The sequence below is a fragment of the Nonomuraea sp. NPDC001636 genome, from assembly GCF_040298265.1.
GTDB lineage: Bacteria > Actinomycetota > Actinomycetes > Streptosporangiales > Streptosporangiaceae > Nonomuraea.
In genome coordinates, this window is sequence record NZ_JBEOZT010000004.1 from 453,803 (window position 1) to 510,884 (window position 57,082).

A 57,082-nucleotide genomic window follows, 5' to 3' on the forward strand; every position below is an offset into this window, starting at 1 on the left:
GAGCCCGCGCAGCCGCCGCGAGGTCGCGGGCTGCGCGACCCGCAGCAGGTAGATCACGAGCTGGCAGACCGCGACCGCCGGCAGCAGCGCGAGATACAGCACGCCGCTCTGCCCCGCCCGTCCCGAGGCGCCGAGCACCAGGTACACGACCGCGAAGCAGAGCGCGTCGCACAGGTCGGCCGCCCCCAGCAACCAGGCGGCCCGCGACAGGGGAGGCAGCAACGACCGCCGCCCATGACCGGCGGGCGGGCGCAGCCAGTCGCGGGGGAGCGCGGCGAGCGCCCCGCAGGTCACCGCGACCGTCCCGGCCAGGACGAGCAGCAGGTGCGTCTGCGGCGGCCAGCCCGTCCACAGGGTGGCGGCGGTGACGGTGAGCACCACGCCGCCGCTCGCCACGAAGGCCGTCGTGTCCAGCACCGGCCGGCCGCGTACGCGGTGCAGCCCGGAGACCGTCATCAGCAGGCCCGTGCAGGCCGACCACGCCCCGGCCGCCAGACAGAGGGCCGCCATGGACGACGGCGCGGTCACCGCCACGGGAACGAGCACCGCCAGCAGCACCGCGACCGGCGCGGCGGACATGGCCACCGTCAGCCTGGCCACCGCCGGGCCGGTCCGCCTGACCCGCGCCAGCGTCTTCAGCGCGGCCTTCTCCGGCGCGTCCGCGACCAGGAGCAGCCAGCCGCACAGCCCGAGCGCGGTGGCGTAGTGGCCGAACGTCGCCCCGTCCCACACGGCCGCCGGCGCCGCAGCGGCGACCTGCGTACCGGCCCTGAACGCGCCCCGGCCCGCCAGCAGCCGCAGCACCGCCGCCGGGCGGAGGCGGGACGCGGCATGCGCGTCGGCACTGGTCTGGGTCAACGTGGTCCCCCGTGGGTCGCCTGACGGCGTGGTGGCGTTCGTGCGCCGGGTCAGAGCGTCCGCCGTGCGGCCGGAATACCGGCCGGGGGGCCCAAAACAGATCGGTCAGCGGACGCCGGCGGTGGTCAGGCGGCGCCGGAGCGTTGTGCGGCCTGGTAGACGGCCATGGCCTCGTTGCCGAAGAAGGGGCCGAACATGAAGTCGGGGGCGAAGTCGTACTTGAAGCTGTTGACGGAGTTCAGCCAGCCGAGGCCGGTGGAGGTGTCGAAGCCCTCGAACCACGGCCCGCCGCTGGACCCGCCGGTCATCGCGCAGCGCAGCCCCTGGTCGCGGGTCCTGACCGGGTCCTTGAACACCCGTCCGCTGCAGAACACCAGGTCGGAGCCGTCGAAGGGGGCGGCGGCCGGGTAGCCGAAGGAGAACATCTGCCGCCCGGTGGGCTGGTTGAAGGCGACGCCCTGGCCGCCGACGACGTCGGTGAGCGTGCGTCCCTGTAAAGGCGCGACCACGGCGGCGGCGACGTCGAAGTTGATGTCCTCGTTGGTGTTCCACTGCTGGGTGGTCAGCAGCCGGGTGGCCACCCACGTGCCGAACGGGCGGCGGCCGTTGTCGAAGCCGGGGACGAACACCCAGTTGCGGTGGGCGGCGCCGCCCATCTTGACGCAGTGGCCCGCGGTCATCACGACGCTCTGGTTGGCGCTGGTCACCGCGGTGCCCGAGCAGGAGGCCGTACGTCCCTCGGCGGTGGTGAAGAAGACCCGGCCGACCGTGCGGGCGACGCCGCCGCCGTCGGCCCACGCCTGGCCCGGACTGTCCTGCGCGGGCGCCGCCCGGCGGGCCGCCGCCGTGCTCCCGGCGAGCGAGGAGGCCGCCCCGCCGGTCCAGGAGCCGGTCCAGGAGGAGGTGGTGATCCGGCTGCCCGTGACCCCGCGCGTGGCCCAGGGCGTGCCCTGCGTCGGCCCGTCGGAGGACGTCCCGCGGCGCGGCGTGGGCGCGGAGAGCGGCCTGGCCGCCCGCATGCGCTCCGGCGTCCAGTACTCCATGACGGTCCTGCGCTGCGACGACGAACCGGCCCCCGACCAGCCCACGGGCCCGCGGTCCAGGGCGGTCCCGGCCTGCGCGGGGACCGGCGCGCCCGCCACGGCGAGCGCGACGACGGCGAGCAGGGCGACTCTGCGGTGCATGACGTACCTCCGAAACCGGAACCGGGATCTGCCGTCAGGAGGTACGCGCGCCGCCCCCGCGCGGGCTCAAGCCATGCGGAATCGGGTATGGCCGCGGCCGGATTACACACCCGGTTACACACTCTGGACCATGCCGCCCGGCCGCCTCCTTCCTAACCTGGGGCCATGACTGGTTGGACGGAGACGGTCCTGCTGCGGGCGGCCGCGCTCGGCCCGCGGGTGGCGGTCGCCGAGGCCGCGAGCGGCGCCACGCTCACGTACGGCACGCTCGCCGTCCGCGCCCGCCAGGCCGCCCAGGGCCTGCGGCGGCGCGGCCTGCGCCCCGGCGACCCGGTGGTGGTGCTGCTGCGCGGCGGCTGCCACCTGCCCGTCGCCGGGTACGCCGTGCTCGCCGCGGGCGGCGTGGTCGTGTCCATCCCCGGTGGACCGGCCGCCGCCGGCGCCCGCATCATGATCACCGACCGGGACGACGCCGACGCCATCGCCCAGGAGGCCGACATCCGGCAGGTCTACTCCTTCACCGGCATCCCCGGCACGGCCGGCTTCGACAGCCTGCTCGGCGCCGACGGCCCGATCGAGCCCACCGCCCGGCTCACCACCGCCCGCAAGGTGGGCGCCGCCGACGTCGTCCTGGTCGCCGGGGCCGACCTGCGGGCCTACGACATGGTGCTCGGCGCGGGCGCGCGGCTGGTCGCGGCGCACGAGCCCGACCCGGCCGAGTGCCGCCGGATCATCACCGAGCACGACGTCACCCTGCTGATCGACGCGCGGCTGCGGGTCGTCCCGGTCCGCGCAGCCGGTCCCGCGCTTGGGGCAAACCTCTGACAGCTCGTGAGGGCGGTGTCACACTGGGTGCCAATCCTGGGGTCCAGACACATGAGGATCATGGTGACGTTGCTCAGACACAACCTTCCCGCCGAGCCCGACAGGTTCATCGGGCGGGAACGGGATCTGGAGGAGCTGTGCGGGCTGGTCGGTGAGGTCAGGCTGCTGACGCTCAGCGGCGTCGGAGGCACCGGCAAGACGCGGTGCGCGCTGCAGATCGCCTCCCGGCTGGTCCCGTCCTTCCCCGACGGGGTCTGGCTGGCCGAGCTGTCCAGGCTGACCCGGGCCGACCTGCTGGTCCACGAGATCACCAAGGTGCTGGGCGTGCACGAGGAGGGCGTGCGGCCGCTGCTCGACACGCTGGTCGACTTCCTGCGCGGCAAGAAGCCGCTGCTCGTCCTGGACAACTGCGAGCACCTGGTCGAGGCGTGCGCCGAGCTGGCCGAGCGGCTGCTGAGCTCCTGCGAGGACCTGCGGCTGCTGGTGACCAGCCGGGAGCCGCTGAAGATCCCCGGCGAGCTGGTGTGGCGGGTGCCGCCGCTGGCGCTGCCCGGCCCGGCGGAGGCGGCCGAGGAGGTCGAGCAGGTCGAGTCCGTGCAGCTCTTCCTTGACCGGGCGCGGTCGGCCGGGTCGGGGCTCGCGGTCACCGGCGCCAACGCCGGCGACATCGCCCGGCTCTGCCACGCCCTCGACGGCCTGCCGCTGGCCCTGGAGCTGGCCGCGGCCAGGACCGCCGTGATGTCGCCCGGCCAGATCTCGGCCCGGGTCAACGACCGGTTCCGGCTGCTGACGGCGAGCGGCCGCACCGCGCCGGCCCGGCAGCGCACCCTGCTGGCCACCCTCGAATGGAGCCACGACCTGCTCTCCCCGCAGGAGCAGGTGCTCTTCCGGCGGCTCGCGGTGTTCAGCGGGCCGTTCACCCTCGACCTGGCCGAGTCCGTCTGCGCGGGGCCGAGCCTGGCCGCCGCCCAGGTCCTCGACGTGCTCAGCGGCCTGGTCGACAAGTCGCTCGTGCTGTTCGACCAGGGCAGCTCGTGCTACCGGCTGCTGGAGTCGGCCCGCCAGTTCGCCGCCGGGAAGCTGGAGTCGGCCGGCGAGGCCCGGCAGCTGCGCGACCGGCTGCTCCACGGCCTGGCCGACCTCGCCCACCACCACGGCCGCGACGTGTGGGCCACGCCCGGCCTGACCTGGCCGCAGCGCTACGCCCGGCTGCTCGCGCTCCAGGACCTGCTGGGCAACGCCCGCGAGGCCCTGTCCTGGGCCGTCGAGTCCGGCCTGGCCGAGCCCGGTCTGCGGCTCGCGTGCGGCTACATGCCGCTGTGGATAGGGTTCGGCGAGCTGACCGAGGGCCGCCGCTGGTACGAGAGCCTGCTCGCGCTGCCCGCCGCCCGCGCACTCCGCGACCTGTCCGCCGAGGCCCTGCTCCACCACGCCAACCTGGCCTACGAACAGCAGGACGCCGCCGCCTGCGGAGAGTCGGCCGCCCGCGCCCTTGAGCTGCGCCGGACGACCGGCGACGACTTCATGCTGGCCTTCACCCTCGTGATCGCCGGCATGTACGAAGGCACCAAAGGCGACATCGCGCTGGCCGCCCGGCGCGGCGAGGAGGCCCTGGACCTGGCCCTGCGCGTCGGCAACGGCCTGATCGAGGCGTCGGCGCGGCTGCTGCTGTCCGGGGCGGCCGCCTTCAACGGCCTCCGGCGCGAGTCGCTGACCAGGGGCGAGGAGGCCATCGAGGTCTACTCCCGGTTCGGCCACCTGTGGGGGGTCACCCGGGCCCACCTGGAGCTGGGCCGCTTCGCCGACTTCCTCGGCGACCTCGACAGCGCCCGCCGCCACCTGGAGGAGTGCGCCGAGCTGGCCGAGGAGATGGCGGCCAAGCCCGTCCTGGCCACCAGTCTCGGCCTGCTCGGCGCGGTCCTGGCCCGCCAGGGCGAGGCGGAGCGGGCCAGGGCGCGGCTGGCCCGGTGCGTGACGCTGAGCCGGTCCATGGGGCAGCACCTGCCGATCATCTCCGCGCTGGTCGCGCTGGCCGTCCTGGCCGAGAAGCAGCACGACCTGGAGACCGCCGTACGCCTCTGGGCCGCGGCCAAGGCCATGGAGGAGCGGCTCGGGCTGCCCGTCTGGACGTCCGCCACGCCCGAGCCGCTGCTCGCCCGCGCCCGCGCGGAGGCCGGCGAGGGGCAGGTCCAGCTCTGGTGGACGATGGGCGGCGGCATGACGGAGGAGGAGGCCCTGCGCTACGGCCTGCGCGGCGAGCGGCCGGCCCAGGGCGCGCCGCGGCCCGCGTCGGGCGGTGCGGCGGGCACTGCGTCGGGCACCGCGTCGGGCACCGCGGCGGGGGCTGCGTCGGGCCCGGCGTCGGTGCTCACGCCGCGCGAGCGGGAGATCGTCGTGCTGATCAGCCGGGGGCTGTCCAACCGGGCCATCGGCGAGGAGCTGTTCATCAGCCCGGCCACCGCCGCCCGGCACGTCGCCAACATCCTGCTCAAGCTCAACTTCGGCTCGCGCACGCAGGTCGCCGCCTGGGCCGCGGAGCACGGCGTCCTCCACTGATCCCGGCGAGGCTGATCCTGCCGAGGCTGATCCCGGCGGGGTTCCGGCGGGGCCGGTCATCGGCCCGCGGTCACCTCGGCGGGCCGGGCCGGCGGCGGATCCAGGACCGCCGTGAACAGGTCGCCGGCCCGTTCCCGGAACCGTTCGGCGGCCGGCTCGTCGCCGGTGCGGCCGTGGGCGCGGCCCAGCGTCACCAGGGCCCGCGCCTCGCCCAGCTTGTAGCCGCTGCCGGCGTGGACGCGGGCCGCGCGGGCGGCGTAGGAGATGGCCAGGCCTGGATCGCCGGCCGCCAGCGCCGCCTCCGCGCCCGCCGCCAGCGCCGCACCCTGCACCAGCACCGCGCCCGCCTTCCTGGCCAGCGCCAGCGCCGCCAGCGTGTCGCGCATGGCGGTCACGTGCTCGTCCAGGCGGGTACGCGCCACGGCCAGCCCCACGAGCGCGTCCGCCTGGCCCACGGCGGCGCCGATGCCGCGGGCCCGCTCCAGCGCGGCGCTCAGCTGCCCGACGGCGGCCCCGGGGTCGGTCTGGCAGCGGATCCGGCCGAGCCCGAGCAGGGCGTCCAGCTCCAGCTTGGGATCCCCGACCGCCAGCGCCCGCCGCAGCGCCTCCTCGGCGTAGCCGAGCGCGTCGGCCCGGCGGCCCGCGTCCAGGTGCACGTCGGCCAGCTCCCTGCACAGGTCGGCCTGGGAGCGTTCGCCGATCGCGGCGCCGAGCCCGCGCGCCGCCGTCAGGCACCGGACGGCCTCGCCCAGCCGACCGGTCAGCCGGAGCACGTTGCCGAGGCTGGCCAGCGCGGCGGCCTCGGCCGCCGGCAGCCCGCGGTCGCGGCAGAGCGACACCGCCTCGCTCAGACGTTCCTCGGCGGCGTCGAGCCGGCCCAGCTGGGTCAGCGCCAGCCCGAGGTCGACGAGCGGCGCGGCCCCCACCCGCGAGGAGCGCCGCGAGCCGTCCACGGCCAGGGTCAGCAGCCGCCGGGCCGCGCCGAGCCTGCCCTGCTGGAGGTGGACCACGCCGAGCGCGGCCAGCGCCGCGAGCTTCCCCTCCGGCCAGCCCGCCAGCTCGGCGGCCGTGAACGCCCCGCGCAGCTCCGCGACCGCCTCGGTCAGCTCGGCCGCCCGCCACCGGGTGGCGGCCAGGCAGTGCCCGACGGCCGCCTGGCCCAGGTGGTCGCCGGCCGCGCGGGCGGCCCGCCGCGCGTCCCGCAGCACGTCCGTCCAGCCGGGCTGGCCGCCGGTCAGGTCGAGGTAGCCGTTCATGGCGTCGATGAGCCGCCAGGCGTACGGGTGGCCGGGGGCGTTCCGTACGGCGGCGACGAGGTTGGCGCGTTCGGCGTCCAGCCAGGCCAGCGCGGCGGCGGCGCCGGGAAAGGCGGCCGGGCGGCCGGAGCCGTCGGCGGGGGCGCGCAGCAGGTGGGGGTAGGCGGCGTCGCCGGCCTCCCGGACCATCCGCAGGTACCAGGCCATCAGCGCGTCCAGGGCGCGGGCCCGTCCCGGCGCGGACTCCTCGGCCAGCACGCGTTCGCGGGCGTACTCCCGCATCAGGTCGTGGAAGGTGTAGCGGCCCGGCTCCGGCTCCTCGACCAGGTGCGCGGCGGCGAGCCCGGACAGCAGCCGGTCGGCCTCGGCGGGCACGGTCCCGGCCAGCGCGCCGGCCGCCCCAGCGGTGAACGTGGGCCCCGGCACGAGCGCCAGCAGCCGGAACAGCCGCCGCGCCGCCGGATCCAGGCGGTGATAGGACAGGTCGAACGCGCCGCGCACGGCCGCGTGCGGATCTCCGGTGACCGCCAAGGCCGATAATCGGGTGCCGGTGAGCCGGCGCACCTGACCGGCGATGCCGCCGACGGCGTCCCCGCCCGGCCGGCCGAGGATGCCCGCGGCGGCGATGCGCAGCGCCAGCGGCAGCCGGCCGCACGCCCTGGCCAGGTCGAGCGCCGCGTCCCGCTCGGCGGCCAGCCGTTCGCCGCCGAGGATCCCGCCGAACAGCGTGACCGCCTCGCCGGTGGACAACACGCCGAGCGGGACGGGGATCGCGCCGTCCCGGGCGACCAGGCCGTCCAGGCGGTCCCTGCTGGTGATCACGGTGGCGCAGCGCCGTCCGCCCGGCAGCAGCGGGCGGACCTGCTCCTCGCTGCCGGCGTTGTCCAGCACGACCAGCACCCGCCGGTCGGCCAGCAGGCTGCGGTAGGCCGCGCTGGCCTCCTCCACCGTGCCGGGCACGCGCTCGGCGGGCAGGCCCAGCCCGCGCAGGAACCGGCCGAGCGCCTCGATCGGCAGCAGCGGCCGCTCGGCCGAGTGCCCGCGCAGGTCCACGTAGAGCTGGCCGTCGGGGAAGCGGTGGCGGTTGCGGTGGGCCCAGTGCAGCGCCAGGGCCGTCTTGCCGGACCCGCCCGCGCCGGTCAGCACCGAGATCGCCGCCCCACCGGCGGCCGGGTCGCCGCCGCCCGCGAGCGGGTCGCGGCCGGTCGCGAGCGAGGTGCCGCCCGTCGCGAGCGGGTCGTCGCCGCTCGCGAGCGCGTTGCCGACGGTCGTGGGCAGGGCGCCGTCCGTCGCGAGAAGGGCGCCGTCCTTCGCGGGCGGGGGGCTGTCCTTCGCGGGTGGGTCGGCGGCGGCCGTGAGGAGGTCGAGGAGCCGGAGCTGGGCCGTCCGGCCGGTGAACTGGCCGGGACCGGGCGGCAGTTGCGCGGGCGTCACCGTTTCCCGGGAATCGGCCGGCCTGATCGGCGGAACGTTCCCGCGCAGGATGCGCTGGTGCAGTCGCCTCAGCTCGGGGCCGGGGTCGAGGCCCAGCTCCTCGGTGAGGCGGCGGCGGGTGCGCTCGTACCGCTCCAGCGCGTCCACGCGGCGGCCGGCCCGGCACAGCGCCAGCATGAGCAGGCCGACCAGCCCCTCGCGGAACGGGTGCTCGGCGACCAGCGCGATCAGCTCGGGTACCAGCACGGCCGCGCGGCCCGCCCGGACCTCGGCGTCCAGGCACTCCTCGACGGCGCCGAGGCGTTCCTCGGCCAGCGCGTCGCGCAGCCGGTCCAGCAGCTCGCCGCCGGAGACGCCGGTCAGCGGCTCGCCGCGCCACAGGGCCAGGGCGCGGCGCAGCCCGGTGGCCTGCCGCTCGGCCGTCTCCCCGGCGCGCGCCCGGGTGACCGCCGTGCGGAACTCGTGCACGTCCACCTGCCCGGGGTCGAGGCCGAGCTGGTAGCCGCGCGGGCGGTAGGCGATGGTGACGCCGGTCGCGGCCAGGAGGGGACGCAGCCGGGAGACGTACCCCTGCACCAGGTTGCGCGCCCCGGCCGGAGGCCGTTCGCCCCACAGGCCCTCGATCAGCCGGTTCACCGAGACGAGCCGGCCCGCGTCCAGCGCGAGCAGGGCCAGCGCCGCGCGCTGCCGGGGCGGCCCGAGCGGGATCTCCTGACGCCCCCGCCAGGCCCGCACCGCTCCCAGGAGCCCGATCTTCAGTACGTCCGCCAGACCCGCCCGTGCTGTTTCGTCTGACATATCGCATTTCCCCTTTGCCACGTCGCAGGCCGCCATACAGGAGACATGACAGGCAGTACAGCCGAAATCCTGACGCCATCAAGCCCCCGTGCAGCGCCCTGCTGCACTCTGAACGCGATCTCGCTTGGGTTCGCTCCACATTCGCTTGACACGGGCTGACAGACGCGCCGACGCGCGGCCGGCCCCGTCGCGTCACCCCGGGGAAGAGGCAGCGTTGTCCGAACCGCACCACGACGTTCTCCAGGAGTTCGCCCGCACGGCCGGGCTCCATCCGGGCCGTCCGGCCCTGGTCCACGACGGTCGCACCGTCACCTACGCCGAGCTGGCCGCATGGGTCCGCGCGATCGCCCGGCGGCTCGGGCCCGGTCCCGGGGCGGTGGGCGTGCCGGCGTCCCGCACGCCGGGGACCGTGGCCGCGCTGCTCGGCACGCTGGCGGCGGGCGGCGCGTACGTGCCCGTCGATCCGGCGCACCCGCGGGCCCGCCGGCAGGCGATGCTGGCGGCGGCCGGCTGCCGCACGCTGGTCGCGTCCGGGCCGGACGCATGGGCCCCGGACGGCGTACGGGTGATCGAGCCCCCCGATCACGGCGACCCTGACGGCGACTTCCACGACTCCCGCGGCTCCGACGACTCCGGCGACCCCGGCGACGACCTGGCGAGTGAGCTGCCGGTCGTCGCGGGGGACGCGCCCGCGTACGTCCTGTTCACCTCCGGTTCGACCGGTGCGCCCAAGCCCGTGGTGACGCCCAGGCGGGCGATCTCCGTCGTGACCGGGGCGCTGCGCGAGCTGTTCGGCATCACCCCGGCCGACCGGGTGCTCCAGTTCGCCTCGCTGAACTGGGACACCTGCCTGGAGGAGATCCTGCCCGCCCTGACCGGCGGGGCGGCGCTGGTCTTCCACGACGACGCGCACTCGGGCTCGTTCCGCCGGATGTTGCGCGCGGTCGCCGACGAGCGGATCAGCGTGCTGGACCTGCCCACGGCGTTCTGGCACGAGCTGGTACGGCACCTGGCCGACGAAGGGGCCGCGCTGCCTCCGCGCGTCCGGCTGGTGATCATCGGCGGCGAGGCCGTCAGCCCGTCGCGCCTGGCGGACTGGCGGGCCCTGGACACCGGCGGCGTCCGCCTCCTCAACACCTACGGGTGCACGGAGACCACCCTCGTCACACACGCCATCGACCTGCACGGCCCGATGACCGACGTGGCAGCGGGGGATCGGGCGTCGGCGGCGGGGGAGCGGGTGCCGATCGGGTGGGCGCTTGCGCACGTCGAGCAGCGGGTGAGTGCGGAGGGCGAGTTGCTGGTCGGGGGGCCGGGCCTGGCGCTGGGCTACCTGGGCCTGCCGGAGGCGACCGCCGCGCGCTTCGTCGCCCCCGAGACGGGCGGCGGGCGGTTCTTCCGCACCGGAGACCGGGTCACCGTGACCGGCGGCGGGGCGCTCGTCCACGAGGGACGGCTCGACCACGAGCTCAAGATCCGGGGCATCCGGGTGGACCCGGCCGAGGTCGAGGCGCACATCGCCGGCCATCCGGGGGTGGGCGCGGTGGCGGTGGCGGGCGTCACGGTCGCCGATCACATCACCCTCGCCGCCTACGTCGTCCCCCGCCCACAGCCCGGCCGGGATGCCCAGGACCCGCAGTCCGGCCGGGACGCCGAGCACACGAAACCCGGCCGGGATGCCCAGGACCCGAAGACCATCCGGGATGCCGAGGGCGGGCTGGCTGCCGAGGTGCGGGAGTACCTGCGGGAGCGGGTGCCGGGCCATCTGGTGCCCAGCCGGATCACCGTCGTGCCCGAACTGGCCTACACCACCAGCGGCAAGGTCGACCGCGCCGGTTCGCACCGGCGCTACACCACCAACTGAAGGAGATCATGCACGTGGACGTCACCGCCGTCTCTGACATCTTCCGGCGGGTACTGGAAAACCCCGAAATAACGGATGATTCCGACTTCTTCGTCCTGGGTGGGGATTCGCTGCTCGCCACCCGCGTCCTCAGCGCGATCGCCCGCGACTGCGGCGCCGAGCTGGACTTCGACGACTTCCTCGACGCCCCAACCCCCGCCGCGCTGGCCAAGAAGATCGCGAGCCTGGCATGAGGGTCGTCGTCGTGGGAGCGGGTCTCGCGGGGCTCACCGCCGCCGCCGACCTGGCCGCGTCCGGCGCCGAGGTCACCGTGATCGAGGCCAGGGACCGCGTCGGCGGGCGTACGCACGGCATCGAGGTCGCCCCCGGCGGCTGGGCCGACGCGGGCGCGGCGTACCTGGGGGAGCGGCACACCGCGCTGACGGCCCTGCTGGCCGAGCTGGACCTGAAGACCACCCCGGCCACCGTGGGCGGCGCGGCCAGGTTCGCGCTCGGCGGCGAGCCCGGGACCGGCCGGTTCCCGCCCCTGTCGGCGGTCGCGCTGGGCGGCCTGTTCGACGCGCTGGAGGAGCTGGCCGCCGCCGTCCGCCCCGAGGCCCCCTGGCTGACCCCGGACGCCGCCCGCCTGGACGCCACGACGGCCGCGGACTGGGCCGCCGAGCATCTGACGCATCCGGACGCGCGGCTGTTCTTCCCGCTGTTCGCCGGCGAGATGATGGCCGCAGACCCGGCGGACGTGTCCGTCCTGCACCTGGCCTTCTACCTGCGCTCGGGCGGCGGGCTGCGCTACCTGAACGCCTTCGCGGGCGGCGCGCAGGAGGACCGGATCGACGGCGGCGCCCACCAGGTGTGCCTGCGCCTGGCCGCCCGGCTCGGCGACCGGGTGCGTCTCGGCGAGCCGGTGCGCGCGGTCCACCAGGACGCGACCGGCGTGGACGTCGTCACCGCGACCGGCGTCACCAGGGCGGACGTGGTGGTGGTCGCCGTGCCGCCGGTACCGGCCGACGCCGTGGAGTTCCGGCCGGGCCTGCCCGCGCCGCGGTCGGGCCCTCGTACGGCGCCCGGCTGCGCGGTGAAGGTGCACCTGGTCTACCCCGCGCCGCTCTGGCGCGAGCAGGGCCTCTCGGGCTGGTCGGTCAGCGCGGACGGCCCCCTGCTGTCCACCGTGGACGACTCGCCCGCCAATGGCTCGGCGGGCGTGCTGACCGGGTTCGTGACCGGCGCGCAGGCCAAGGCGTTCGCCGCGCTGCCCCAGCGCGAGCAGGCCGAGCGGGCGCGGGCCCAGGTCGCGCGGCTGTTCCCCGGGCTGCCCGCCCCGGACGCCTGCCACGTGACCGACTGGCTGAGCGAGGAGCACAGCCGGGGCTGCTACGCGGCGCTGTTCGGGCCGGGCGACTGGCTGCGGCTCGGCCCGCGGCTGACGACCCCCCACCAGCGGGTGCACTGGGCCGGCACCGAGACGAGCACCGAGTTCTTCGGCCTGATGGAAGGCGCCATCCGCTCAGGACACCGGGTGGCCGCGGAGATCGACGCGACGTGGAGGCACATCCATGACTGACCAGACCCCCATCGCCCCCCTGGCCGTACGGCAGGGCTTCATGACCGAGCCCGGCCTCGGCGCGGGCAACTTCCTCGACCACGCGCTCGCGGCCAACCCCAACCGGTCGGTGCCGTTCATCCACAGCCACCACACCGACCACCGCGGCCAGGTCGTGTTACGCGGCCACAGCCTGACCGACCTCGCGGCCCTGCGCGACCGGTACGCCACCTGGTACCACGCCAACGGCGTGCGGCCCGGCGAGCCCGTGGGCGTCGTCGTCGCCGAGGGACTGGAGCCGCTGCTGCACTTCCTGGCGCTGACCGCGCTCGGCGCGATCCCGGCGATGGTCAACGACGCCATGCGGGCCGACGTCATGGCCGGCTACCTGGAGCACGTCGGCGTGGTGGGCGTGGTCGCCGACGACACGACCCGGCTGCAGCTCGCCTACCGCAACACGCCGCGCGCCCGGCCCCGGTTCCTCGCCCTGGCGGCCGAGGTACGGGCCCACGACGCGGCGTCGGGCGGGCTGCCGGAGCAGTACCCGTACCGGCACGAGCCGGACGACGTGGTGGCGCTCATCCACTCCTCCGGCACCACCGGCACCCCCAAGTCCACCATCCTCGGACACCGCAGCTTCTGGGACGGCAAACAGCAGCGGATGGTGCGTTTCCCGGCGGAGCCGTACGACCGGCTGATGTCGCTCATGCCGCACACGCACGCGGGCGGGCTCAGCTACTTCCTCACCGCGGTGCTGCTCGGGCTGCCCACCGTGATCATGTCGGACTGGCGGCGGCCCGGGGTGGAGCCGGTCATGGAGGCGTTCCAGCCGACCATGGTGGCCTCGTTCCCGCGCACGTTCGTCGAGCTGGCCACCGGCGAGCTGCCCGTCAAGGGCGCGGCCCGGGTGCACTCCTGGTTCAACACCGGGGACAGCGCCCACTACGGCCACATCCGGCGGCTCGTCCAGCTCGGCGAGCGGCCCGCGGGGCTGATCAGGTCGTGGCTGCTGCCGCGCGGCGAGGCCGCCGGCGAGCCGCTGCCCGGCTCCCAGTTCGTGGACGGGCTCGGCTCCTCGGAGATGGGCATGGCGCTGTTCGGCCAGGTCACCTCCCCCGAGACGCCGCGCGCCGACCGCTGCGTGGGCAAGCCGCAGGACGCGGTGATCAAGGCCGCCGTGCTCGACGAGAACGGCCGGGAGCTGCCCGACGGCGAGGTCGGCCTGCTGGGCGTGATCACCCCGTCGCGCACCCCCGGCTACTGGAACGACGCCAGGCTGACCGGCAGCTTCGAGCTCAACGGCTACTGGCTCACCGGCGACGTCGCCCGCCGGGACGCCGAGGGCAACTTCTACCACCTCGACCGCACCGTGGACGTGATCGACACCGCGGCCGGGCCGGTCTACAGCCTGCCCGTCGAGGAGGTCCTCATCGCCGACTGCGCGGACCTCGTCCAGGACTGCTCGGTCGTCGGCGTGCCGGGGCCCGAGGGGCAGGTGCCGATCGCCGTCGTACGGGCGCAGGCCGAGGCCGCCGCGGTCACCGCCGAGGAGATCAGGGAGAAGGCCAACAAGGCGCTGGCCGACGCGGGCCTGGCCACGCTGGCCGCGGTGATCCTGGCGCGTACCGAGCAGGACTACCCGCTCGGCCCCACAGGCAAGGTGCTCAAGCGCGAGCTCCGCACCCGGCACGCGGCGCTGTTCGCCGGATGAGCCCGAACGACGACACGTCCCGCCGCCCCGCCGCCGACGTCGAGCCGGCCGCGGGGCCCGGGGCCGCCGCCGACCGCCCCTACGTGTACGCGCGGCGGGCGCTCGCCGAGCCCGACTGGCGGCGGCTGCCGGGGTGGCGCGGGGTCACCGAGGCGCAGTGGCGCGACGCCCAGTGGCAGCGCGCCCACTGCGTGCGCAACGCGGCGCAGCTCCGCGCCGTGACCGGCGACCTGCTCCAGGACGACTTCCTCGCCGACCTGGCCGCCGACGTGGCCCGGTTCGCCACCATGTCCATGCTGGTCACGCCCCAGCTGCTCAACGTCATGGCGCCGGACGAACCCGGCGGTCCGGCCGCCTTCACGGCGGCGTTCCTGGCCAACCCGGTCCGCCGCTACCTGGTGCCGGTCGCCTCCGACCGGCACCCGCTCTGGCCGAGCCATCCGCGGGCCCAGCGGGACTCGCTGCACGAGGCCGAGATGTGGGCGGTGGAGGGCCTGACCCACCGCTACCCGACGAAGGTGCTGGCCGAGCTGCTGGCCACGTGCCCGCAGTACTGCGGCCACTGCACCCGCATGGACCTGGTGGGCACCTCCACCCCGCAGGTCGTCAAGGCCAGGCTCACGCTCAGGCCGGTGGACCGGCAGGAGCTGATGCTGGACTACCTCAAGCGCACGCCCGCCGTCCGCGACGTGGTGGTCTCCGGCGGCGACCTGGCGAACATGCCGTGGCCGCGGCTGGAGGCGTTCCTGCTGCGGCTGCTGGAGCTGGAGTCCGTACGCGACATCCGGCTGGCCACCAAGGCGCTGGTCGGGCTGCCGCAGCACTGGCTCCAGCCGGCCGTGGTCGAGGGCGTGGGCCGGGTGGCCGCCGTCGCGCGGGCCCGCGGGGTGAACCTGGCCGTGCACACCCACGCCAACCACGCCCGCTCGGTGACGCCGCTGGTCGCCGAGGCCGCCGGGGCCCTGCTCGCGGCCGGCGTGCGGGACGTGCGCAACCAGGGCGTGCTTATGCGCGGCGTGAACGCCACCCCGCACGACCTGCTCGACCTGTGCTTCGCCCTGCACGGCGAGGCCGGGATCCTGCCCTACTACTTCTACGTCTGCGACCTGATCCCCAACGCCGAGCACTGGCGCACCCCGCTGCACCAGGCCCGGCGCCTCCAGGAGGCCATCATGGGCCACCTGCCCGGCTACGCCACGCCCCGGATCGTGTGCGACGTGCCCTACGTCGGCAAACGCTGGGTGCACCAGGCCGCCGCCTACGACCGGGAACGCGGCGTCTCGTACTGGACCAGGAGCCACGGGATCGGGCTGGAGCCGCCCGGCCCGGCGCGCCGCTTCCCCTTCTACGACCCGATCGACACCCTGCCCGAGCCCGGCCGCCGCTGGTGGGCGAGCCAGAAGGGAGAGTCATGAGCCCGTTGCGCCGTTTGTGCTGGATCTTCCCCGACCGGGAGTCCACCCGGGCCACCGCGATGTGGCACCCGTTCTTCTGGGACCTGTACGAGGAGGTCGCCGCCGAGCTCGGCCTGCGCTGGACCAGGAACTCCCCGGACTCGGTCACCGTGGACGCCCTGGAACCCGGCCGGCCCCGCGTCTTCGTGGACGACGAGCCCGTCACGCCCGAGGACACGCTCTTCATCACCGCCCTGTACTCCCTGCCCTACCAGTCCATGGACGTCTTCAACCAGTACGCCCTCTACGCCGTGCTGGAGGAGGCCGGCTTCTACCTGCCGTTCCCGCCGTCCCTGTCGCCGGTGGCCAACGACAAGCTGGCCACCGTCCTGCGGCTGCGCGACTCGCCCGTGCCGCCGATCCCGACCCTGCGCATCGGCACCGGCCGGGACACCGGCAAGCACCTGTACGAGGCCGCCATCGCCGGGCTCACCTACCCCGCCCTGGTCAAGCCGGCCGGCTGGTGCGGCGGCGGCGGGGTGAACCTGGCCCGCGACTCCGAGGAGCTGCGCGGCCTGGCCAGCCTCGCCCAGGGCGGCGACACGACGCTCGTCGTCCAGCCCTACCTGGGCGACGGCACCGTGGACTACCGCGTCTACGTCGTGGACGGCGAGCCGTACGCGGTCATGAAGCGCATCCCGGAGCCGGGCTCGCCGGTCGCCAACGCCAGCAGGGGCGGCACGATGGAGTTCCCGCCCGTGCCGCCCGAGCTGGCGGCGGCCACGGCGTACTTCTACGAGCGGCTGCCCATCCCGTTCTTCTGCGTCGACTTCCTGCACGACGGCGAGCGCTACTGGTTCTCCGAGCTGGAGCCCGACGGCGTGATCGCGCCCGACCTCGGCGACCCCGCCCGCACCCTCCAGCGCGACGTCACCCGCGCCCGCTGGACGTCCTACCGCGACGGCCACGCCCGCTTCCTCAAAGACCGCCACCCGCAGGACCGCCTTCCGCAGGACCACCACCCGCAGGACCACCTTCCGCAGGACCGCTTCAAGCAAGACCGTCTTCCGCACGACCCCGAGAGCTGGTGACCCCCATGACCGAATCGTTCTCGCTGACGTCCGCGGCGGCCGAGCCGCTGCTGCGCGTCCCGAGGCGCTCGCTGGAGCGGCTGAGGAGCGTGCCCGCGCTCGCGCCGCGCTACGAGGGCCACGAGAAGGTGCTCACGCTGGAGGACCTGGCCGCCCTGCCGCCGCTGGTCAAGGACGACCTCAACGTCGCGCTCGCGCACCTGGAGCCCAAGGCCGGACAGGGCGCGACCTGGCTCTTCCAGAGCGGCGGCAGCACCGGCGCGCCCAAGGTCGGCTACGCCCCCACCGGCTTCTACATGGACGGCGTGCACCGCCACTGGCAGCCGCTCGAACCGGACGACGTCTTCGTCAACGCCTGGGGCGCCGGCCGCATGTGGGGCGCCCACTTCCTGGCCGCCGCCTTCGCCGACCTGTCCGGCTGCCGGGTCATCGCCCTGGGCTCGGTCGGCAAGGAGGAGTACGGCGACTGGCTCGGCTTCTTCGCCGACCGGAAGGTGACCGCGTTCGGCGGCACGCCCAGCGTGCTGCGGCTGTGGTTCGCCCACGCCCGCGCGGCCGGCCTGCGCCTGCCCGCGCTGCGCAAGGTGCTCTGGCTGGGCGAGGCCTGGCATCCCCAGCTCGACGAGGACCTGGCCGAGGTCGCCCCGGACGCCCGCCGCTGGGGCATGTTCGGCAGCACCGAGACCTGGGTCGCCGCCACCAACACCCCGGACTGCCCGGCCGACGTCTTCCACCCGCTGCCCGACCAGCTCGTGCACAGCGACGCCGACGAGCTGCTGGACTTCACCACGCTCAACCCCGACATGCTCAACCCGGTGCTGCGTTACCGCACCGGCGACGCCGGCCGCCTCGTCTCCTGCCCGTGCGGCCGGGACGGCAGGGCGCTGCGCATCCTGGGCCGCCGCGACTCGGTCGTCCAGGTGCGCGGCCTCGGCCTGCACGTGGACGACGTCGTCGCCCGGGCCGAGCGCGAGCCCGGCGTGCTGCGCGCCCAGGTCCTGATCACCCAGCGGCAGGGCCGGGTCTCCGGCGTGGACGTGCTGCTGCTGACCGGCCCCGAGACCCCGCCCGACCTGCCAGAACGGCTGCGCCACGACCTCCTGGCCGGCACCTTCACCCTCAGCACGGCCTTCCAGCACGACCCCGGCTCCTTCCTCGTCCGGACGGTCGGCGCGCTGATCGGCAACGACCGCACCGGCAAGACGTCCTCCTTCGTCGTGCGGGAGGAGCAGTGAGGATGCCGGGGTCGCTCGGCAGGGAGTTCGGCCTCTACTGGAGCGGCCAGACGGTGAGCCTGCTCGGCGACCGGATCACCGTGTTCGTCGTGCCGACGCTGATGATCTTCGTGTTGCACGCCTCCGCGCTGGAGGTCGGCATCGTGGCCATGGCCCAGTACCTGGGCATCCCGCTGCTCGGGCCGATCGCCGGGGTGCTCGTGGACCGGTGGGACAAGCGGCTGACCATGGTCGTGTGCGACCTCGTCCGGCTGGTGGCGGTGGGGGTCATCCCGGTCGCGTACTGGTGCGGGGTGCTCTCGACGCCGGTGCTGTTCGTGTGCGTGGCGCTGATCAGCGGCGCGACCATCTTCTTCAACATCGGCTACCTCGTCGCCGTGCCCACGACCGTGCCGCAGGACCGGCTGGTGCGGGCGTACTCGCGGCTGGAGGGCAGCAGCACGGTGTCGGAGGTGGCCGGGCCGTCGATCGCGGCGGGCCTGTACCACCTGCTCGGCGTCGCCTCGCTGCTCGTGGACGCGGCCAGCTACCTGGTCTCGGCGGCCTGCCTGCGGGCCATGAAGCCGTGGGGCGTCACGACCGGGGAGCGGGTGCCGGTGCGCTCGCGGCTGATGCTCGGCTTCCGGCTGAACTGGGCCGACCCGGTGCTGCGCCGGGTGGTGCTGGCCGCGGTGGTGCTCAACTCGGGCGGGCCGGTCTTCGTCACGGTCCTGCCGGTGCTGGCCTACCAGGGGCTCGGCGTCTCGGTGGGCGTGTTCGGCGCGGCGATGTCGGCGGCGGCCGTCGGCGCGGTGCTCGGCGCGGTGGCCGCCCCGAAGATCAGCGACCGGCTCGGGCTCGGCCGGACCATGGCCTGGGCGCTGCTGCTGCACTGCCTGGTCGGCCTCGGCGTGCTGGCCGCGCCCGCGCTGCCCGCCGCGCCGGTGATCGGCGTGACGTTCGGCTGCTACGGCTTCTTCATGTCGTGCATCAACGTGTGCAGCGCGCCGATCCGGCAGTCGCGGATGGCCGCCGAGAACCAGGGCGTCATGCACGCCGCGTTCCGCACGGCGACCTGGGGGGTGATCCCGCTGGCCGCGCTCGCGGGCGGGTCGGCGGTCACCCTGCTGACGCCCGCGCTGGGCGTGCTCGGCGCGGCGCAGGCCGTCATGGCCGGCGGCACGCTGCTGGCCGCGTTCTCGTTCCTGCCCGCCTCGGGGATCCAGGCCCACATGGACCGGGCCGAGCCGCGGGCGCACCTGGCGGGGAGCGCGTCATGACGACCGTGCTGATCACCGGGACCTCGTCGGGGATCGGGCTGGCCACCGCGGTGACCGCCGCGCGGGCCGGGCTGACGGTGGTGGCCACCATGCGCGACCCCGGCCGCGACGGCGACCTGCGCGCGGCGGCCGACCGGGCCGGCGTCACCCTGGACGTCCGCCGGCTCGACGTCACCGACCCCGCCTCGGCGCGGGCGTGCGTGAAGGGCGTGCGCGAGACGTACGGAGGGCTGGACGCGCTGGTCAACAACGCGGGCGTGTCGAACTTCGACCCCACGATGGAGATGTCCACGGCGGCGGCGCTGCGCGCCAACTTCGAGGTCAACTTCTTCGGGGTGATCGAGGTGAGCCGGGTGGCGATGCCGCTGCTGCGGGCCGCCGGAGGGCGTCTGGTGACGGTCGGCAGCGTGCACGGCGTCGTGGGCCAGCCGTTCAACGAGGCGTACGCGGCGGCGAAGGCGGCGGTCGAGGGGTTCATGGAGAGCCTGGCGCCGGTCGCGGCCGCGCACGGCGTACGGGTGAGCGTGGTGGTGCCCGGCTTCGTCTCCGACACCCGGTTCGGGATTTTTCCGGACATCAACCGGAAGACCATCCGGGCCGCCTCCGGCCCGTACGCCCCGGCCTTCGACGCCTACCTCGACTGGGTGTGCGGCCCCGGCTGGGAGGGCGCCGGCCAGACCTCCTGGCAGGTGGCCGACGTGATCGTGGCCGCGCTGACCGCCGCCGACCCGCCCTTCCGCATCCCGACCGGGCCCTGGGTGTCGCGGTACGTGGCCGGCAAGCTCGCCGACCCCGACGGCTCGGCCGTCCAGGCCATGGCCAGGACCTGGCTCGGAGCCACCCCATGACCGCCCCCGCGACCGGCTCCGCGACCGGCTCCGCGACCGGCCCCGCGACCGGCCCCGCGACCGGCCCCGCGACCGGCCCCGCGACCGGCCCCGCGACCGGCCCCGCGACCGGCCCCGCGACCGGCCCCGATCCGGCCTGCCGGGCGCTCGGCATCGCGCTGGAGGAGGCCGCCGGCGGCCGGGCCCGGCTGCGCATGCGCGTCACCGAGGACATGGTGAACGGGCACGGCGTCGCCCACGGCGGCTACCTGTTCCTGCTCGCCGACGCCGCCTTCGACCACGCCTGCAACAGTCGCGGCCCGGTCATGCTCGCCCACAGCGCCCAGGTGACGTTCCTTCGCCCCGCCGCGGCGGGCGACGTGCTGGTGGCCGAGGCCACGGAACGGGCAAGACACGGTCGGCACGGCGTCTACGACGTCACCGTACGCCGCCCGGCCGGGGAGGTCGTCGCCGAGTTCCGCGGCCACGGCGTCGTGGTCGCCGGCCGTCCCATCGACGAAAGGAAGACCCCATGAGCGGGCAGAACCGGCGGACCGGACGCTGGATCGAGCACTGGGAACCCGAGGACCCGGGGTTCTGGGCGGCCGTCGGACGCCGCGTCGCCACCAGGAACCTGATCTTCTCCATCTTCGTCGAGCATCTCGGCTTCGCGGTGTGGCTGCTGTGGAGCGCCGTCGTCGTCCTGCTGCCGCAGGCGGGCTTCCCGTTCACCGTCGACCAGCTCTTCTGGCTGGTCGCGGTGCCGAACCTGGTCGGCAGCACGCTGCGGCTGCCCTACACCTTCGCCGTCTCGGCCTTCGGCGGGCGCAACTGGAACGTGGCCAGCGCCCTGCTGCTCCTGGCGCCGACGGGGCTGCTGGCCTGGCTGGTCACCGACCCGGCCACGCCCTACTGGATGTTCCTGGCCGCCGCGGCCACGGCGGGGCTCGGCGGCGGCAACTTCGCCTCCTCCATGGCCAACGTCTCCTACTTCTACCCGGAGCGGCGCAAGGGGTTCGCGCTGGGCGTGAACGCGGCCGGCGGGAACCTGGGCGTGGCGGTCGTGCAACTGCTGATCCCGCTGGTTGCGGCGGGCGGCCTGGCCTACGCGGGGCTGGTGTGGCTGCCGTTCATCGTGGCCGCCGCGCTGTGCGCGTACCTGTTCATGGACAACCTGGCCGTCGCCAGGACCGGCTTCGGCACCCAGGGCAGGGCGTTCCTCCGTCCGCACACCTGGGTCATGTCCTTCCTGTACATCGGCACCTTCGGCTCGTTCATCGGTTACTCGGCGGCGTTCCCGCTGGTCGCCAAGTCGGTGTTCGCGCAGTCCGCCTCGCCGTACCTGGCCTTCCTCGGGCCGCTGGCCGGGTCGCTGGCGCGGCCGGTCGGCGGCTGGCTGGCCGACCGGCACGGCGGCGCCAGGGTCACCTCGTGGTCGTTCGTCGCCATGGCCGCCGGGGCGGTGGCCGCGCTGGCCGCGCTCGGACAGCACAGCTTCCCGCTCTTCCTGGGCGCGTTCCTGGTGCTGTTCGTCGCCTCGGGGGCGGGGAACGGGTCCACGTACCGGATGATCCCGGCCATCTTCACCGCGCAGGCCCGGCACGGCTCGCCGGACGCGCGGCTGCAAGCCAGGCGCGAGGCCGCGGCGGCCATCGGCATCGCCTCCGCGGTCGGCGCGTTCGGCGGGTTCCTCATCCCCCGCGGCTTCGCCGTCTCGCTGGCCGGGACGGGTTCCGTCGCGCCCGCCCTCCAGGTGTTCATCGGCGCCTACGCCGTCTTCCTGGCCACCAACTGGTGGTTCTACCGCCGCCGGGTGCTGGCGCGGGTCCCGAGCCTCGCCCACAGCCGGATCTGAGCATCGACGACCAAGGAGTGACCCATGCCCGCCAAGTCCCTGCGTGACCTGATCGACTTCGCCCGGCGGCACTCGCCGTTCTACGCCGACCTCTACCGCGACCTGCCCGACGGCGTGGACGACCTCACCGCGCTGCCGATCATCGACCAGAACGCCTTCTGGGCCGCCAACACCTACCCGGACAACAGGCTGCTGACCGGCCCCCTGACCGACGCCGGCGTCTACGCCTCCGGCGGCACCACCGGGGCGCCCAAGTTCTCCCCCTGGACGCGCTCCGAGCACGCCGACTCGGTGACCGCGTTCGGCGCCGGCATGGTGCGGGCGGGGCTGCGGCCCGGCCACCGGGTGGCGAACCTGTTCTCCGCCGGCGAGATGTACGGCGGCTTCCTCTACATCGAGCACGCCCTGCACAACGCCCCCGTGGACAACGTGCGCCTGCCCATCGCCTGCCACGCCGAGGACGGCTACATCGCCGACCTGATCGAGCTGTTCGGCGTGCACGTGCTGGCGGGGCCGCCGATGAAGCTCGGCAAGGTGGCCGAGGCGGTGATCGCGCGCGGGCGCGGCGCGGACACCGTGGAGCTGCTGCTGTTCGCCGGTGACCTGCTCTTCGACGACCTGCGTCCGCAGCTCGCCAAGGCCTTCCCCGGCGCGGCGATCGCCTCGCTCGGCTACGCCTCCGTGGACGCGGGGCTGATCGGCGGCCCCGTGGCGGGCGCGGACGTGCGGGTGCACGCGGCGTTCCCCGACCGCACCCTGGTGGAGCTGCTCGACGAGGTGACCGGCGAGCCGATCACCACGCCCGACGTGCGCGGACGGGTGGTCGTCACCAACCTGTTCAGGACGCTGATGCCGGTCATCCGCTACCCGGTCGGCGACCTGGGGGAGTGGATCGACGCGGAATGCCGGGCCTTCCGGCTGGTCGGCAGGACGTCGGAGGGGGCCAGGGTGGAGACGGTGGCGATGTCCAGCGAGGCCGTCCGGGCCGTGCTGGTCGCCGCCGACCCGGACCGGGCGATGTCGGCGATGCAGATGGTCCAGCGCCGCTGGGACGGCAAGGACGGCCTGCTGCTCCGGCTGGCCTGCACGCAGGAGCCGCCGCCCGGCCTGACCCAGCGGCTCGTGGACGCCGTGTACGCGGCCAAGCCGCTCTACCCGAAGTCCGTGGCCGAGGGCCTGGTGCACCCGCTGGCCGTCGAATGGGTGCGGCCGTCCGAGCTGGTGACGCACCCGCGTACTGGGAAGGTGCTGCAGGTGGTGGACGAGCGCCCGCACCCCTGACCCGGGCCGGAGCCTCCGGCGTCGGCCGGAGGCTCCGGATACATCCGGATTTTTCCGTCGTAGCCCAGTGCTTCGTTTCTATGATGGAAACGAGCGTCCGCGGGGCGATGCTCACCCAGGGCTCACCCAGGGCTCACCCAGGGCTCAATCAGGCTCATTCAGGCTCACTCGGGCACGCACCAGCTGACGACGACCCGGCAGGTTGCTGCGATGGCGGATTCGTTCAACGACGCTCACCTTCGCCTGGTGACGAAGGAGTGCCTCCCGCTCGGGAGCGGCGACCGGCTCCCGGTCATCGTGCTGCTCGGCCCCGACGGCACCGACCGCGAGGTGTGCCTCACCCGCGTCTGGAGGAGCGTCACCAGGCCCGAGTCGCCCCGGGTGCGGGTGGACTTCCGGCTGCCGGGGCTGCGCGACGCGCCGGTGGTCAAGACCGTCGAGCGCATCGCCCACGACCTGATGGAGACCTCCAGCGTCCGGCTGCCTCGGGTGGTCTTCGCGCTGCACGTGCTGGCCCTGGACCCGCGGGACCGCTCCGACAACGAGTTGGCCGGCGAACTGGACGACCTCGTGGACGGCGGCGACCCCGAGCGGCTGTCCGACGCCCTGTCCCTGCTGCGCGACCTGCTCGGCCGCATCCCGGGGGCCGAGCCGCTGGCCGCGCTCACCTCGGTGCTCCAGTACGCCGCGCGGGGCCAGCGCCGCCGCGTGGTCAGGCTGCTCAACGACAAGGGCAGGACGTGGCTGGCCGCCCAGATGGCCAACGGCAACGTGATCGACCTGGCCAGACGGCGGGACGGCCACGGCGGCGACCCGTCCGGGTCCGCCGGGGCGATCCTGTGCCGGGCCCTCGTCGCCGACCTCACCGACTCCTGGTCCAAGAGCCACCGGCACGCCCGCAGCTGCCTGCTGCTGCTGGAGGGGGCCGAGACCGCGGCGGGCCGCGCGCTGCTCAGGGCGCTCGGCCCGGCCAAGGGCGCCGATCCGCTGCTGGTGGTGGCGGAGTCGAAGGAGTGGCTGCCGATGGGCGGCTCGTGGGCGCGTCCCGGCACGGTCGTGCCCGGCGCGGCCCACCCGCCCACACTGGCGGAGGCGAGCTACCGCGACTGGCGGGCCGGCTACGACGCCAGGGAGCAGCCGTGGTGGTACCCCGTGCTGATGCCGCCGCTGGAGGCCGACAGGTCGCGCGCCTACGCCTCGGCCGTCCGGGAGCTGACCGGCGGCCATCCGGCCGTGACCCGGCGCCTGGGCAGGCTCGCCGCCACGGCCCAGGACGACGACGCCTTCCGCGCCGTCGTGTGCCGCGAGGACCTGCTGCGCTGGCCCGACCGGCTGCACCTGGCCCACCTGGACGAGCTCACCGACTGGGCGGCGGCCAGGAACGTGGACGACGCCGAGAGCGCCCTGCTCAAACGGGCCGGCCGGACGCCGAACCTGCGCAACGAGCTGGCCGACCTGCTCTGGCTCGACCGCCGTCCGGAGGAGCGGGACCCGCACGGCCGCTACGAGGGGGCGCGCGGCCCCCAGGTCACCGTGATCCACCCGTGGCTGCGGCGGCTGCTGCTGCACCGGCTCGCCGTCACCGGCCGCTGGGACGACGTGCACGGCGACCTGGAACGTTTCCACCTCGGCCCCGGAGGCGAGGAGAACCCGCGCAGCCTGCACCACCGCCTGGCCCGCGTCGGCCGGGACGACCCCGAAGGCCATCTGACCCACGTCGCCGATCACCTGAACCGGCTCTTCGACCGGCTCGACGTGCGCGAGGACGGCCGCAGCCGCCTGCCGGAATGGCTGGCCGGCTTCAACGAGGTGACCACCGCCCCCAACCGGCTGCCGCTGGTCACCCCCCTGGACGAGCTGTACGACTCCCTGGTGGCGACCGCCGCCCCGCACGAGCGCGGGGACTGGCTCGTCGTGGTCAGGGCCCTGGTCGTGGACCGCTGGTTCTGGCTCGACCCGCTGCTCGACCCGTCCGGGAGCCGGGCCGAGCAGATCGCGCGCGGGCTGCGGGACCTGGCCAGGCGGTCGACCACCAGTCCGGCGATCTTGTTACGGGAGGCCGACAGGTATGAGCGACGACGGTGACCTCGGCACGGCCGGGGCGGGCGATCCGGCGCCGGCGGAGGTCGGTGCGAAGTGGGCGGCGGGCCGCCGCAACCGCGTCCTGCTGCGCAGGGCGCTGGCGGGGGTGCTCGTCGTGGCGGCCGTCGTCGTCCTCGGGCTCTACGTCAGGACGTCGCGGCTCACCGACGACAGCGACGCCTTCGGCCCCGACCTGGCCCCGGTCATGAGCCGCATCGCCGCCGAGAACGCCGCGGTGGAGAAGGAGCACCCGGACGACTACGTGACCGTCGTCGCGATGTTCCCGATGACCGGCTCCCTCACCGACATCGCCCTGAACCGAGAGAGCATCAGGCACGGCCTGGAGGGCATCCACCTGGCGCAGGTGTGGCGCAACCGGCAGCCGTCCTCGCCGCCGTACGTGCGGGTGCTGGTCGCCAGCGACGGGCCGCAGGACTGGGAGCCGACGGTCGAGGCCGTCCGGGACCGGACCGCGCAGGAGCACATCGTGGCCGTGACCGGGCTGGGCGCCAGCACCGGCGCGACCCGCAGGACGGTCGCGAGCCTGAGCGCGAGCCGGTACGCGATGGTCTCGGCGGTCATCACCTCCGACGAGCTCACCGGCTTCCCCGGCCTGGCCCGCGTCGCGGCCCTGAACAGCGAGCAGGCCCAGGCCGGGGTGGTGCACGCCAGGAAGGTCAACCCGGGGCTCAAGGCGGTCGTGATCAAGGACCTCAACCCGGCCGACAGCTACGTCAAGACCCTCGCCCGGTTCTACACCGGCTCGCTGGCCGGCCGGGAACGCGTGATGGAGCTGTCGTTCGACTCCTCGACCAGGTTCTCCGGCACCGTGCTCGACGTGATCGCCGAGCGCGTCTGCAACTCGGGCGCGAACACCGTCCTGTACGCCGGGCGCAGCGAGCAGCTGCCCGCGCTGATGCAGGCGCTCAGCCAGCGCGAGCGGTGCGTCCGGCCCGGCGTCACCGTGGTCACCGGGGACGACGCCAGCGAGATGAACCGCAAGGTCGACCTCGGCATGTGGGGGGACACCCGGATCCGGCTCTTCTACACGGCCCTGGCCCACCCGGCGAGCCTCGCGCTGCCCGGCGGCGAGGTGCTCACGGCGATCCGGGCCAGGTTCGAGGGCGACGACCCCGACAGCTTCCGGCGCATGTTCCCGCACGAGAGCCTCGACGACGGCATGGCCATCATGCACCACGACGCCATGTTCGTGGCCCTGGAGACGGCCAAGGCGTTCGCCCGCGAGCCGGACGTGCCCTCGCCGCAGGACATGGCGAACATGCTGACCAGCGGCACGGTGTCGGTCGAGGGCGCCAGCGGCCCGATCAGGATCGTCGAGGGCGGCGCCCGCCAGACCAAGGAGATCCCGATCCTCCAGCTCAACCCGGACGGCACCTCGGCGTACTCGGGCCGGGTCACGGTGACGGACGGCGGTCCCGGCCGGAGCTGACCGGGTTTTCATGTATTACCTATTGCTTTTGTGGGAAATTTCGCGCAGGATCAGAGGCGTGAAGAGCCTTCTGGTGGCCCGCCTCCACGTCGACCTCCGGCGGCAGGCGAGCGCGCTCTGTGCCGTGCGGTGACCTCCGGGTCCCCGCTCTCCTCGGACGCCCCGGCGTCCTTCCCCCAGACCTTCCCCGAAGCTCAGAGGAGTGGCCGAACCATGTCGACACCCACCAGCGTGCTCACCGTCCGGCGCGTCGCCGGGCACATCGGCGCCGAGATCACCGGCGTCGATCTGGCCCACCCGCTCGATCCGTCCGTGGTCGAGGAGATCCGCCGGGCGCTGCTCGCGTACAAAGTCGTGTTCTTCCGCGGGCAGGAGCTCGACCACGCCGCGCAGATCGCCTTCGCCCGCCAGTTCGGCGAGCTGACCCACGCCCACCCGCACGAGGACGCGCCGCCCGAGGAGTTCCCGCAGATCCTGACCATCGACCCCCGCCGGTACGAGAAGCGTTACGGCGTCAACTACCGCGAGCTCTACCAGAGGAGGCGCTACTCCTACTTCTCCGGCTGGCACACCGACGTCACCGCCGCCGTCAACCCGCCCGCCGCCTCGATCCTGCGGGCCGAGACCGTGCCGGAGTTCGGCGGCGACACCCAGTGGACGAACCTGGTGGCCGCCTACGAGGGCCTGTCCGCGCCGCTGCGCGACCTGGTGGACGGCCTGCGCGCCGAACACCGCTTCCTGGCCGGCTACCAGGCCGCCGACGAGGACGGCAAGCTGGTCAAGCGCATCAACGACAACCTGCTGATCTCCGTGCACCCGGTGGTGCGGGTGCATCCGGAGACCGGTGAGCGGGCGTTGTTCGTCAACCCCGGCTTCACCGACCACATCGTGGGCCTGTCGGCCGTGGAGAGCCGCCGCATCCTCGACCTGCTGTACGAGCAGCTCACCCGGCCCGAGTACACCGTGCGGTTCCGCTGGCAGCCCGGCAGCGTCGCCTTCTGGGACAACCGCGCCACCGCCCACCTCGCCCCGTCCGACCTCGACCACCTCGACGTGCCGCGCACGCTGCACCGGGTCACGCTGATCGGCGACCGTCCCGTCGGACCCGACGGGTTCGTCTCGGAGATCGTGGCCGGAAGGGAGTTCAGGGCGCAGTCACTCGTGGTCGCCTGACGACGGCGGCCACCTCCGCGAGCGGGACCCGCTCGCGGCACCGGACGCGCGGGCGGGGGCTGGGGGGTGCCCGCCCGCGGCGTCGGTCCCTACTTCCGGACGGGGGCGCGCGACCCGCTCAGCCGGCGGCCGAGCCGCTGGGCCGGGGCCTCGATCACGTGGTACGTCACCAGGCACAGGGGGATCAGGACCAGGTAGTACACCACCAGGTTCGGCAGCAGGCGCAGCAGCAGGGGATGCAGCAGGTAGACGGAGAAGCTGATCACGCCGAGCCGGGTCAGGACGCGCGGGAACGGCCTGTGGCGCAACGCCAGCCCCACCCCGAACACGGCGAACGCGAGCACGAGCGCGGGCGCCCATCCCGGGTCGTCCTTGGCGGGGACGCCGCAGGCCAGCACCGCCAGGCAGGCGAGCCCGGCGGTCCGCCAGGAGATCACGCCCTGCTCGGCGCGGTACAGCGCGGTCCCGGCGAACATGGCGGCCAGGATGATCACGCCCTGCCAGGTGCCGGCCCGGCTGCCCAGGACCACCAGCGCCAGCCCGAGCAACCCGCCCGCCGCGGCGGCCGCCGTACGGGCCCGGCCGTCCCCGAGGACGGTGACCGCGATCGCCGCCACGACCGCGAGGACGAGCAGCGCGGCGGTCAGGTCGGCCCCGCCGTTGATCGAGGCGCCCGGCAGCAGCAGCCCCGCCGGCACGGCCAGCGCCGCCAGCGCGACGGCGATCCCCGCCGACCTGCGGGCCTGCCCGGTCGCGAACAGCGCCACGCTGATCAGGTAGAACGCCATCTCGTACGACAGCGTCCAGGTCACGCCGATGACGGGCGGCAGGTTGACCAGCTCCTGCAGCATCGTCAGGTTGCCGAGCGCGACCAGGGGCGCGGGACGTTCGCCGAGGCGCGGGTCCAGCGGGACCAGGCCCGTGAGGGCGAGCAGGAACGCCAGGCCGAGGGCGGCGAGCAGCAGCGGCAGCAGGCGGAAGGCCCGCCCGGTCCAGAAGGCGCGCAGGTCGCCGCGCCGTTCCAGGGACGCCGGGATGATGTAGCCGCTGACCAGGAAGAACACGAAGACGCCCCACGTGCCGAGGTCGATCCTGCGGTCCACGACCGCCCACGCGGCGGGGACGAAGGACCAGCCCGCGTGGTGCGCGGTGACGGCCAGCGCGGCGGGCCCCCGCAGGGCGTCCAGCCAGGCCAGCCGGGCGGAGGCGGGGGACATCTGTCGGATTCTAGGCCATTTGCGACAGAACCCTCCGTGAGCGGACGGCCGCCTGGGTCGCGCCCGCGCTCAGCGGGACGGCGAACGCCGCAGGCGCAGGCCGATCGCCACGACGGCGACGCCCACCAGCAGGACCGCCGGCCCGATGACCGCCCAGGCGGTGTCGCCGGTCATCACGCTGCCGCCCACCACGCCCAGTCCCTGGAGCGCCCAGAGCCCGCCCACCAGGGCCAGCAGCACGCCGACGACGATGAGGATCCAAGAGGTCATCGTTCTTCCCGTCTCTCGTCCGGCCGCGCTCGTCCGCTGCGGGGGCTCCGTGTGCGTGATGATCGCGTGGCTTCCGCAGAGTAACCGAGCCTTTGTCACGATATGCGGATTTTTCTGGTCACCTCTTGGCGGCGGCTTCCTGTCGTCCTAGTGTTCAGTGCAATGCCACACATTACTGAGCCCTATGGAAGGAGTGATCATCGGTGCGTGACGGCAGGCCCCCGAGGCTGTCCGAGATCCCCGCGTTCGCCGCGTACATGAACACCGGCTGGGGCACCCCCGACCGCACGCCGCGCGTGGTGCCCGGCGCGGCCGAGGCCGCCGCCGCCCACCGGGCGCGGCTGGCCGAGGCGCTGCCCGGCCGGAAAGTCGTGCTGGCCGCGGGGCAGGCCCCGATCCGCAGCAACGACATGGCCTACGACTTCCGCGCCGGCAGCGACTTCGTCTGGCTGACCGGCTGCCAGATCGAGAACGCCGTCGTCGTGCTGGAGGACGACGAGGCCACCCTCTACGTGCCGCCGCCCGCCGGCCCCGGCGACCCGGCGTTCTTCACCGACTCCAGGTACGGCGAGCTGTGGGTGGGCGCCGCGCCCGGCCTGGACGACTGGGCGAAGGCGCTGGGCGTCCCGGTCAAGCCGCTGGCGGAGCTGACCACCGAGGTGACGGACGACCAGGAGGCCGGCCGGGTCCTCGCCGAGCTGCGCATGTACAAGGACGACTGGGAGCTCGGCCAGCTGCGCGAGGCGGTGGACCGCACCGTCGAGGGGTTCGCCGCCGTCCTCCGCGAGATCCCCGCCGCCGTGGCCGGGCGCGGCGAGCGGTGGCTCCAGGGCACCTTCGACCGGTACGCCCGCGCCTACGGCAACGGCCCCGGCTACCCCTCCATCGTCGGCTCCGGCCCGCACGCGCCCACCCTGCACTGGGTGCGCTGCGACGGCCCGGTGACCCCCGGCGAGCTGCTCCTGCTCGACCTCGGCGTCGAGGCGGAGAGCTGCTACACCGCCGACGTCACACGCACCTTCCCCGTCTCCGGCCGCTTCACCCCGGCCCAGCGGCAGGTGCACGACCTGGTCGAACGGGCCCACCGGGCGGCGCTCGCCGCGGTCGCCCCCGGCCGCCGCTTCAGCGACTTCCACCACGCCGCCATGGAGGTCGTCGCGCACGGCCTGGCCGACTGGGGCCTGCTGCCGGTCTCGGTGGACGAGGCGCTGTCCGACGCCGGCCAGCACCACCGCCGCTACCTGGTCTGCGGCGTCGGCCACCACCTCGGCCTGGACGTGCACGACTGCGGCCGGGCGAGCCAGGAGTCCTACCAGGACGCCGTCATGGCCCCCGGCATGGCGCTCACCGTGGAGCCCGGCCTGTACTTCCACCCGCACGACCTCACCGTCCCGCCGGAGCTGCGCGGGGTCGGCGTCCGGATCGAGGACGACCTGGTGGTCACCGAGCAGGGCGCCGACGTGTTGTCGGCCGCGCTGCCCCTGGACGCCGACGGCCTGGAGAAGTGGATGGCCGCCGGGTAGGTAGTCGCTGTGACATTGCACCGCATAATCTCTCGAATATCCCCATGTGAGGAGACCTCAGCATGACCACCTCCGCCACGCCGTGGCGCGGCATCCACGTCGCGACGGCCCTGCCCTTCGCCGACGACCTCTCCGTGGACTACGACGGGTTCGCCGAGCACGTGCGCTTCCTGGCCGAAGGCGGCTGTGACGGTGTGACGCCCAACGGCTCGCTGGGCGAGTACCAGACGCTCACGCCGGAGGAGCGGGCCCGCGTCGTCGAGACGGCCGTCCAGGCCGCGCCGCCCGGGTTCGGCGTCATGCCGGGCGTGGCCGCGTACGGCTCCATGGAGGCCCGCCGGTGGGCCGAGCAGGCCGCCGAGGCAGGGGCCACGTCCGTGCTGCTGCTGCCGCCGAACGCCTACCGGGCCCCGCGCGAGGCCGTCGTCGCCCACTACCGGGAGGTCGCCAAGGCCGGGCTGCCGGTCGTGGCCTACAACAACCCGTTCGACACCAAGGTCGACCTGACCCCCGCCCTGCTGGCCGAGCTGTACCACGAGGGCCTGATCGTCGGCGTCAAGGAGTTCACCGGCGACGTGCGCCGCGCGTACGAGATCGCCGAGCTGGCGCCGGAGCTGGACCTGCTCATCGGGGCCGACGACGTGCTGCTGGAGCTGGGCCTGGCCGGGGCCGTCGGCTGGATCGCCGGGTACCCGAACATGATCCCGCAGTCCACCACCCGCCTGTACCGGCTGGTCACCTCGGGCGACCCCGCCGACCTGCCCGAGGCGCTGCGCGTCTACCGCGACCTGCACCCGCTGCTGCGCTGGGACTCCAAGCCCGAGTTCGTGCAGTCGATCAAGCTGTCCATGGACCTGGCCGGGCGCAGGGGCGGCGCCTGCCGTCCGCCGCGGCTGCCGCTCGCGCCCGAGCTGGTCGCCCGCATCACCGCCGACACCGAGGCCGTCCTGGAAAAGGGCTACAAGTGAGATCACGTCGCACCTTCCACGCCGTCGACTCCCACACCGAGGGCATGCCCACCCGCGTGATCGTCGGCGGCGTCGGCGCCATCCCGGGGGCGACCATGGCCGAGCGCCGGCTGTGGTTCATGGAGAACAGCGACGACGTGCGCACGCTGCTCATGTACGAGCCGCGCGGCCACGCCGCGATGAGCGGGGCGATCCTCCAGCCGCCCACCCGGCCCGACGCCGACTACGGCGTGCTGTTCATCGAGGTCTCCGGGCTGCTGCCGATGTGCGGCCACGGCACGATCGGCGTGGCGACCGTCCTGGTGGAGACCGGGATGGTGCCCGTGGTCGAGCCGGTCACCACGATCCGGCTCGACACGCCGGCCGGGCTCGTGGTGGCGTCCGTGGCGGTCGAGGACGGCGCGGCGACCTCGGTGACCATCCAGAACGTGCCCTCGTTCGCGTACGCGCTGGACCGCAAGGTCGAGGTGCCCGGCTTCGGGGAGATCGGCTACGACCTGGCCTTCGGCGGCAACTTCTACGCCTTCGTGGAGCTGGCCGAGCTGGGGCTGCCCTTCGACCGGGCCCGCGCCGGCGACCTGCTGTCGGCCGGGCTCGCGATCATGGACGCCGTCAACGAGCACGACCGCCCGGTCCACCCCGAGCGGCCCGACATCAACGGCTGCCACCACGTCTACCTGGCCGCCCCCGGCTCGACGGCGCAGCTGTCCAGGCACGCCATGGCCATCCACCCCGGCTGGTTCGACCGCTCGCCGTGCGGCACCGGCACCAGCGCCCGCATGGCCCAGTTCCACGCCCGCGGCGAGCTGGCCCTCGGCGACGACTTCGTCAACGAGTCGTTCATCGGCACCCGCTTCACCGGACGGCTGCTCCGCGAGACCACCGTCGGCCCGCTGCCCGCCGTGCTGCCCTCGATCACCGGACGCGCCTGGGTCACCGGCACCTCGCAGTTCCACCTCGACCCGACCGACCCCTTCCCGGCGGGGTTCCTGCTGTGAGCCGCCGGGCGGGCGGCGCGAAGGGCACGCCGTGACCGCCGACCTCGTCGTGGTCGGCGCCGGGGTGGTGGGCGCGGCCGGCGCGTACTTCGCCGCGCTGGCCGGGCTGCGCGTGGTGGTCGTCGAGCGCGGCGCCATCGCCGGGGGAACCTCCAGCGCGGGCGAGGGCAATCTGCTCGTGTCCGACAAGGAGGCCGGGCCCGAGCTCGACCTCGCGCTCTACTCCCAGCGGGTGTGGCGCGAGGACCTGGCCGAGCACGCCGGACTGTGGGAGTTCGAGGCCAAGGGCGGGCTGGTCGTCGCGGCGTCCGGGCCCGGCCTGGCCTCGCTGCGCGAGCTGGGCGAGCACCAGCGCCGCCACGGCGTCGAGGTGCGCGACGTGGCGGCGCAGGAGCTGCGCGACTACGAGCCGCACCTCGCGCCCGGACTCGCCGGGGCCGCCTTCTACCCCCAGGACGCCCAGGTCCAGCCCATGCTGGTGGTCGCCCACCTGCTGCGGCTGGCCCGCGCGCACGGCGCCGAGGTGCGCACCCGCACCGGCGTCACCGGCTTCCTGCGCGACGGGAGCCGCGTGACCGGCGTGCGCACCACGGCCGGCGACCTGCCCGCCGGGGCGGTGCTCAACGCGACCGGCACGTGGGCCGGCGACGTCGCCGCCCTGGCCGGGGTGCACGTGCCCGTCCTGCCCAGGCGCGGGTTCGTGCTGGTCACCCAGCCCATGCCGCCCCGGACGATCCGCCACAAGGTCTACGCCGCCGAGTACGTCGGGGACGTGGCCAGCTCCGACGCCGCCCTGCAGACCTCGCCCGTCGTGGAGGGCACCGGCAGCGGCACCATCCTCATCGGCGCCTCCCGGGAGCGGGTCGGCTTCGACCGCACGTTCTCCCCGCGTGCGGCCGGCGCGCTGGCGGCCAAGGCGATCGCGCTGTTCCCGATGTTGCGGGACGTCCGGGCCATGCGCACGTACCTGGGCTTCCGGCCGTACTGCCCGGACCATCTGCCGGTGATCGGGCCCGACCCGCGCGCGCCCGGGTTGTGGCACGCCTGCGGGCACGAGGGCGCGGGGATCGGACTGTCCGCGGGCACCGGCAAGCTCGTCGCCCAGGCGCTCACCGGCCGCACCCCGGACCTCGACCTCAAGCCGTTCGCCCCCGACCGTTTTCCCACCCCCGACCGTTTTCCCGGGACCGGGCCCGCGACGACCGAGGAGGGACCTCGATGACCCACCAGATGACCTTCCGCGGCGCGAGCGTCCCCGCCGAGCCCGGCCAGAGCGTCGGGGCCGCCCTGGTCGCGGCCGGCATCCTCGACTGGCGCACCACCCGCGGCGCGGGCCGGCCGCGCGGCCTGTTCTGCGGCATCGGCGTCTGCTTCGACTGCCTCATCACCGTCGACGGCGTCCCCGACCTGCGCGCCTGCCTGGTCCCGGCGCGCGACGGCATGCGCCTCGGCGACGACGCCCCGGCGGACGGCGAGCAGGGAGGCCGTCATGAGTGAGACGCACGACGTCGCCGTGGTCGGCGCGGGCCCGGCGGGCCTCGCCGCCGCCGTCGAGGCTGCCGAGGCCGGGCTGGACGTGGTCCTCGTGGACGGCGCCCGGCAGCCGGGCGGCCAGTTCTGGCGGCACTACGACGAACGCCACGCCCGCCCCGAGGACGCCGCCGGGCACCACGACTGGCCGGTCTTCACCCGGCTGCGCGACCGGCTGCGCGCCCTGACCGCCGCCGGACGGGTCCGCTACCTGCCCGGCCACCAGGTCTGGCTGGCGACCCGCGACGACGCGGGCACGTTCACGCTGCACACCACGCCCACCGTCCCCGGGGAGGGGGCGTCCGGCACGACGGTGAGCGCCCGCGCGCTGATCCTTTGCCCCGGCGGCTACGACCGGCAGCTGCCCGTCCCCGGCTGGGACCTGCCCGGCGTGATGGCCGCCGGGGGAGTGCAGGCCCTGCTCAAGGGGCAGCGCACGCTCGCGGGCCGCCGCGCGGTCGTCGCCGGGACCGGGCCGTTCCTGCTGCCGGTCGCCACCGGCCTGGCCGCGGCCGGGGCGCGGGTGGCGGCGGTCGCCGAGGCCAACGCCACGCTCGGCTGGCTGCGCGACCCGCGCGGCGCCGCGTCCGTGCCGGCCAAGGGGCTGGAGGCGCTGCGGTACGCCGCGCTGATGGCCCGCCACCGCGTGCCGTACCGCACCGGGACCGTGGTCACCGAGATCCTGGGCGAGGACCGGGTCGAGGCCGTCCGGCTGGCCCGGCTCGGCCGCGACGGCCGCCCGGCCGGGCCGGTCGGCGAGATCCGCGCCGACCTCGTCGCGCTCGGCTGGGGGTTTACGCCGTCCCTCGAACTGCCGCTCATGCTCGGCGCCGACACCAGGAAGGACGCCGACGGCTCGCTCGTCGTCACCGTGGACGCCTTCCAGCGCACCGGTGTGCCCGGCCTGTACGTCGCGGGCGAGGCGACCGGCGTCGGCGGCGCCGTCCTGGCCCGGCAGGAGGGCCGGCTGAGCGCCCTGGCCCTGGCCCGTACGCTGGGCCGCCGGGCCGACCCGGCGCTCATGGGCCGGTTGCGCCGGTCGATCGCCCGCGGGCGGCGCTTCGCCGCGGCCATGCACCGGACCTACCCCGTGCCGCGCGCCTGGACGTCCTGGCTGCGGGACGAGACGCTGGTCTGCCGCTGCGAGGAGGTCTCCTACGGCGACCTGCGCCGCGCCCACGACGACCTGGGCGCCGACGACCCGCGCACGCTGAAGATGCTGGCCAGGCCGGGCATGGGCTGGTGCCAGGGACGGGTGTGCGGGTTCGCCACCGCCGGCGTCGCGGCCTGCCTGAGCCGCCGCGAGAGCACGGCCGGCGACCTGCGCCCGCTGTCCACCCGGAGCCTGGCGGCCCCGGTGTCCCTGGGCGAGCTGGCCGCGCTCGCCGACGAAGACCCTGACGGCCCAGACGAAACCCCCGACGAAGACCACGAAAGAGGACGAGACCGTGAGTGACGTGCTGAGCGTCGACCCGCGTACCGGACAGGCCCGCGAGCGCGTCGCGGCGGAGTCGACGCCGCAGGACGTGGACCGCGCCGTGCGCGCCGCTGCCGCCGCCGCCCCCGCGCTGGCCGACCGGTTCGTACGCGCCGACCTGCTGCGTACCGCCGCCGCGCTGCTGGAGGAGGGCGGCGAGGAGATCATCGCGACCGCCGACGCGGAGACCGCGCTCGGTCGGGTGCGCCTCACCGGCGAGCTGGCCCGCACCTGCTACCAGCTGCGGGCCTTCGCCGACGTGGCCGAGTCGGGCGCCTTCCTGGACGTGATCATCGACCACGCCGACCCGGCCGCCCGCCCGGCCCCCCGCCCCGACCTGCGGCGCTACAAGGTGCCGCTGGGCGTGGTCGCGGTGTTCGCGGCGAGCAACTTCCCGCTGGCCTTCAGCGTGCCGGGCGGCGACACCGCCAGCGCGCTGGCCGCCGGCTGCCCGGTCGTCGTCAAGGCGCATCCGGACCATCCGGCGACCAGCGTCCTGACCGCCCGCGCGCTGCGCGCCGCCGCGGAGAAGGCCGGTCTGCCGGCCGACGTCGTGGGCCTGGTGCACGGCTTCGCGGCGGGCCCGGAGCTGGTCCGGCACCCGCTGACCGCCGCCGTCGGCTTCACCGGCTCGGTACGCGGCGGGCGGGCGCTGCACGACCTGGCCGCCGCGCGTCCGCGGCCGATCCCGTTCCACGGCGAGCTGGGCAGCCTCAACCCGGTCGTGCTGACCGAGCGGGCCGCCGCGACCAGGGCGGCCGAGATCGGCGCGGGCCTGGCCGCCTCCTACACCCAGGGCCTCGGCCAGTTCTGCGTCAAGCCGGGCCTGGTCCTGCTGCCCGCGGGCCCGGCGGGCGACGCGGTGCTCGACGCCGTGGTCACGGCCACCGTGCCCGCCGGACCGCTGCTCGACCCGCGCATGCGCGCGGCCTTCCTGGACGGCGTGCGCTCCCGCGCCCAGCTGCCCGGGGTCACGCAGGCGCTGGCCGCGGGCGAGGACGACGCCGCGCCGCTGGCCGTCCGGCCGGGCGTGCTGACCGTGGCGGCCGAGCGGCTCGCGGACGGCGACGCCCACGCCGAGCTGCTGGAGGAGTGCTTCGGACCGGTCACCGTGGTGGCCCGGTACGGCTCGGAGTCCGAGCGGGACGCCGTGCTCGACGCGCTGCCCGGCAACCTCACCGCGACCGCGCACCTGGCGGCCGACGAGCGCGAGGGCGCGGCGGCAGGCCTGGTGGCCAGGCTCGCCGGGCTGGCCGGCCGGGTCGTCGTGGACGGCTGGCCCACGGGCGTGTCGGTCGCGCCCGCGATGCAGCACGGCGGGCCGTACCCGGCCTCGACCAGCACCTCCACCTCGGTCGGCGGCACCGCGATCGAGCGCTGGCTGCGCCCGGTGTGCTTCCAGGACACCCCCGACCCCCTGCTGCCGCCGGAGCTGCGCGAGGCCAACCCCCTCGGCGTCCCCCGGACGGTGGACGGAGTCGCCTGACGCTTTTATCTACACTTGTAGACGCTCTGGGGCTATATTGCTCGTGTGTCCACCACCGATGCCACGGTCGTGGCCGTCACCGGCGAGGTCCCAGCGGCCTCGCTGGGCGCGGTCCTGCCGCACGAGCACCTGCTGAGCGACTTCGCCCCGCCCGACGACACGCCCGAGTCCTGGGCGCGTACCGGCCGCACCCGTCCCACGGCGGCCGGCGCCCTGTGGCTCTACCGCGCGCCGCTGACGATGGACCTGCTCGGCGAGATCGGCATGGGCGCCGTCAACCGGGACGACCTGCTGCTCGGCGACGCGGGCCTGGCCGCCGCCGAGCTGGCCGCGTTCCGGGAGGCCGGTGGCGGCACGGTGGTGGACCTGACGGCCGACGGGCTCGGCCGCGACCCGGCCGGGCTGCGCCGGCTCGCCGAGGAGACCGGCGTGACCGTCGTCATGGGCTGCGGCCGCCACCACCCCACCCGGATCTCCGCGCAGCACCACCCCGCGCCGACCTCCGCCCGGGACGCCGCCGCGCCGACCTCCGCCCGGGACGCCGCCGCGCTGGCCGAGGAGCTGACCGAGGAGCTGGTCGGCGACCTCACCGAGGGTGTGCGCGGGGTACGGGCCGGCATCATCGGCGAGCTGGCCGCGCTCGACCCGGGCGTGCCCGCCGAGCGCGCGCTCCTGGTCGCCGCGGCCCGCGCGGCGGCGGCCACCGGCGCCGCCGTCTCGCTGGCCCGCAACGACGACCCGGCCGTCCAGCAGCGCGTCCTCGACCTGCTCGCCGAGGAGGGCGCGGACCTCACGCGGGTGGCCGTCGGGCGCTGCGACGCGCTCTCCCCGCGGCCCGACGACCTCGAACCGCTGCTCGGGCGCGGCGTCTTCGTGCAGTTCGACCAGCTCGGCAGGCTGCCCACCGCGCTCAGCGTCTCCGACGACCAGGACGTCGCCGCGGCCGTGCTCGAACTCGCCCGCCGCGGCCACGCCGGACGCCTCCTGCTGTCGCAGGGCGTCCGGACCAAGTCCCAGCTCCTCGCCTACGGCGGCGGCGGGTACGCCTTCCTCCTGCGGCAGTTCGTGCCGTACCTGAGGATGCTCGGAGCCGACGACGAGCTGATCGAGACCCTCACCGTGCGCAACCCGAGACGGCTGCTCACGCTCCGGACCGAGGAGGCGGGCTCGTGAGCCGCTACCCCTTCCCCATCCCCGACCTGGCCGGGCAGGCGCTCACCGTCGCCGGCCCGGTGGACCCGGCGCTGCTCGGGCAGACGTCCATGCACGAGCACATCTTCATCGACCTGCGCAGACCCGCCCGGTCCCGCCGGCCCGGCGAGGACGCGCCGGCGGCGGCCGAGCCGCTCACCCTGGCCAACCTCGCCCGCACCCGCCACGGCGGGCCGAACGCCGACAACGACCTGCTGGGCGACTTCGACGAGATGCTCGCCGAGACCCTCGCCTTCGCCCACAGCGGCGGCCGCACCATGGTCGAGGTCTCGCCCATCGGCCTCGGCCGCGACCCCGAGGCGCTGCTGCGGCTGTCCCGGGCCAGCGGGATGCACATCGTCATGGGCGGCGGCTGGTACACCCCGGCGTTCCACCCGTCCGACATGGACGAGCGCACCGTGGACGAGCTGGCCGACGTCATCGTGCGCGACGTCGTGCTCGGAGCCGACGGCACCGGCGTGCGCACGGGCATCATCGGCGAGGTCGGCGCGGAGTCGGTGCCGCTGACCGGCGGCGAGCTCAAGAGCGTACGGGCCGCCGGGCGGGCCGCCCGCGTCACCGGCGCGCCGGTCACCTTCCACGTCGGCGGCGTCGGCGAGGAGAAGTTCCGGGTGCTCGACATCCTCCAGGAGGAGGGCGTCGCCCCCGGCAACGTCGTCCTGGGCCACTGCATGGACGTCCTGTCCGGCCCCGGGTTCGCCGAGCGGCTGCTGGCCCGCGGCGTCTTCGTCGAGTTCGACTTCCTGGCCGCGCCGGGCAGCCCGTGGGGGCACCTGGTCCTAGGCAGCGACCACAAGGTCCTGCGCGGCATCGCCGACCTGGTCGAACGCGGCTACGCGGGCCAGATCGTGCTCGGCCACGACGTGTGCCAGAAGATCCAGCTCAAGCGGTACGGCGGCAAGGGCTACGACTACATCCCGCGGCACTTCCTGCCCGCCCTGCGCCGCCTCGGCGTCAGCTCCGAGGCCATCCACATGATCATGGTCGAGAACCCGGCACGGGCGCTCGCCTTCGCAGAACCGCAGTGACCAGGAGAACCATGCCCCCCACCCCAGTACCCCTCGTCCCTGTGCCCTTCGACCCGGCGCTGGCCGCCGTCCTGGACCGCATGCCCCGGCCGGACGGCCCCGCCCCCACCCTGGAGACCATCCCGCTGATGCGCGCCGCCGGGGCGGCCATGCCCATACCGCCGGTCGCCGAGGTGATCGGCGACCGCGAGATCGACGCCGAGGAACTGCTCGTCCCCGGCCCGGCCGGCGCGCCGGACCTGGAGGTCACGGTGCTGCGCCCGCGCCGCCTGCGGGCCCCGGTCCCCGGGCTGTACAACATCCACGGCGGCGGCATGATCACCGGCCACCGGGCCATGGACACGCCGCGCCTGGTCGCGCTGGTCGAGGAGCTGGGCGTCGTCGCCGTCAACGTCGAGTACCGCCTGGCCCCCGAGCACCCCCACCCGGCGCCGGTCGAGGACTGCTACGCCGGGCTGGCCTGGATGTCGCGGCACGCCGCCGAGCTCGGCGTGGACGCCGGGCGGGTGGTGGTCATGGGCGGCAGCGCCGGCGGCGGCCTGGCGGCCGGGGTCGCCCTGCTGGCCCGCGACCGCGGCGGCCCGCGCCTGGCCGGCCAGCTCCTGCTGTGCCCCATGCTGGACGACCTCAACACCACCGTCTCCAGCCACCAGTACGACGGCCTCGGCACCTGGCCGCGCGCCCTGAACCTGCTGGGCTGGCGGGCACTGCTCGGTGAGCGGGCCGGCGACCCGGAAGCCGACGTCCCCTGTCACGCGGCCCCGGCGCGGGCGACCGACCTGTCGGGGCTGCCGCCCGCGTTCATCGAGGCGGGGGCCGCCGAGCTGTTCCGCGACGAGGACGTCGCGTACGCCACGCGGATCTGGGCGGCCGGCGGACAGGCCGAACTGCACATCTGGAACGGCGCCTTCCACGGGTTCGACATCTTCGCGCCGGACCACGAGATCACCCGCGCCGCCCTCGCCACCCGCCTCTCCTGGCTCCACCGCACCCTAACCCCCTAACCCCCCGCCCCCGCGCCCGCGCGAAGGGCGTCCAGGGGAGTGAGCTGCCCACGGCCCTCCGACCCGCCTCTCCTGGCTTCCGACCCCCGGCCGCCCCCCGCGCGAAGGGCGTCCGGGGTGCTGGGGGAGGGGTGAGCTGCCCACGGCGCCGCTGTTCTCCTCGTCATGGGGAGGGGCGGCCGGGTGGGGTCAGATGCCCAGGATGCGTTGCAACCACGAGTGTTTGGCTTCTTGGGCGGCGCGGGAGACGCGGGCGCCTGGGGTGCCTGTGAAGCCGTGGTGGCCGCCGGCCCACACGTGCAGTTCCGCCTGGCCGCCGGTCGCCCAGATGCGGCCGGCGAACTCGACCGCCTCGTCCCGGAACACCTCGGCCGCCCCGACCTCGATGAAGACCGGCGGCAGCCCCGACAGGTCGGCCGCCCGCGCCGGGACCTCGTGCGGCAGCACGTCCGGGCCGCCGCGCCGGTCGCCGAGCAGGGCGGTCCAGGCGGTGTCGTTGTTGTTGCGGTCCCAGGCGCCGATGCCGTCGTACTGGAGGCTGGACACGGTCGCGTTCCGGTCGTCGATCATGGGGGCGCCGACGTAGAGCCCGGCGGCGGCCGGGCCGTTCCGGTCGCGCGCCATGATGCCGACGGACGCGGTGAGCCCGCCGCCCGCGCTGAAGCCGGACACGAGCAGCCGCCCCGGGTCGAACCCCAGCTCCGCGGCGTGTCCGGCGGTCCAGACGAAGCCCGCGTAGCAGTCCTCGGCCGCCGCCGGGGCCGGGTTCTCGGGGGCGAGCCGGTACTCGACCGTCACCCCGACCATGCCGTGCTCCAGGGCCGCCTGGATCAGGCCCTCGATGCCGAAGAAGCGGGTGCCGAGGATCATCCCGCCGCCGTGGATCTCGTACATGGCCGCCGCGCCGGGCGCGGGCCCGCCCTTGGGGCGGACGACCGTGAGGGTGACGTCGGGAGCGCCCTCGGGGCCGGGCACGTCCACGTCCCACCACTCGACGGGACGGCCGGCGACGATCGTCTCCATGGGCGGGATGAGCTCGGCGAAGATCTCGCGGTTGTGCTGGATGGTGTCGGCGCGCAGCGGAACGCTCTCGACCGCCGCCAGGAACGCCGCGAGACCTTCCGCCAGCTCAGGGTCGTAGGGAACGGGGACGTAGCTCATCGTGCCGCCTCTCGGAGCCGAACGGACGGCTTAAAGTCTACGAGCGTAGAAGCGGTCTGTCCTGATATACACGGGTACGCGATCAGTCTGACCATGCCCCCCCAAGGAGAAGACCATGGTGAAGAGACTCCTCGAAGCGACCCCGTTACGCGCGGGGGTCGTCGCGGCCGTCGCACTGACCGGCACGCTGCTGACCTCCGCCCCGGCCGGCGCCGCCACCGCGGGCCTCCAGGCCGCCGCCGCCCAGACCTCCTCGGCCGTTCAGGAGGCGGCCTCCCGCCCGGCCAACGGCCGGATCGTCTACGACCGTCTCAGCGGCGGCCGCGGCGTCCTGAAGATCAAGAACGGCACGTCGAAGGACGGCGTCGTCACCATCGTCAAGGGCCGAACCAAGGCGATCAGCGTCTACGTCCGCGCGCGGTCCACCGCCCGCATCCGGGACGTCCGGGACGGCACGTACCGCATCTTCTTCACCACCGGCTACCGGTTCAGCATGTCGAAGGGCCGCTTCACCAGGGGCGCGACGTACCAGAAGTTCAACGACCGGCTGCGCTTCCGCACGACCTCGACGCAGTACACCATCTGGACCCTGACCCTGAACCCGGTCAGGGGCGGCAACGCCCGCACCAGCCCCGTGAACCCGAAGGACTTCCCCTGATCGGGGCCTGAGCGGGCGCGCCTCCCGGTCAGTCCTTGCCGGAGCCGCCGAACCCACCGAAAAAGCTGAGAACGCGGTCGACCTGGACGTACATCCGGGGCGGCAGGTGCGGCAGCACCCGGGAGTGCCGCTGGCCGAGCAGTGCGATGAACTCGACCGGCGAGAGGTCGATGTAGCGCGGCAGGTTCTCGTACCACTGGGCGCTGAGCCGGGCCGACTTCTGGTGCGGGCGGATCGCCTTGCGGCGTTCGCGGTCGTAGCGGGCGAGGGCGGCCGGGAGCTCCGGCTCCTGGTTCAGCGCGTTGACCAGGAAGGCGGCGTCCCCGAAGGCCAGGGCGGTGCCCGCGCCGATGGAGTAGTGGGTGGTGTGCGCGGCGTCGCCGAGCAGGACGAGGTCGTCGTGGTACCACGTGCGGTTGGTCAGCGTGCGGAAGTTCAGCCAGTACGCGCTGCCGTCGGTGTGCGCCCGTCCGATCAGGGGATGGCCGTCCAGGACGTCGGCGAAGATCTTCTCCAGCAGCGCCAGGCCGTCGGCCGCGTCGGCCTGGTCGAGGCCGAGCCCCTTCCAGGTCTCGGGGGAGCACTCGACGACGCACGTGCTGTGGTCGCCGCTGTAGACGTAGCAGTAGCACCAGATCCAGCCGTGCGGGGTCTCGGAGAAGGCGAAGGTGAAGGCGTCGAAGACCTTCGTGGTGCCGAGCCAGATGTAGTGGTTGCGGCCGACCGCGATCTCGGTGCCGAAATGCTCGGCGTGCGGCGCGCGCAGCGTGCTGTTGATGCCGTCACCGGCCACGACCAGGTCGGCGTCGAGCTCCTCCCGGGAGGCGATCTCGCGGCCGTGCTCGACGTGCACGCCCAGGGAGCGGGCCCGGTCGGCGAGGATGTCGAGCAGGCGGTGGCGGCAGATGCCGAAGCCCTCGTCGGACTCGGTGAGCGTCACCGTCGCGCGGTCCTGGATGTGGGTGACCCAGCTGTCCCAGCGGATCGAGTTCTCCCTGATGACGTCCGCCGACTCGGGGTCGGCGGCGCGCAGGTTCTTCAGCAGGTCGTCCCAGTAGGTCACGCCCCAGCCGTAGGTGGTCCCGGCCGGGTTGCGCTCGTAGACGGCGACCTCGTGGGACGGGTCGACCCGCTTCATCAGGATCGAGAAGTACAGGTTGGCGGGCCCACCGCCGACGCAGGCGACCTTCACACTAGCTCCCCTAGCGACAGAAAGTAATCAATTCAGCACAGAGAGTATCAGAGGGTTTGTGTCGGGGGAGAAGGCGCGCCCGCCGGACGGTCAGGCCGCCGCCCGCGCCGTACCGCGCAGGCCGAGGGTGAGGCTGCCGGCCAGCAGCACGACGCCGGACAGCACCCCGCTGACGACCGGCACCCACGCCACCGCGGGCGTGCCGGCCAGGACGAGCCCGCCGGCGCCGAGCAGCGTGAGCGCGACGCCCGGCACGGCGATGCTCCAGTCCTTCCACACGGGCGCCAGCGCGACGAAGTGCACGCCCACCACGAACGCCACCCACGCCACGTTCCCCTCCTCGGGACGTCCGAGCGCGGCCAGCACCCGCAGCCCGCCGAACAGCAGGACCGCCTCGACCGCGACCACGGCCAGGTAGCCGGGCCCGAACATGCCCCGCCGGCCGGCCGCGGCGGGACGTTCCGCGCGCACGGCGCGGAACCACATCGCCAGCACGCCCGCCGCCGCCAGGCACGCGGCGGCCCGCAGCAGGTTCGCGGTCACGGGGCCGAGCGGGCCGTTCGCGTTGACGACGACGAACACCGCGCCGAACACCGCGCCCACCAGCAATCCAGTCATTTTCTGCATGACGTCCATCGAAGCGCCCGCCGCGGCCCGCGCGCACGGGTGCTGGGACGAGAACGGGGTAGCCCTGGCCCTACCTCGCCACGCCGCGCAGGTAGGCCAGCACCGCCAGGACCCGCCGGTTGGCGTCGTCGGTCGCGGGCAGGTCGAGCTTGGCGAACACGGAGGCCACGTGCTTGCCGACGGCCGCCTCCGTGATCGACAGGGCGCGGGCCACGGCGCTGTTGGAACGACCCTCGGCGATCAGCGCCAGCACCTCCCGCTCCCGGGGCGAGAGCCGGTGGGCCGGCTCGGTGACCTCCCTGGCCCGTGCCCACGACAGCTCGAACAGGTCGATGAGGGTGGCGATCAGCCCCTGCTGCCTGATCATCAGCGCGCCCGGCGTATAGGCGATCGGGGTGATCCGGACGAACGCCACGGAGCGGTCGAAGATGAGGAGCTGCTGGATGGGCTCGTCGATGACCCGGTGCAGGTCGCCGGCGGCGTGCAGCTCTTGGATGCGGGCCGCCTTGCGCGGGTCGTCCAGCACGCTCGAATGGACGATCGTGCGCATCGACACGCCCTCCCGCAGGGCGTCCAGCACGGTGCGCCGGCTGCGCTGCTCGTCGCGGCCCTGCTCGCGCGAGCCCACCGGGTGCATGGCCCGCAGCTCGGCCGACGACCGGGTGGCGCGCAGGATCTGCCGGCGGACGAGCTCGGGGTCCTCCAGCCGCTCGACGTCGACGGGGATGCCGCGCAGCTCGCCGACCACCTCTTCCAGGCGGCGGGCGAGGTGGTCAAGCGACTGGCTCTCGGTCACGCTCCTCCTCCGCACGCGCACCCCATTCTCCCCGCCCCGCGAAGGGATGCCCAAATCGGCCGAACGACGCCCGGAACGGCGAAGGCCGCACCCCCGAAAAGGCGAAGGACGCCCCTGGAAACGGCGAAGGGGCGCCGTCCGGCTGGACGGCGCCCCGGTTCGCGGGACCGCTGGGCGGCGGTGATCAGGTGATGATCAGTCGCGCGGGTCCCAGCCGTCGGTGTCCACGTCCAGGTCCAGCTCGTCGGCGATGTCGCCCCAGTCGGCGAACTTGAAGTTGGTGTTCTCCCGGTCCGCCGTGGCCGGCGTGTTCACGCCGTCGTGGGCGATGAAGATGCCCTCGTCGAACTCGCCGAGCGGCACGTTGAGCACGGTCGAGCCGTCGCTCACCTCCGAGCCGTCGATGCCGTTCGCCTCGCCGATCCGGAACTGGCCGAGGTAGGCGTTGGAGCCCTCCCTGCGGTAGACGGCGAAGGTGTTGTCGCCCTGGCTGGAGGCCAGCAGGTAGCCCTTGCCGTCCTCGCGGTAGTAGATGGTCAGGCCCTCGGCGTCCGCGGTGAGGTGCGTGCCGCCGTAGCCGGGGTCGGCGCCGGGGGTGCACTCCTCGGTCGCGGGGTCGTAGGTGCCCGGGACGCCGTACTCGCGGACCTTGTCCACCAGGACGGGCGTGCCGGTGAGGTCGGCGCGCATCCGCCAGATGCCGACGTCCTCCTGGGCGGCGTAGAGCACGTCCCGCTCCTGGTCCACGACCATGCCCTCGACCTGCGCCTGCTCGCCCGGCTCAAGGCAGGGGGACCAGGTCTGGCCGTTCGGCAGGGCGAAGGAGTTCGGCAGGCTCTGCGTGCGCACGAGCTGGTAGCCGATCTTGCCGCCCGGCTTGGCGAGCAGCTTGACCAGGCCGACCGAGGTCTTGTGGCGGCGGCTGACCAGCGCGTACGTGCCGGTGGAGTCCTTCCAGGCGGTCAGGCCGTAGGCCGTCTCGGCGTCGTTGACCTGCTGCTGCGTCGTGCTGAACACGAACGGCGCGGCCGGGTCCGTCACGTCGGTGAGGTGGCCGTGCGAGATGGCGTAGATGCGCAGCGTGTCCCGGCCGCGGTCGGAGACGATCGCCAGGTCCCTGCCGCCGAAGCCGTAGGCGACGTCGACGTTGTTGAAGCGGCCCGCCTCGTCGTCCGGCCCGGGGGCGGCGGGCGCCGGCAGGTGCTGGAGCTGCTGCCCGTCGAGGTCGTAGACGTACAGGCCGCCCTTCTTGGCGGTGGCGATCACCACGCTGTCCTCGGAGTCGGACGGGTCGACCCAGATCGCGGGGTCGTCGCCGTTGGCGTCGCCGCCGGCCGCGTCGTCGTAGAGGGAGGGGGTCTCGACGTCGGGGTACACGGTCGCCACGCCGGCACCGGCCGCGGGTACGGCGATCCCGCCTAACACGGTCAACATCAGGGCTGCCAGGGAGAGCCTGGACAGGGGACGCATTGCGCCTCCTCGTTCGGGGTGTTGATGTTGTCCCAAAACGTAACGACCAGTTTACAAGAAATCAATAGGTCGTCCTTATGTCAGGACATTAGGAGTTACACGGATGTCCGGGCATGCCGACGCGCCCGGCCGGGGATCCTCCCGGCCGGGCTGTGCGACGGCCCGCGCTAGCTGCGGTTGACGCGCCAGAAGTCCGACATGGCCTGGCGGTTCTGCAGGTCGCCGAGCAGGCCCTTGGGGTCGGTGTGGAAGAGCTGGCCCTGCCAGTCCGACAGGCCGGGCGGGGTGACCATCGGCTTGACCGTGCTGTTGCCCGAGACGCCGCCCTCGCCGATCTCGTGCTTGACGCCCTCCTCGGTCATGATGAAGTGCACGAACAGCTTGGCCGCGTTGGGGTGCTTGCTCTTGGTGGCGATCGCCGCGTACTTGGGGTAGCTGAAGCCGGTGAAGGGGGTCATCCCCTCGCAGGTGGCCTGGTGGTAGCCCTTGTCCTCGTTGTTGCGGAACTTCGAGATCGACATGAAGCCGATCTTCTTGTCCGTGGCGGCCGGCGCGCCCACGGCGGCGGAGATGTCCTCGTCGGAGCCGGTCAGCACCGGCTTGTTGAGCGACAGCCGCTTGATCCACTCCTGTGCGGCGCTCTTCTCCTCGGTCTTCAGCGGCTTGCCGTACTTGGCCTGGTAGGCCTGTTCGAGCGCCTGGTTGCCGTACGCGTCGAGCTGGGTGAAGAACGACAGCACGGTCGGCTTGCCCAGCGGGTCCTGCATCACCAGCTTGCCGGACCACTCCGGATCGGTCAGGTCCCAGACGTTCTTGACCGGGCAGCCGCCGGGGGAGAGCTTGGTGTTGTAGCCGAAGACCGTCGCCTTGGAGAGGGCGAGCAGCGGGTTCTGGTTCTCGGCGGGGATCTGGTCCTTCAGGTCGCCGGGGATCCACGTCTGGGTGACGCCCTGCGGCGCGAGCTGGCCGACCAGGACGCCGCCGTCCTCGTACATGGCCGCGTCGATGGTGACGTTGTCGGCGGCGTGCTCCCTGGTCATCTTCTCGGCCGTCTGCGGGGTGTCCGACTTCACCCCCTCCATGGCGATGCCGTACTTCGCGGTGAACGCCTTGGCCACTTCCTCGATGTCGCCGCTGGAGTCGTAGACCAGGACGCTGCCTTCCTTCTTCGCCGCGGCGACCAGCGCCTCCAGGTCGAAGTTCGCATCGAGCGACGGGCCGGGCAGCGCCTTGGCCGTCGCCGCCGCCGACGGTCCTCCGCCTGCGGTGGAGGGCGCGCACGCCACGGCGGCGGACGCCAGCAACGCCATGGAGATGATCTTCCCGGTACGCCTCATGATGGCGTCACTCCTCTTGCCTCTCGGGTTCGCAAGGCGCCGCGCCAGCCCCGACCGGCGCCATTGTGTGCTCACGATGAACGTCACGTGAATAATTTGTCAAGACATTCTTACGTGCGAGCTGAGCTACGACCTCGCCTCCCAGCTACGACAGTTCATCCTTATGTCAGGACAAAGTCTTGACGTTCATCTCCTGTTCATCTAGAACTGGAGGCCCCCCTGGATGAGGAGCGATCATGCGTGTGGGTCTGCTGGGCCTTGGACGTATAGGCATGTTCCATGCCACCACCCTGTCCGCCTTGGTTGACGAGCTCGTCGTGTCCGACGTGGACACGGCGAGGGCGGAGGAGGTGGCCCGGCGGCTCGGCGCCCGTACCGGCGATCCCTTCGACGCGGACGCGGTGGTGCTCGCGACGCCGACCTCCGCCCACGCCGAGGGCCTGCTGAGGGCGTGCGAGCGGGGAGTGCCGGCGTTCTGCGAGAAGCCGGCCGCGCCGACCGTCAAGGAGACGCTGCGGGTGGCCGAGGCCGTCGAACGGGCCGGGATCGGCGTGCACATCGGCTTCCAGCGCCGCTTCGACGCCGGCTACCGGGCCGCCCGCGAGGCGCTGCTGGCGGGCGAGCTCGGCGAACTGCACCGCGTGCACATGCTGACCGGCGACCCGGCGCCGCCGCCCGCCGAGTACGTCGCCCAGTCCGGCGGCATCTTCCGCGACTGCCACATCCACGACTTCGACATCCTGCGCTGGGTCACCGGCCGCGAGGCGGACGTCGTGCAGGCGGTCGGCGCCAACCGCGGCGATCCGTACTTCGCCGCCGCCGAGGACGTGGACAACAGCGCCGCCCTGATCGTCATGGACGACGGCACGCTGGTCACCCTGCAGGGCTCCCGCTACAACGGCGCCGGCTACGACGTGCGCATGGAGCTGGCCGGCACGCTCGGCACCCGCGCCGTCGGGCTCGGCGACCGCACCCCGCTGCGCTCGGCCGAGGGCCTGAGCCCGGACGGGCCGCCGTGGCCGGACTTCCAGACCAGGTTCGAGGACGCCTACGTCGCCGAGATGGGCGCGTTCCTGTCGATGGCCAGGGGCGAGAGCGAGAGCCCCTGCACCGTCCGCGACGCCCTGGCCGCCCTCTACCTGGCCGAGGCCGCCGACCTGGCGCGCCGCGAGGGCCGTCCGGTGCGCGTGCTGGAGGTGGCCAAGTGAGGATCGCCGCCGCACCTATCTCCTGGGGCGTGTGCGAGGTGCCCGGATGGGGACACCAGCTCACCGCCGACCGCGTGCTCGCCGAGATGGCCGAGCTGGGCCTGACCGCCACCGAGCTGGGCCCCGACGGCTTCCTGCCCGCCGACCAGGACCTGCTCGGCCGGTACGGGCTGCGCGCCGTGGGCGGATTCGTCCCCGCGGTGCTGCACGACCCCGCCCACGACCCGCTGCCCGCACTCCGCGCCACCTGGGCCGCCTTCGACCCGGACGTGGTCGTCGTGCTGGCCGCCGCCACCGGCGCCGACGGCTACGACGCCCGTCCCGAGCTGGACGACACCGGCTGGCGCACCCTGCTCGGCAACCTCGACCGCGCCTTCCACGAGGCCAAGGGCGACGGCCGCGCGCTCACCCTGCACCCCCACGTCGGCACCATGGTCGAGACCGGCCAGGAGGTGGACCGGGTGCTCGGCGGCAGCGCCGTCCCGCTCTGCCTGGACACCGGGCACCTGCTCATCGGCGGCGGCGACCCGCTGGAGCTGGTCACCCGCGTCCCCGAGCGCATCGCCCACGTGCACCTGAAGGACGTCGACGCCGCGCTCGCCGCCCGCGTCCGGGCCGGTGAGCTGACCTACACCGACGCCGTCCGCGCCGGGATCTACCGCCGGCTCGGCCGCGGCGACGTGGACGTCCGCGGCATCGTCGAACGCCTGACCGCCGCCGGCTACGACGGCTGGTACGTCATGGAGCAGGACGTCGTCCTCGACGCCGAGCCCCCGGCGGGCGCCGGCCCGGCCGACGACGTGCGGGCGGGCGTGGCGTTCCTGCGGGGCCTGGCGTGAGCGCCCTCGACGTGCTGACCATGGGCCGGGTCGGCGTGGACGTCTACCCGCTCCAGACCGGCGTGTCGCTGCGGCACGTGGAGACGTTCGGCAAGTACCTGGGCGGCAGCCCCACCAACGTGGCCGTGGCCGCCGCCCGGCTGGGCCACTCCAGCGCGGTGATCACGCGGACCGGCGACGACCCGTTCGGCGCGTTCGTCCGCGACGCGCTGCGCTCCTACGGCGTGGACGACCGCCTGGTCGGCGCCGTGCCCGGCCGGCCGACGCCGGTCACGTTCTGCGAGATCAGGCCGCCGGACGACTTCCCGCTCTACTTCTACCGCCAGGACGCGCCCGACCTGCAGATCACGCCCGGCGACCTCGACCTGGCGGCCGTCACCGGAGCGCGGCTGTTCTGGGCCACCGTGACCGGCCTGTCGGCCGAGCCGTCCCACGCCGCCCACCTGGCCGCCTGGCAGGCCCGCGGGCGCGCCCGGCACACCGTGCTCGATCTGGACTACCGGCCCATGTTCTGGGCCGACGCGGCAACCGCCCGCGAGCGGGTGCGTGAGGCGCTCGCGCACGTCACCGTCGCGGCAGGCAACCTCGACGAGGTCGAGGTGGCCACCGGCACCCGCGACCCGCGCGCGGCCGGCGAGAGCCTGCTGGCGGCGGGCGTCGAGCTGGCCATCGTCAAACAGGGCCCGGACGGCGTGCTCGGCATGACCGCCACGGAGACCGTACGGGTGCCGCCCGTCCCGGTCGAGGTGGTCAACGGGCTCGGCGCCGGCGACGCCTTCGGCGGCGCGCTCTGCCACGGCCTGCTCGAAGGCTGGCCGCTCGAACGCACCCTGCGCTTCGCCAACGCCGCGGGCGCGATCGTCGCCGGACGCCTGGCCTGCGCGCCCGCGATGCCCACGGCGGACGAGGTCGAGGCCGTCCTGTCCGCCACCCTCTCGGAAGGAGCCGTCACGCATGCGTGAGCAGGACTACCGCCGGCTGCTCGACCAGCGCGCCTGGCAGCCGGAGCGCGTCGCCGAGGCGGCGGCCGCCCGCCGGCGCCGGCCCCTCAGGAACGGCAGGGAGCAGCTGCTCATCATCGCGGCCGACCATCCGGCCCGCGGCGCCCTCGGCGTGGCCGGCCACCCGATGGCCATGCGCAGCCGCGCCGACCTGCTCGACCGGCTCATGACCGCCCTGGCCAGGCCCGGCGTGGACGGCCTGCTGGCCACCCCCGACATCGTCGAGGACCTGCTGCTGCTCGGCGCGCTCGACGACAAGATCGTCATCGGCTCGATGAACCGCGGCGGCGTGCACGGCTCGGTGTTCGAGTTCGACGACCGCTTCACCGCCTACGACGCCCCCACCATCGCCGCGATGGGCCTGGACGGCGGCAAGATGTTGTGCCGGATCGCGCTGGAGGACAGCGCCACCGCCGCCACCCTGGCCAGCTGCGGCCAGGCCGTCACCGACCTGGCCAGGCACGGCCTGATGGCGATGGTCGAGCCGTTCTGGTCCAGGCGGCAGGACGGCGTGGTGCGGCACGACCTGTCGCCCGAGGCCGTGATCCACGCCATCAGCGTCGGCCAGGGCCTCGGCGCGACCTCCGCCCGCACCTGGCTGAAGATCCCGGTCGTGCCGGAGATGGAACGCGTCGTGGAGTCCACGACCCTGCCCGTGCTGCTGCTGGGCGGCGACTCCGGCCAGGACGCCGGCGAGATGTACGACTCCTGGCGCAAGGCGCTGCGCCTGCCCGGCGTGCGCGGCCTGGTGGTCGGCCGGGCGCTGCTCTACCCGCCCGACGGGGACGTGAGCGCCGCCGTGGACACCGCGCTCGGCCTGCTGGAGGGCGGCGTGCCCGATCTCGTGCAAGGAGGTGCCTCATGAGGCTGACCACGGCTCAGGCGCTGACCCGCTTCCTGGCCGCCCAGTGGTCGGAGCGCGACGGCGTCGAGCAGCGGCTGATCGCCGGCGTGCTCGGGATCTTCGGCCACGGCAACGTCGCGGGCGTCGGCCAGGCGCTGGCCGAGCAGGGCGCGGGCACGGGCGACGCGCTGCCGTACTATCTGGCCCGCAACGAGCAGGCCATGGTGCACACGGCCGTCGGCTACGCCCGCACCCGCGCGCGGCTGTCCACCTTCGCCTGCACGACGTCCATCGGGCCCGGCGCCACCAACCTGGTCACCGGCGCGGCGCTGGCCACGATCAACCGGGTGCCGGTGCTGCTGCTGCCCGGCGACGTCTTCGCCACCCGCGCCCCCGGCACGGTGCTGCAGGAGCTGGAGGACCCCCGGTCCTACGACGTGTCGGTCAACGACTCGCTGCGCCCGGTGTCGCGCTTCTTCGACCGGATCAACCGGCCCGAGCAGCTTCCGGCCGCGCTGCTGGCGGCGATGCGGGTGCTCACCGACCCGGCCGAGACGGGCGCGGTCACGCTCGCGCTGCCCCAGGACGTGCAGGCCGAGGCGTACGACTGGCCCGAGGAGCTGTTCGCCCGGCGGGTCTGGCACGTTCCCCGACCGGTGCCCGAGCCGGCCGCGCTGGCCAGGGCGAAGGAGCTGCTGCGCGGCTCCCGCAGGCCGCTGATCGTGGCCGGCGGCGGCGTCAGGTACAGCGGGGCGTGGGCCGAGCTGACCCGCTTCGCCGAGAACCACGGCGTGCCGGTGGGCGAGACGCAAGCCGGCAAGGGCGCGCTGCCCTACGACCACCCCTGCGCGGCCGGCGCGATCGGCCACACCGGCACCGACGCGGCCAACACCCTGGCCCGCGAGGCCGACCTGGTCATCGGCGTCGGCACCCGCTACACCGACTTCACCACCGCCTCCAGGACGCTGTTCGGGCAGGCCGCCTTCCTCAACGTCAACGTCACCGCCTTCGACGCGGCCAAGAACGCGGGCGCCACGCTCGTCGCCGACGCCCGCGAGGCCCTGCGCGCCCTCGACGACGTGGACTGGCGGGCCGACCCCGAATGGACCCACCGGGCCGCCGCCCTGGCCGCCGCCTGGCAGTCGGAGATCGGCCACACCTACGCGGGCGCCGAGCTCACCCAGCCCGTCCTGCTCGGCATCCTCAACGAGGTCGCCGAGGGCGGCGTGGTGGTCAACGCGGCCGGCTCGATGCCGGGCGACCTGCACCGCCTCTGGCGGCCCGCCGACCCCGAGCAGTACCACGTCGAGTACGGCTACTCGTGCATGGGCTACGAGATCGCCGGCGGCCTCGGGGTGAAGCTGGCCGCGCCGGAACGCGAGGTGTTCGTGCTGGTCGGCGACGGGTCGTACCTGATGATGGCGCAGGAGATCGCGACCGCCGTGCAGGAGCGGATCAAGCTGGTGATCGTCCTGGTGGACAACCGGGGCTTCGCCTCCATCGGCAACCTCAGCGAGTCGGTGGGCGCCCGGCGGCTCGGCACCGCGTACCGCACCCGCGGGCCCGGCGGCGAGCTGGACGGCGAGCCCCTACCGGTGGACCTGGCCGCCAACGCCGCCAGCCTGGGCGCCGACGTGCTGCGCGCCGACGGCCCCGAGTCGCTGCGGGCCGCCCTGGTCAAGGCCAAGGAGTCGGCCAGGACCACCGTCGTGTACGTCGAACCCGTCCCCGGCGGCGGCCCCGGCGCGCAGGCCTGGTGGGACGTGCCGGTCGCGCAGGTGTCCGGCCTGCCCGAGGTCAGGGCCGCGCGCGAGCGCTACGACGAGGCCAAGCGCGACCAGCGGCTCTACCTCTGATGGGCTGGACGCTGGCCTTCGCCGCGGTGGCCGTCCTGTTCGTGCTGATCAGCGGGGCCAACGACGGCGCCACGCTGATCGGCCTCGGCCTGCGCTTCCCGCGCACGCCCGGCTGGCTGGCCGCCGCGCTGCTGGTGGCGGTCCTGTTCGCCGGACCGTACGTGCTGGGCGTCGCGGTCGCGCGGACCTTCACCGAAGGGCTCGCGGGGCTCGACTCGGGCAGCGGCGCGGCCGTGTTCCTGGCCGGCGTGGTGATCGCCGTCGTGGTGGTGGCGGCGCTGACCGGCAGAGGGCTGCCCACCAGCCTGACGCTGGCGGTGATCGGCGGCATCGCGGGCGCCGGGCTCGGCGCCGGGCTGCCGGTGGCCTGGCCGAGCCTGGTCACCGTCCTGGCGATCGGGGCGTGCGCGCCGCTGGTCGGGCTGGTGCTCGGCTACCTGCTGGGCACCGCGTCCCGGCGGGTGCCGTCCTCGCGCCGGATGCCGGGGCTGGTGCTGGCCGCCCACCTGGTGGCCTACGCCGCCCAGTGCCTGGCCTACGCCGTCAACGACGGCCAGAAGATGATCGCCGTGGTGAGCGTCGCCGTGGACGTCGGCCGCAACGGGCTCGGCCGGGTCGGGCCCGTCCAGCTCTCGCCGGTGTGGATGGCCGTGCTGGTCGCGCTGTTCCTGGCCGGGGCGCTGACCACGCTGCCGCGGGTGGGCGAGCGGATCGGCCGCGGCCTGGTCATCACCCGGCCGCTGCACGTGCTGTCGGCCGAGACGGCGGCCACCGGCGCCGTCCTCGGCAGCTCGGTCCTGGGCAGCCCGGTGAGCATGACCCAGTCCGTGACCGCCGGGGTCGTCGGCGTGGTGGCAAGCGAAGGAAGCAGGAGGGTGCGATGGCAAGGAGTGCTGAACATGGGTACGGCGTGGCTGGTCACGCTGCCGTCGTCCATGGCCCTGGGCGCCCTGGCCGGGCTCGGCCTGAGGCTGCTGTGAGCGGCGCACGGCCCCGCCGGCTCGCCCGCGCCTGGGACGAGCTGCGCGGCCGGTCCGGCCGCCGGGTGATCGACCTCATCCGCGGCCAGGTCGCCGTGGCCAGGGAGGGCGCCGTGCTGGCCCGCTCGGCCGCCTCGGGCACGACCGGCCAGGCGGCGGCCCGCGCCCGCATGGCCGAGGTCGAGCACGAGGGCGACGCCGCCCGCGCCGAGCTCGTCCGGGCGCTGCGACGGGTGCTGGCCACCCCCATCGACAGGGAGGACCTGTTCCGGCTCTCCCGCTCGATCGACGACGTGCTGGACCAGTTACGCGACTTCGTCCGCGAGGCCGACCTGTTCGGGCCCGCCGACCTCACCTTCGCCGCCGAGCCGCTCGGCGCCGTCATCGACGGCCTGGACCAGCTCGAACAGGCCCTGCTGAAGATCACCGGCGATCCCGGCTCGGTCACCGTGGCGGTGCTCGCCACCCGCAAGTCCCGCAGCCGCGTCCGCCAGCTCTACCAGGCCCGGCTCACCGAGCTGTTCGCCGGCCCGCTGGACATGGACACCCTGCGAGAACGCGAGCTGCTCTCCCGCCTGGACGCCGTGGGCCGTCGGCTCGGCGAGGCCGCCGACGCCCTCGCCGACGCCATGCTCAAACGAAGCCACTGAAAACCCCCCGAAGGAAGACCATGGCTGTTCTGACCAAGACGGAGCCGCCGCCTCGCCCGCCGAGACGGCGCCGAATCCGCTACCGCCTCCAGGTCCTGCGGCACGACCCGACCGCCGCGCTCGGCCTGATCCTCGTCGTCCTGCTCGCCTACCTCGTCGTCGCCCCGCTGATCGCGGTCCTGTCGGACGCCTTCCGCCTCCAGTTCGGCGACGAGCTGCACGCCGGCCAGCAGCCGGGCGAGTGGACCGGCTACTACCTGTGGCGGGTCTTCCGCTCCCAGATCAGCGGCCTGCTGTTCTGGGGCCCGCTGGTCAACACGCTGGTCGTCGCGGTCGGCACCGTGCTGTTCGCGCTGCTGCTCGGCGGCGGGATGGCCTGGCTGGTGACCCGGACCAACGTGCCCGGCCGCAAGTGGCTGGCCGGGGCGCTGGTGGTGCCGTACATGCTGCCGTCGTGGACGTTCTCGCTGGCCTGGCTGACGCTGTTCAAGAACGAGCGGGCCGCCGGGCAGGTGGGCTTCCTGGAGTCGGCCGGCGTGCGAACCCCCGACTGGCTGGCCTACGGCCCGCTGCCGATCATCGTCACGCTCGGGCTGCACTACTACCCGTTCGTGCTGCTGCTGGTCGGCAACGCGCTGCGCAGGATCGACGTCCAGCTGGAGGACTCGGCCCGGATCCTCGGGGCGCCGCGGCGCGTCGTCGTGCGGCGGATCGTGGTGCCGCTGATGCTGCCCGCGCTCTCCTCGGCCGTGCTGCTCGTGGTCGGGCGGGTGCTCGGCACCTTCGGCACCCCGTACGTGCTCGGCCTGCCCGCCGACTACCACGTGCTGTCCACCGGGCTGTTCCAGTCGATCAGGGACCGCAGCACCGGCGTGGCCTCCGTGCTCGCCACCGTCATCGTGATCATCGGCGTGCTGATCGTCTTCACCGACATGCGGCTGATGCGCGAGCAGCGCAGGTTCGTCACCGTCGGCGGCAAGGGCGCGATGGACCGGCTGGGCGACCTGCGCGGCTGGCGCTGGCCCGCGTTCGCGCTGGGCGCGGTGGTCTTCGTGGTCAGCGTGCTGATCCCGGTGCTCACGCTGCTGCTGTCCACGCTCACCCGCACGCCGCTGGACCTGTCGACCCTCACGCTCGACTACTGGATCGCCGACCGGCTGCCCGGCGCGGTCGGGTTCCCGCACGGCATCCTGCGCGGCTCCGAGCTGTGGCAGGCCGCCTGGAACTCGCTGCGCATCGTCGGCCTGGCCTCGCTGATCTGCGCGGTCGCCGGCCTGCTCATCGGGTACGTCGTCGTCCGCGGCACCGCGCCGCGCATCGCCGGGTTCCTGCGCCAGGTGTCGTTCCTGCCGTACCTCATCCCCGGCATCGCCTTCGCCGCCGCCTCGCTGTCGCTGTTCGCCGTCGCCCGCGGGCCCGTCCCGGCGCTGTACGGGACGACGTTCCTGCTGATCCTGGTCATGGCCGTGACGCACCTGCCGTACAGCTCGCGCTCGGGCATCGCGGCGATGATGCAGCTCGGCCGCGAGCCGGAGGAGGCCGCGCAGATCGCCGGGGCCTCCTGGTGGCACCGGATGCGGCGGATCATCTTCCCGATCCAGAAGGGCGCCCTGGTCACCGGGATCGTGTTGCCGTTCATCTCGGGGCTGAAGGAGCTCAGCATCGTCGTGATGCTGACCACCACCGGCACCCAGCTTCTCACGACGCTCTCCATCGGCCTGGTCGACTACGGATACACGCAGCTCGCCAACGGCGTCGTCCTCATGATCGCTTTGCTCTCCTTCACCATGACTTCCCTGACCCAGCGGCTGACCAAGAGCAGCCTGGCGTCCGGCCTAGGAGGATAGATGCCGAACATCACCTTGAGCGCAGTCTCCAAGAGCTACGGCGGCGGCGACTACGCGGTGAAGAACCTCGACCTCGTGGTCCCCGACGGCGCCTTCATGTGCCTGCTCGGCCCCTCCGGCTGCGGCAAGACCACCACGTTGCGCATGATCGCCGGCCTCGAACAGCCCACCGCGGGCAGCATCGCCGTCGGCGAGCGCGTCCTGGACTCCGTCGAGCAAGGGGTCTACGTCCC

At 74.2% G+C, this 57,082-nt stretch carries 49 protein-coding genes (2 of these 49 cut by a window edge); 38 read left to right on the plus strand and 11 right to left on the minus strand.

Annotated features, from left to right (window positions below; genetic code table 11):
• Nucleotides 1-858: the 5' portion of a hypothetical protein gene (locus tag ABT158_RS11740; RefSeq protein WP_352352723.1), read on the minus strand. 390 nt of this gene lie to the left of the window's left edge; 858 of the gene's 1,248 nt are visible here — the first part of the coding sequence; the start codon lies at nt 856-858; its stop codon lies beyond the left edge, outside the window.
• Between the two features lie 125 nt (nt 859-983).
• Nucleotides 984-2,042: a trypsin-like serine peptidase gene (locus ABT158_RS11745; RefSeq protein WP_352352724.1), complete on the minus strand. Its 1,059-nt coding sequence runs from the start codon at nt 2,040-2,042 to the stop codon at nt 984-986.
• Nucleotides 2,043-2,207: 165 nt separating this feature from the next.
• On the opposite strand from ABT158_RS11745, the gene ABT158_RS11750 reads away from it, so the two are divergent.
• Together ABT158_RS11750 and ABT158_RS11755 are read left to right on the plus strand one after the other, a co-directional pair.
• Nucleotides 2,208-2,867: an AMP-binding protein gene (locus tag ABT158_RS11750; RefSeq protein WP_352352725.1), complete on the plus strand. Its 660-nt coding sequence runs from the start codon at nt 2,208-2,210 to the stop codon at nt 2,865-2,867.
• A gap of 69 nt (nt 2,868-2,936) precedes the next feature.
• The gene (locus ABT158_RS11755) at nt 2,937-5,423 is read left to right on the plus strand and encodes a LuxR C-terminal-related transcriptional regulator (RefSeq protein WP_352352726.1); all 2,487 of its coding nucleotides are present in this window, start codon (nt 2,937-2,939) and stop codon (nt 5,421-5,423) included.
• A 56-nt stretch (nt 5,424-5,479) separates the two neighbouring features.
• Here the strand turns inward: ABT158_RS11755 and ABT158_RS11760 are convergent, their stop codons facing one another.
• Nucleotides 5,480-8,911: an AfsR/SARP family transcriptional regulator gene (locus ABT158_RS11760; RefSeq protein WP_352352727.1), complete on the minus strand. Its 3,432-nt coding sequence runs from the start codon at nt 8,909-8,911 to the stop codon at nt 5,480-5,482.
• A gap of 214 nt (nt 8,912-9,125) precedes the next feature.
• On the opposite strand from ABT158_RS11760, the gene ABT158_RS11765 reads away from it, so the two are divergent.
• The 16 genes from ABT158_RS11765 to ABT158_RS11840 all read left to right on the plus strand — a co-directional run bounded on the left by ABT158_RS11765 (nt 9,126) and on the right by ABT158_RS11840 (nt 27,670).
• Nucleotides 9,126-10,775, plus strand: coding sequence for an amino acid adenylation domain-containing protein (locus ABT158_RS11765; RefSeq protein ID WP_352352728.1), 1,650 nt, complete (start codon nt 9,126-9,128; stop codon nt 10,773-10,775).
• Nucleotides 10,776-10,789: 14 nt separating this feature from the next.
• Complete coding sequence (locus ABT158_RS11770; RefSeq protein WP_352324385.1) at nt 10,790-11,008, plus strand: phosphopantetheine-binding protein; 219 nt, start codon at nt 10,790-10,792, stop codon at nt 11,006-11,008.
• Nucleotides 11,005-12,333, plus strand: coding sequence for a flavin monoamine oxidase family protein (locus ABT158_RS11775; RefSeq protein ID WP_352352729.1), 1,329 nt, complete (start codon nt 11,005-11,007; stop codon nt 12,331-12,333). The genes ABT158_RS11770 and ABT158_RS11775 overlap by 4 nt, the downstream gene beginning before the upstream one ends.
• A complete protein-coding gene (locus tag ABT158_RS11780) occupies nt 12,326-14,023 on the plus strand; it encodes a class I adenylate-forming enzyme family protein (protein WP_352352730.1) in 1,698 nt (565 codons plus the stop codon). The genes ABT158_RS11775 and ABT158_RS11780 overlap by 8 nt, the downstream gene beginning before the upstream one ends.
• Nucleotides 14,020-15,438 carry a KamA family radical SAM protein gene (locus tag ABT158_RS11785; protein ID WP_352352731.1) on the plus strand — a complete coding sequence of 473 codons (1,419 nt, stop codon included), beginning with the start codon at nt 14,020-14,022 and terminating at the stop codon, nt 15,436-15,438. Before ABT158_RS11780 ends, ABT158_RS11785 begins: the two co-directional genes overlap by 4 nt.
• Entirely contained in the window at nt 15,435-16,508 is a 1,074-nt protein-coding gene (locus tag ABT158_RS11790; protein WP_352352732.1) for an ATP-grasp domain-containing protein, read from the plus strand. Before ABT158_RS11785 ends, ABT158_RS11790 begins: the two co-directional genes overlap by 4 nt.
• Nucleotides 16,509-16,513: 5 nt before the next feature.
• Nucleotides 16,514-17,743, plus strand: a complete 1,230-nt coding sequence (locus tag ABT158_RS11795; protein ID WP_352352733.1) for a phenylacetate--CoA ligase family protein — start codon at nt 16,514-16,516, stop codon at nt 17,741-17,743.
• A 2-nt stretch (nt 17,744-17,745) separates the two neighbouring features.
• A complete protein-coding gene (locus ABT158_RS11800) occupies nt 17,746-19,002 on the plus strand; it encodes an MFS transporter (protein ID WP_352352734.1) in 1,257 nt (418 codons plus the stop codon).
• Entirely contained in the window at nt 18,999-19,850 is an 852-nt protein-coding gene (locus ABT158_RS11805) for an SDR family NAD(P)-dependent oxidoreductase (RefSeq protein WP_352352735.1), read from the plus strand. Before ABT158_RS11800 ends, ABT158_RS11805 begins: the two co-directional genes overlap by 4 nt.
• A complete protein-coding gene (paaI, locus tag ABT158_RS11810; RefSeq protein ID WP_352352736.1) occupies nt 19,847-20,365 on the plus strand; it encodes a hydroxyphenylacetyl-CoA thioesterase PaaI in 519 nt (172 codons plus the stop codon). The genes ABT158_RS11805 and paaI overlap by 4 nt, the downstream gene beginning before the upstream one ends.
• Nucleotides 20,362-21,684 carry an MFS transporter gene (locus tag ABT158_RS11815; protein ID WP_352352737.1) on the plus strand — a complete coding sequence of 441 codons (1,323 nt, stop codon included), beginning with the start codon at nt 20,362-20,364 and terminating at the stop codon, nt 21,682-21,684. Before paaI ends, ABT158_RS11815 begins: the two co-directional genes overlap by 4 nt.
• A 24-nt stretch (nt 21,685-21,708) precedes the next feature.
• Nucleotides 21,709-22,965 (plus strand): phenylacetate--CoA ligase family protein, encoded by a 1,257-nt coding sequence (locus tag ABT158_RS11820; protein WP_352352738.1) that lies wholly within the window; start codon nt 21,709-21,711, stop codon nt 22,963-22,965.
• A gap of 246 nt (nt 22,966-23,211) precedes the next feature.
• Nucleotides 23,212-25,050 (plus strand): hypothetical protein, encoded by a 1,839-nt coding sequence (locus ABT158_RS11825; protein WP_352352739.1) that lies wholly within the window; start codon nt 23,212-23,214, stop codon nt 25,048-25,050.
• Nucleotides 25,034-26,497 (plus strand): type 1 periplasmic-binding domain-containing protein, encoded by a 1,464-nt coding sequence (locus ABT158_RS11830; RefSeq protein ID WP_352352740.1) that lies wholly within the window; start codon nt 25,034-25,036, stop codon nt 26,495-26,497. The genes ABT158_RS11825 and ABT158_RS11830 overlap by 17 nt, the downstream gene beginning before the upstream one ends.
• Nucleotides 26,498-26,507: 10 nt before the next feature.
• A complete protein-coding gene (locus ABT158_RS11835; protein WP_352324370.1) occupies nt 26,508-26,630 on the plus strand; it encodes a putative leader peptide in 123 nt (40 codons plus the stop codon).
• 80 nt (nt 26,631-26,710) lie between these two features.
• Nucleotides 26,711-27,670 carry a TauD/TfdA dioxygenase family protein gene (locus ABT158_RS11840; protein WP_352352741.1) on the plus strand — a complete coding sequence of 320 codons (960 nt, stop codon included), beginning with the start codon at nt 26,711-26,713 and terminating at the stop codon, nt 27,668-27,670.
• 89 nt (nt 27,671-27,759) lie between these two features.
• Here ABT158_RS11840 and ABT158_RS11845 read toward each other — a convergent pair whose 3' ends face one another.
• Together ABT158_RS11845 and ABT158_RS11850 are read right to left on the minus strand one after the other, a co-directional pair.
• Complete coding sequence (locus tag ABT158_RS11845; RefSeq protein ID WP_352352742.1) at nt 27,760-28,887, minus strand: acyltransferase family protein; 1,128 nt, start codon at nt 28,885-28,887, stop codon at nt 27,760-27,762.
• A gap of 69 nt (nt 28,888-28,956) precedes the next feature.
• A complete protein-coding gene (locus tag ABT158_RS11850; RefSeq protein ID WP_352352743.1) occupies nt 28,957-29,157 on the minus strand; it encodes a hypothetical protein in 201 nt (66 codons plus the stop codon).
• Between the two features lie 203 nt (nt 29,158-29,360).
• Here ABT158_RS11850 and ABT158_RS11855 point away from each other — a divergent pair, with 203 nt between their 5' ends.
• The 10 genes from ABT158_RS11855 (at nt 29,361) to ABT158_RS11900 (ending at nt 40,383) form a co-directional block, all read left to right on the plus strand.
• Nucleotides 29,361-30,680, plus strand: a complete 1,320-nt coding sequence (locus ABT158_RS11855) for an aminopeptidase P family protein (protein WP_352352744.1) — start codon at nt 29,361-29,363, stop codon at nt 30,678-30,680.
• A 62-nt stretch (nt 30,681-30,742) separates the two neighbouring features.
• The gene (locus tag ABT158_RS11860; RefSeq protein ID WP_352352745.1) at nt 30,743-31,648 is read left to right on the plus strand and encodes a dihydrodipicolinate synthase family protein; all 906 of its coding nucleotides are present in this window, start codon (nt 30,743-30,745) and stop codon (nt 31,646-31,648) included.
• A complete protein-coding gene (locus tag ABT158_RS11865; RefSeq protein WP_352352746.1) occupies nt 31,645-32,646 on the plus strand; it encodes a proline racemase family protein in 1,002 nt (333 codons plus the stop codon). The genes ABT158_RS11860 and ABT158_RS11865 overlap by 4 nt, the downstream gene beginning before the upstream one ends.
• A gap of 31 nt (nt 32,647-32,677) precedes the next feature.
• The gene (locus ABT158_RS11870; protein ID WP_352352747.1) at nt 32,678-33,868 is read left to right on the plus strand and encodes an NAD(P)/FAD-dependent oxidoreductase; all 1,191 of its coding nucleotides are present in this window, start codon (nt 32,678-32,680) and stop codon (nt 33,866-33,868) included.
• Nucleotides 33,865-34,143, plus strand: coding sequence for a (2Fe-2S)-binding protein (locus ABT158_RS11875; protein WP_352352748.1), 279 nt, complete (start codon nt 33,865-33,867; stop codon nt 34,141-34,143). Before ABT158_RS11870 ends, ABT158_RS11875 begins: the two co-directional genes overlap by 4 nt.
• Nucleotides 34,136-35,632: an FAD/NAD(P)-dependent oxidoreductase gene (locus ABT158_RS11880; RefSeq protein ID WP_352352749.1), complete on the plus strand. Its 1,497-nt coding sequence runs from the start codon at nt 34,136-34,138 to the stop codon at nt 35,630-35,632. Before ABT158_RS11875 ends, ABT158_RS11880 begins: the two co-directional genes overlap by 8 nt.
• Nucleotides 35,625-37,139 (plus strand): aldehyde dehydrogenase (NADP(+)), encoded by a 1,515-nt coding sequence (locus ABT158_RS11885; protein WP_352352750.1) that lies wholly within the window; start codon nt 35,625-35,627, stop codon nt 37,137-37,139. The genes ABT158_RS11880 and ABT158_RS11885 overlap by 8 nt, the downstream gene beginning before the upstream one ends.
• A gap of 45 nt (nt 37,140-37,184) precedes the next feature.
• On the plus strand, nt 37,185-38,312 hold the full coding sequence (locus tag ABT158_RS11890; RefSeq protein WP_352352751.1) for a phosphotriesterase family protein: 1,128 nt from the start codon (nt 37,185-37,187) through the stop codon (nt 38,310-38,312).
• A complete protein-coding gene (locus tag ABT158_RS11895; protein WP_352352752.1) occupies nt 38,309-39,379 on the plus strand; it encodes a phosphotriesterase family protein in 1,071 nt (356 codons plus the stop codon). Before ABT158_RS11890 ends, ABT158_RS11895 begins: the two co-directional genes overlap by 4 nt.
• Before the next feature lie 11 nt (nt 39,380-39,390).
• Complete coding sequence (locus ABT158_RS11900) at nt 39,391-40,383, plus strand: alpha/beta hydrolase (RefSeq protein WP_352352753.1); 993 nt, start codon at nt 39,391-39,393, stop codon at nt 40,381-40,383.
• A 189-nt stretch (nt 40,384-40,572) separates the two neighbouring features.
• Here ABT158_RS11900 and ABT158_RS11905 read toward each other — a convergent pair whose 3' ends face one another.
• Nucleotides 40,573-41,544 carry an alpha/beta hydrolase gene (locus ABT158_RS11905; protein WP_352352754.1) on the minus strand — a complete coding sequence of 324 codons (972 nt, stop codon included), beginning with the start codon at nt 41,542-41,544 and terminating at the stop codon, nt 40,573-40,575.
• 115 nt (nt 41,545-41,659) lie between these two features.
• On the opposite strand from ABT158_RS11905, the gene ABT158_RS11910 reads away from it, so the two are divergent.
• Nucleotides 41,660-42,202, plus strand: coding sequence for a hypothetical protein (locus tag ABT158_RS11910; protein ID WP_352352755.1), 543 nt, complete (start codon nt 41,660-41,662; stop codon nt 42,200-42,202).
• A gap of 28 nt (nt 42,203-42,230) precedes the next feature.
• On the opposite strand, the gene ABT158_RS11915 is transcribed toward ABT158_RS11910, so the two are convergent.
• From ABT158_RS11915 to ABT158_RS11935, 5 genes are all read right to left on the minus strand, one after another.
• On the minus strand, nt 42,231-43,394 hold the full coding sequence (locus tag ABT158_RS11915; RefSeq protein WP_352352756.1) for an FAD-dependent monooxygenase: 1,164 nt from the start codon (nt 43,392-43,394) through the stop codon (nt 42,231-42,233).
• Between the two features lie 90 nt (nt 43,395-43,484).
• Complete coding sequence (locus ABT158_RS11920) at nt 43,485-44,012, minus strand: hypothetical protein (protein ID WP_352352757.1); 528 nt, start codon at nt 44,010-44,012, stop codon at nt 43,485-43,487.
• 79 nt (nt 44,013-44,091) lie between these two features.
• A complete protein-coding gene (locus tag ABT158_RS11925) occupies nt 44,092-44,817 on the minus strand; it encodes a helix-turn-helix transcriptional regulator (RefSeq protein WP_352352758.1) in 726 nt (241 codons plus the stop codon).
• Between the two features lie 195 nt (nt 44,818-45,012).
• The gene (locus ABT158_RS11930; protein WP_352352759.1) at nt 45,013-46,251 is read right to left on the minus strand and encodes a phytase; all 1,239 of its coding nucleotides are present in this window, start codon (nt 46,249-46,251) and stop codon (nt 45,013-45,015) included.
• Between the two features lie 203 nt (nt 46,252-46,454).
• Nucleotides 46,455-47,624 carry an ABC transporter substrate-binding protein gene (locus ABT158_RS11935; RefSeq protein ID WP_352352760.1) on the minus strand — a complete coding sequence of 390 codons (1,170 nt, stop codon included), beginning with the start codon at nt 47,622-47,624 and terminating at the stop codon, nt 46,455-46,457.
• Between the two features lie 236 nt (nt 47,625-47,860).
• On the opposite strand from ABT158_RS11935, the gene ABT158_RS11940 reads away from it, so the two are divergent.
• The 9 genes in view from ABT158_RS11940 to ABT158_RS11980 are tightly spaced (at most 20 nt apart) and all read left to right on the plus strand, a layout consistent with a single transcriptional unit that may run on beyond the window.
• Nucleotides 47,861-48,832: a Gfo/Idh/MocA family protein gene (locus ABT158_RS11940; RefSeq protein WP_352352761.1), complete on the plus strand. Its 972-nt coding sequence runs from the start codon at nt 47,861-47,863 to the stop codon at nt 48,830-48,832.
• Nucleotides 48,829-49,671: a TIM barrel protein gene (locus ABT158_RS11945; RefSeq protein WP_352352762.1), complete on the plus strand. Its 843-nt coding sequence runs from the start codon at nt 48,829-48,831 to the stop codon at nt 49,669-49,671. The genes ABT158_RS11940 and ABT158_RS11945 overlap by 4 nt, the downstream gene beginning before the upstream one ends.
• Nucleotides 49,672-49,691: 20 nt before the next feature.
• The gene (gene iolC / locus ABT158_RS11950; RefSeq protein WP_502911513.1) at nt 49,692-50,633 is read left to right on the plus strand and encodes a 5-dehydro-2-deoxygluconokinase; all 942 of its coding nucleotides are present in this window, start codon (nt 49,692-49,694) and stop codon (nt 50,631-50,633) included.
• On the plus strand, nt 50,626-51,537 hold the full coding sequence (locus ABT158_RS11955; protein ID WP_352352764.1) for a class I fructose-bisphosphate aldolase: 912 nt from the start codon (nt 50,626-50,628) through the stop codon (nt 51,535-51,537). The genes iolC and ABT158_RS11955 overlap by 8 nt, the downstream gene beginning before the upstream one ends.
• Complete coding sequence (iolD, locus tag ABT158_RS11960; protein WP_352352765.1) at nt 51,534-53,372, plus strand: 3D-(3,5/4)-trihydroxycyclohexane-1,2-dione acylhydrolase (decyclizing); 1,839 nt, start codon at nt 51,534-51,536, stop codon at nt 53,370-53,372. Before ABT158_RS11955 ends, iolD begins: the two co-directional genes overlap by 4 nt.
• Nucleotides 53,372-54,352 (plus strand): inorganic phosphate transporter, encoded by a 981-nt coding sequence (locus ABT158_RS11965; RefSeq protein WP_352352766.1) that lies wholly within the window; start codon nt 53,372-53,374, stop codon nt 54,350-54,352. The genes iolD and ABT158_RS11965 overlap by 1 nt, the downstream gene beginning before the upstream one ends.
• Nucleotides 54,349-55,002, plus strand: coding sequence for a DUF47 domain-containing protein (locus ABT158_RS11970; protein ID WP_352352767.1), 654 nt, complete (start codon nt 54,349-54,351; stop codon nt 55,000-55,002). Before ABT158_RS11965 ends, ABT158_RS11970 begins: the two co-directional genes overlap by 4 nt.
• A 20-nt stretch (nt 55,003-55,022) precedes the next feature.
• Entirely contained in the window at nt 55,023-56,849 is a 1,827-nt protein-coding gene (locus ABT158_RS11975) for an ABC transporter permease (protein ID WP_352352768.1), read from the plus strand.
• Nucleotides 56,850-57,082, plus strand: the start of a protein-coding gene (locus ABT158_RS11980; protein ID WP_352352769.1) for an ABC transporter ATP-binding protein. It continues 865 nt past the right edge of the window; only the first 233 of its 1,098 coding nucleotides appear in the window; it begins with the start codon at nt 56,850-56,852; its stop codon lies off the right edge, out of view.

What these genes read in the sequence shown, in the direction of transcription:
- ABT158_RS11745 (WP_352352724.1), bottom strand. Translation starts at nt 2,042, where the DNA reads ATGCACCGCAGAGTCGCCCTGCTCGCCGTCGTCGCGCTCGCCGTGGCG.
- ABT158_RS11750 (WP_352352725.1), top strand. Translation starts at nt 2,208, where the DNA reads ATGACTGGTTGGACGGAGACGGTCCTGCTGCGGGCGGCCGCGCTCGGC.
- ABT158_RS11760 (WP_352352727.1), bottom strand. Translation starts at nt 8,911, where the DNA reads ATGTCAGACGAAACAGCACGGGCGGGTCTGGCGGACGTACTGAAGATC.
- ABT158_RS11775 (WP_352352729.1), top strand. Translation starts at nt 11,005, where the DNA reads ATGAGGGTCGTCGTCGTGGGAGCGGGTCTCGCGGGGCTCACCGCCGCC.
- ABT158_RS11780 (WP_352352730.1), top strand. Translation starts at nt 12,326, where the DNA reads ATGACTGACCAGACCCCCATCGCCCCCCTGGCCGTACGGCAGGGCTTC.
- ABT158_RS11785 (WP_352352731.1), top strand. Translation starts at nt 14,020, where the DNA reads ATGAGCCCGAACGACGACACGTCCCGCCGCCCCGCCGCCGACGTCGAG.
- ABT158_RS11790 (WP_352352732.1), top strand. Translation starts at nt 15,435, where the DNA reads ATGAGCCCGTTGCGCCGTTTGTGCTGGATCTTCCCCGACCGGGAGTCC.
- ABT158_RS11795 (WP_352352733.1), top strand. Translation starts at nt 16,514, where the DNA reads ATGACCGAATCGTTCTCGCTGACGTCCGCGGCGGCCGAGCCGCTGCTG.
- ABT158_RS11800 (WP_352352734.1), top strand. Translation starts at nt 17,746, where the DNA reads ATGCCGGGGTCGCTCGGCAGGGAGTTCGGCCTCTACTGGAGCGGCCAG.
- ABT158_RS11805 (WP_352352735.1), top strand. Translation starts at nt 18,999, where the DNA reads ATGACGACCGTGCTGATCACCGGGACCTCGTCGGGGATCGGGCTGGCC.
- paaI (WP_352352736.1), top strand. Translation starts at nt 19,847, where the DNA reads ATGACCGCCCCCGCGACCGGCTCCGCGACCGGCTCCGCGACCGGCCCC.
- ABT158_RS11815 (WP_352352737.1), top strand. Translation starts at nt 20,362, where the DNA reads ATGAGCGGGCAGAACCGGCGGACCGGACGCTGGATCGAGCACTGGGAA.
- ABT158_RS11820 (WP_352352738.1), top strand. Translation starts at nt 21,709, where the DNA reads ATGCCCGCCAAGTCCCTGCGTGACCTGATCGACTTCGCCCGGCGGCAC.
- ABT158_RS11830 (WP_352352740.1), top strand. Translation starts at nt 25,034, where the DNA reads ATGAGCGACGACGGTGACCTCGGCACGGCCGGGGCGGGCGATCCGGCG.
- ABT158_RS11835 (WP_352324370.1), top strand. Translation starts at nt 26,508, where the DNA reads ATGTATTACCTATTGCTTTTGTGGGAAATTTCGCGCAGGATCAGAGGC.
- ABT158_RS11840 (WP_352352741.1), top strand. Translation starts at nt 26,711, where the DNA reads ATGTCGACACCCACCAGCGTGCTCACCGTCCGGCGCGTCGCCGGGCAC.
- ABT158_RS11845 (WP_352352742.1), bottom strand. Translation starts at nt 28,887, where the DNA reads ATGTCCCCCGCCTCCGCCCGGCTGGCCTGGCTGGACGCCCTGCGGGGG.
- ABT158_RS11850 (WP_352352743.1), bottom strand. Translation starts at nt 29,157, where the DNA reads ATGACCTCTTGGATCCTCATCGTCGTCGGCGTGCTGCTGGCCCTGGTG.
- ABT158_RS11860 (WP_352352745.1), top strand. Translation starts at nt 30,743, where the DNA reads ATGACCACCTCCGCCACGCCGTGGCGCGGCATCCACGTCGCGACGGCC.
- ABT158_RS11875 (WP_352352748.1), top strand. Translation starts at nt 33,865, where the DNA reads ATGACCCACCAGATGACCTTCCGCGGCGCGAGCGTCCCCGCCGAGCCC.
- ABT158_RS11880 (WP_352352749.1), top strand. Translation starts at nt 34,136, where the DNA reads ATGAGTGAGACGCACGACGTCGCCGTGGTCGGCGCGGGCCCGGCGGGC.
- ABT158_RS11900 (WP_352352753.1), top strand. Translation starts at nt 39,391, where the DNA reads ATGCCCCCCACCCCAGTACCCCTCGTCCCTGTGCCCTTCGACCCGGCG.
- ABT158_RS11905 (WP_352352754.1), bottom strand. Translation starts at nt 41,544, where the DNA reads ATGAGCTACGTCCCCGTTCCCTACGACCCTGAGCTGGCGGAAGGTCTC.
- ABT158_RS11910 (WP_352352755.1), top strand. Translation starts at nt 41,660, where the DNA reads ATGGTGAAGAGACTCCTCGAAGCGACCCCGTTACGCGCGGGGGTCGTC.
- ABT158_RS11920 (WP_352352757.1), bottom strand. Translation starts at nt 44,012, where the DNA reads ATGACTGGATTGCTGGTGGGCGCGGTGTTCGGCGCGGTGTTCGTCGTC.
- ABT158_RS11930 (WP_352352759.1), bottom strand. Translation starts at nt 46,251, where the DNA reads ATGTTGACCGTGTTAGGCGGGATCGCCGTACCCGCGGCCGGTGCCGGC.
- ABT158_RS11935 (WP_352352760.1), bottom strand. Translation starts at nt 47,624, where the DNA reads ATGAGGCGTACCGGGAAGATCATCTCCATGGCGTTGCTGGCGTCCGCC.
- ABT158_RS11940 (WP_352352761.1), top strand. Translation starts at nt 47,861, where the DNA reads ATGCGTGTGGGTCTGCTGGGCCTTGGACGTATAGGCATGTTCCATGCC.
- iolC (WP_502911513.1), top strand. Translation starts at nt 49,692, where the DNA reads ATGGGCCGGGTCGGCGTGGACGTCTACCCGCTCCAGACCGGCGTGTCG.
- ABT158_RS11955 (WP_352352764.1), top strand. Translation starts at nt 50,626, where the DNA reads ATGCGTGAGCAGGACTACCGCCGGCTGCTCGACCAGCGCGCCTGGCAG.
- iolD (WP_352352765.1), top strand. Translation starts at nt 51,534, where the DNA reads ATGAGGCTGACCACGGCTCAGGCGCTGACCCGCTTCCTGGCCGCCCAG.
- ABT158_RS11965 (WP_352352766.1), top strand. Translation starts at nt 53,372, where the DNA reads ATGGGCTGGACGCTGGCCTTCGCCGCGGTGGCCGTCCTGTTCGTGCTG.
- ABT158_RS11975 (WP_352352768.1), top strand. Translation starts at nt 55,023, where the DNA reads ATGGCTGTTCTGACCAAGACGGAGCCGCCGCCTCGCCCGCCGAGACGG.